The 57,671-nt window shown below is 67.1% G+C and carries 49 protein-coding genes and 2 pseudogenes (1 of these 51 running past the window's edge); 25 read left to right on the plus strand and 26 right to left on the minus strand.

Annotated features, from left to right (window positions below; all coding sequences use genetic code 11):
* A protein-coding gene (gene sprA / locus IPK85_13225; GenBank protein ID MBK8248350.1) for a cell surface protein SprA crosses the window boundary here: on the plus strand, positions 1 to 986 show its final stretch. It extends 5,014 nt beyond the left edge of the window; 986 of the gene's 6,000 nt are visible here — the last part of the coding sequence; its start codon lies beyond the left edge, outside the window; its stop codon occupies positions 984 to 986.
* Here sprA and IPK85_13230 read toward each other — a convergent pair.
* Entirely contained in the window at positions 983 to 3,031 is a 2,049-nt protein-coding gene (locus tag IPK85_13230; protein ID MBK8248351.1) for an MASE1 domain-containing protein, read from the minus strand. The two genes, sprA and IPK85_13230, sit on opposite strands and share 4 nt — an antisense overlap.
* Before the next feature lie 17 nt (positions 3,032 to 3,048).
* Here IPK85_13230 and IPK85_13235 point away from each other — a divergent pair, with 17 nt between their 5' ends.
* From IPK85_13235 to IPK85_13270, 8 genes are all read left to right on the plus strand, one after another.
* Positions 3,049 to 3,723, plus strand: a complete 675-nt coding sequence (locus tag IPK85_13235; protein MBK8248352.1) for a helix-hairpin-helix domain-containing protein — start codon at positions 3,049 to 3,051, stop codon at positions 3,721 to 3,723.
* 43 nt (positions 3,724 to 3,766) lie between these two features.
* Entirely contained in the window at positions 3,767 to 5,587 is a 1,821-nt protein-coding gene (tadA, locus tag IPK85_13240) for a Flp pilus assembly complex ATPase component TadA (protein MBK8248353.1), read from the plus strand.
* 234 nt (positions 5,588 to 5,821) lie between these two features.
* Positions 5,822 to 6,979, plus strand: a complete 1,158-nt coding sequence (locus IPK85_13245) for a type IV pilus twitching motility protein PilT (GenBank protein ID MBK8248354.1) — start codon at positions 5,822 to 5,824, stop codon at positions 6,977 to 6,979.
* A gap of 29 nt (positions 6,980 to 7,008) precedes the next feature.
* Entirely contained in the window at positions 7,009 to 8,202 is a 1,194-nt protein-coding gene (locus IPK85_13250) for a type II secretion system F family protein (GenBank protein MBK8248355.1), read from the plus strand.
* 401 nt (positions 8,203 to 8,603) lie between these two features.
* Positions 8,604 to 8,906: a hypothetical protein gene (locus IPK85_13255; protein ID MBK8248356.1), complete on the plus strand. Its 303-nt coding sequence runs from the start codon at positions 8,604 to 8,606 to the stop codon at positions 8,904 to 8,906.
* Between the two features lie 5 nt (positions 8,907 to 8,911).
* On the plus strand, positions 8,912 to 9,838 hold the full coding sequence (locus IPK85_13260; GenBank protein ID MBK8248357.1) for a branched-chain amino acid transaminase: 927 nt from the start codon (positions 8,912 to 8,914) through the stop codon (positions 9,836 to 9,838).
* 106 nt (positions 9,839 to 9,944) lie between these two features.
* On the plus strand, positions 9,945 to 11,069 hold the full coding sequence (locus tag IPK85_13265; protein ID MBK8248358.1) for a hypothetical protein: 1,125 nt from the start codon (positions 9,945 to 9,947) through the stop codon (positions 11,067 to 11,069).
* A gap of 56 nt (positions 11,070 to 11,125) precedes the next feature.
* The gene (locus tag IPK85_13270; GenBank protein ID MBK8248359.1) at positions 11,126 to 11,887 is read left to right on the plus strand and encodes a dimethylargininase; all 762 of its coding nucleotides are present in this window, start codon (positions 11,126 to 11,128) and stop codon (positions 11,885 to 11,887) included.
* 19 nt (positions 11,888 to 11,906) lie between these two features.
* Here IPK85_13270 and IPK85_13275 read toward each other — a convergent pair whose 3' ends face one another.
* From IPK85_13275 to nosZ, 7 genes are all read right to left on the minus strand, one after another.
* Complete coding sequence (locus IPK85_13275) at positions 11,907 to 12,413, minus strand: cytochrome c (protein MBK8248360.1); 507 nt, start codon at positions 12,411 to 12,413, stop codon at positions 11,907 to 11,909.
* 87 nt (positions 12,414 to 12,500) lie between these two features.
* A complete protein-coding gene (locus IPK85_13280; protein ID MBK8248361.1) occupies positions 12,501 to 13,424 on the minus strand; it encodes an ABC transporter permease in 924 nt (307 codons plus the stop codon).
* Positions 13,421 to 14,140 carry an ABC transporter ATP-binding protein gene (locus tag IPK85_13285; protein ID MBK8248362.1) on the minus strand — a complete coding sequence of 240 codons (720 nt, stop codon included), beginning with the start codon at positions 14,138 to 14,140 and terminating at the stop codon, positions 13,421 to 13,423. Before IPK85_13285 ends, IPK85_13280 begins: the two co-directional genes overlap by 4 nt.
* Entirely contained in the window at positions 14,137 to 15,381 is a 1,245-nt protein-coding gene (nosD, locus tag IPK85_13290; protein MBK8248363.1) for a nitrous oxide reductase family maturation protein NosD, read from the minus strand. The genes IPK85_13285 and nosD overlap by 4 nt, the downstream gene beginning before the upstream one ends.
* Positions 15,378 to 15,845 carry a nitrous oxide reductase accessory protein NosL gene (locus IPK85_13295; protein ID MBK8248364.1) on the minus strand — a complete coding sequence of 156 codons (468 nt, stop codon included), beginning with the start codon at positions 15,843 to 15,845 and terminating at the stop codon, positions 15,378 to 15,380. Before IPK85_13295 ends, nosD begins: the two co-directional genes overlap by 4 nt.
* 6 nt (positions 15,846 to 15,851) lie before the next feature.
* Positions 15,852 to 16,478, minus strand: coding sequence for a hypothetical protein (locus tag IPK85_13300; GenBank protein MBK8248365.1), 627 nt, complete (start codon positions 16,476 to 16,478; stop codon positions 15,852 to 15,854).
* A gap of 77 nt (positions 16,479 to 16,555) precedes the next feature.
* Complete coding sequence (gene nosZ / locus IPK85_13305; protein ID MBK8248366.1) at positions 16,556 to 18,553, minus strand: Sec-dependent nitrous-oxide reductase; 1,998 nt, start codon at positions 18,551 to 18,553, stop codon at positions 16,556 to 16,558.
* A 174-nt stretch (positions 18,554 to 18,727) separates the two neighbouring features.
* Here nosZ and IPK85_13310 point away from each other — a divergent pair, with 174 nt between their 5' ends.
* A complete protein-coding gene (locus tag IPK85_13310; GenBank protein MBK8248367.1) occupies positions 18,728 to 19,183 on the plus strand; it encodes an Rrf2 family transcriptional regulator in 456 nt (151 codons plus the stop codon).
* Between the two features lie 71 nt (positions 19,184 to 19,254).
* On the opposite strand, the gene IPK85_13315 is transcribed toward IPK85_13310, so the two are convergent.
* Both IPK85_13315 and IPK85_13320 read right to left on the minus strand, forming a co-directional pair.
* Entirely contained in the window at positions 19,255 to 20,289 is a 1,035-nt protein-coding gene (locus tag IPK85_13315) for a hypothetical protein (protein ID MBK8248368.1), read from the minus strand.
* A gap of 74 nt (positions 20,290 to 20,363) precedes the next feature.
* Positions 20,364 to 20,849 carry an Lrp/AsnC family transcriptional regulator gene (locus IPK85_13320; protein MBK8248369.1) on the minus strand — a complete coding sequence of 162 codons (486 nt, stop codon included), beginning with the start codon at positions 20,847 to 20,849 and terminating at the stop codon, positions 20,364 to 20,366.
* A 10-nt stretch (positions 20,850 to 20,859) separates the two neighbouring features.
* On the opposite strand from IPK85_13320, the gene IPK85_13325 reads away from it, so the two are divergent.
* From IPK85_13325 to IPK85_13355, 7 genes are all read left to right on the plus strand, one after another.
* Positions 20,860 to 22,149, plus strand: a complete 1,290-nt coding sequence (locus tag IPK85_13325; protein MBK8248370.1) for a PLP-dependent transferase — start codon at positions 20,860 to 20,862, stop codon at positions 22,147 to 22,149.
* Between the two features lie 48 nt (positions 22,150 to 22,197).
* Positions 22,198 to 23,187: a glycosyltransferase family 4 protein gene (locus IPK85_13330; protein ID MBK8248371.1), complete on the plus strand. Its 990-nt coding sequence runs from the start codon at positions 22,198 to 22,200 to the stop codon at positions 23,185 to 23,187.
* Between the two features lie 69 nt (positions 23,188 to 23,256).
* Positions 23,257 to 24,309: an alpha/beta fold hydrolase gene (locus IPK85_13335; protein MBK8248372.1), complete on the plus strand. Its 1,053-nt coding sequence runs from the start codon at positions 23,257 to 23,259 to the stop codon at positions 24,307 to 24,309.
* Between the two features lie 337 nt (positions 24,310 to 24,646).
* Entirely contained in the window at positions 24,647 to 26,029 is a 1,383-nt protein-coding gene (locus IPK85_13340; GenBank protein ID MBK8248373.1) for a hypothetical protein, read from the plus strand.
* A 96-nt stretch (positions 26,030 to 26,125) separates the two neighbouring features.
* Positions 26,126 to 26,872, plus strand: a complete 747-nt coding sequence (locus IPK85_13345; GenBank protein ID MBK8248374.1) for a hypothetical protein — start codon at positions 26,126 to 26,128, stop codon at positions 26,870 to 26,872.
* 144 nt (positions 26,873 to 27,016) lie between these two features.
* Positions 27,017 to 27,514, plus strand: a complete 498-nt coding sequence (gene lspA, locus IPK85_13350) for a signal peptidase II (protein MBK8248375.1) — start codon at positions 27,017 to 27,019, stop codon at positions 27,512 to 27,514.
* Positions 27,511 to 28,143 carry a thioredoxin family protein gene (locus IPK85_13355; GenBank protein ID MBK8248376.1) on the plus strand — a complete coding sequence of 211 codons (633 nt, stop codon included), beginning with the start codon at positions 27,511 to 27,513 and terminating at the stop codon, positions 28,141 to 28,143. The genes lspA and IPK85_13355 overlap by 4 nt, the downstream gene beginning before the upstream one ends.
* Before the next feature lie 149 nt (positions 28,144 to 28,292).
* Here IPK85_13355 and IPK85_13360 read toward each other — a convergent pair whose 3' ends face one another.
* A complete protein-coding gene (locus tag IPK85_13360) occupies positions 28,293 to 29,600 on the minus strand; it encodes an amidohydrolase (protein MBK8248377.1) in 1,308 nt (435 codons plus the stop codon).
* Between the two features lie 312 nt (positions 29,601 to 29,912).
* Here IPK85_13360 and IPK85_13365 point away from each other — a divergent pair, with 312 nt between their 5' ends.
* Entirely contained in the window at positions 29,913 to 31,148 is a 1,236-nt protein-coding gene (locus tag IPK85_13365; GenBank protein ID MBK8248378.1) for a diguanylate cyclase, read from the plus strand.
* 93 nt (positions 31,149 to 31,241) lie between these two features.
* Here the strand turns inward: IPK85_13365 and IPK85_13370 are convergent, their stop codons facing one another.
* Genes IPK85_13370 through IPK85_13385 form a run of 4 tightly spaced genes read right to left on the minus strand, consistent with a single transcriptional unit; the run spans position 31,242 to position 38,604 of the window.
* Positions 31,242 to 34,289 (minus strand): efflux RND transporter permease subunit, encoded by a 3,048-nt coding sequence (locus tag IPK85_13370; GenBank protein ID MBK8248379.1) that lies wholly within the window; start codon positions 34,287 to 34,289, stop codon positions 31,242 to 31,244.
* Positions 34,286 to 35,872, minus strand: a complete 1,587-nt coding sequence (locus IPK85_13375) for an efflux RND transporter permease subunit (protein MBK8248380.1) — start codon at positions 35,870 to 35,872, stop codon at positions 34,286 to 34,288. Before IPK85_13375 ends, IPK85_13370 begins: the two co-directional genes overlap by 4 nt.
* Positions 35,860 to 37,425, minus strand: a complete 1,566-nt coding sequence (locus tag IPK85_13380; protein ID MBK8248381.1) for an efflux RND transporter permease subunit — start codon at positions 37,423 to 37,425, stop codon at positions 35,860 to 35,862. The genes IPK85_13375 and IPK85_13380 overlap by 13 nt, the downstream gene beginning before the upstream one ends.
* A gap of 6 nt (positions 37,426 to 37,431) precedes the next feature.
* Positions 37,432 to 38,604, minus strand: coding sequence for an efflux RND transporter periplasmic adaptor subunit (locus tag IPK85_13385; protein MBK8248382.1), 1,173 nt, complete (start codon positions 38,602 to 38,604; stop codon positions 37,432 to 37,434).
* A 1,479-nt stretch (positions 38,605 to 40,083) separates the two neighbouring features.
* On the opposite strand from IPK85_13385, the gene IPK85_13390 reads away from it, so the two are divergent.
* The 6 genes and pseudogenes from IPK85_13390 (at position 40,084) to IPK85_13415 (ending at position 46,571) form a co-directional block, all read left to right on the plus strand.
* Positions 40,084 to 40,788 (plus strand): thioredoxin domain-containing protein, encoded by a 705-nt coding sequence (locus IPK85_13390; protein ID MBK8248383.1) that lies wholly within the window; start codon positions 40,084 to 40,086, stop codon positions 40,786 to 40,788.
* A gap of 374 nt (positions 40,789 to 41,162) precedes the next feature.
* Positions 41,163 to 41,888, plus strand: a complete 726-nt coding sequence (locus IPK85_13395) for a hypothetical protein (protein MBK8248384.1) — start codon at positions 41,163 to 41,165, stop codon at positions 41,886 to 41,888.
* A gap of 290 nt (positions 41,889 to 42,178) precedes the next feature.
* Positions 42,179 to 43,084, plus strand: coding sequence for a hypothetical protein (locus IPK85_13400; GenBank protein MBK8248385.1), 906 nt, complete (start codon positions 42,179 to 42,181; stop codon positions 43,082 to 43,084).
* Between the two features lie 25 nt (positions 43,085 to 43,109).
* Complete coding sequence (locus tag IPK85_13405; GenBank protein MBK8248386.1) at positions 43,110 to 43,571, plus strand: hypothetical protein; 462 nt, start codon at positions 43,110 to 43,112, stop codon at positions 43,569 to 43,571.
* A 710-nt stretch (positions 43,572 to 44,281) separates the two neighbouring features.
* Positions 44,282 to 45,512, plus strand: a pseudogene (locus IPK85_13410) (IS256 family transposase).
* A gap of 834 nt (positions 45,513 to 46,346) precedes the next feature.
* Positions 46,347 to 46,571 (plus strand): hypothetical protein, encoded by a 225-nt coding sequence (locus IPK85_13415; protein ID MBK8248387.1) that lies wholly within the window; start codon positions 46,347 to 46,349, stop codon positions 46,569 to 46,571.
* A gap of 314 nt (positions 46,572 to 46,885) precedes the next feature.
* Here the strand turns inward: IPK85_13415 and IPK85_13420 are convergent.
* The 5 genes and pseudogenes from IPK85_13420 to IPK85_13440 all read right to left on the minus strand — a co-directional run bounded on the left by IPK85_13420 (position 46,886) and on the right by IPK85_13440 (position 50,755).
* Positions 46,886 to 47,272 (minus strand): annotated as a pseudogene (locus tag IPK85_13420) (type II toxin-antitoxin system VapC family toxin).
* Positions 47,269 to 47,508, minus strand: a complete 240-nt coding sequence (locus IPK85_13425) for a type II toxin-antitoxin system prevent-host-death family antitoxin (protein MBK8248388.1) — start codon at positions 47,506 to 47,508, stop codon at positions 47,269 to 47,271. The pseudogene IPK85_13420 and the gene IPK85_13425 overlap by 4 nt, the downstream one beginning before the upstream one ends.
* Positions 47,509 to 47,592: 84 nt before the next feature.
* The gene (locus IPK85_13430; protein MBK8248389.1) at positions 47,593 to 48,768 is read right to left on the minus strand and encodes a hypothetical protein; all 1,176 of its coding nucleotides are present in this window, start codon (positions 48,766 to 48,768) and stop codon (positions 47,593 to 47,595) included.
* Between the two features lie 95 nt (positions 48,769 to 48,863).
* Positions 48,864 to 50,291, minus strand: coding sequence for a PD40 domain-containing protein (locus IPK85_13435; GenBank protein ID MBK8248390.1), 1,428 nt, complete (start codon positions 50,289 to 50,291; stop codon positions 48,864 to 48,866).
* The gene (locus tag IPK85_13440) at positions 50,288 to 50,755 is read right to left on the minus strand and encodes a nuclear transport factor 2 family protein (protein ID MBK8248391.1); all 468 of its coding nucleotides are present in this window, start codon (positions 50,753 to 50,755) and stop codon (positions 50,288 to 50,290) included. Before IPK85_13440 ends, IPK85_13435 begins: the two co-directional genes overlap by 4 nt.
* Positions 50,756 to 50,903: 148 nt before the next feature.
* On the opposite strand from IPK85_13440, the gene IPK85_13445 reads away from it, so the two are divergent.
* Complete coding sequence (locus tag IPK85_13445; protein ID MBK8248392.1) at positions 50,904 to 51,377, plus strand: hypothetical protein; 474 nt, start codon at positions 50,904 to 50,906, stop codon at positions 51,375 to 51,377.
* Positions 51,378 to 51,384: 7 nt separating this feature from the next.
* Here IPK85_13445 and IPK85_13450 read toward each other — a convergent pair whose 3' ends face one another.
* The 6 genes from IPK85_13450 to IPK85_13475 all read right to left on the minus strand — a co-directional run bounded on the left by IPK85_13450 (position 51,385) and on the right by IPK85_13475 (position 57,541).
* Entirely contained in the window at positions 51,385 to 51,969 is a 585-nt protein-coding gene (locus tag IPK85_13450) for an LPP20 family lipoprotein (protein MBK8248393.1), read from the minus strand.
* 62 nt (positions 51,970 to 52,031) lie between these two features.
* Positions 52,032 to 52,262 carry a hypothetical protein gene (locus tag IPK85_13455; GenBank protein MBK8248394.1) on the minus strand — a complete coding sequence of 77 codons (231 nt, stop codon included), beginning with the start codon at positions 52,260 to 52,262 and terminating at the stop codon, positions 52,032 to 52,034.
* On the minus strand, positions 52,259 to 52,849 hold the full coding sequence (locus IPK85_13460) for a hypothetical protein (GenBank protein ID MBK8248395.1): 591 nt from the start codon (positions 52,847 to 52,849) through the stop codon (positions 52,259 to 52,261). Before IPK85_13460 ends, IPK85_13455 begins: the two co-directional genes overlap by 4 nt.
* Entirely contained in the window at positions 52,846 to 54,630 is a 1,785-nt protein-coding gene (locus IPK85_13465; GenBank protein ID MBK8248396.1) for a caspase family protein, read from the minus strand. The genes IPK85_13460 and IPK85_13465 overlap by 4 nt, the downstream gene beginning before the upstream one ends.
* Before the next feature lie 310 nt (positions 54,631 to 54,940).
* Positions 54,941 to 56,485 (minus strand): amidohydrolase family protein, encoded by a 1,545-nt coding sequence (locus tag IPK85_13470; GenBank protein MBK8248397.1) that lies wholly within the window; start codon positions 56,483 to 56,485, stop codon positions 54,941 to 54,943.
* A 240-nt stretch (positions 56,486 to 56,725) separates the two neighbouring features.
* The gene (locus IPK85_13475) at positions 56,726 to 57,541 is read right to left on the minus strand and encodes a polyphosphate kinase 2 family protein (GenBank protein MBK8248398.1); all 816 of its coding nucleotides are present in this window, start codon (positions 57,539 to 57,541) and stop codon (positions 56,726 to 56,728) included.
* Positions 57,542 to 57,671 lie beyond the last annotated feature (130 nt).

Below are 57,671 nucleotides of genomic sequence, written 5' to 3' on the forward strand. Positions count from 1 at the left end.
TGGCCACGACGATCGACCCGGCGGCCGCCGCCCTGGCGCGGTGGGGCGAGGGCAGTCGCTGGACGCGCCTGGCCCGGATCGTCCAGCCGGCGGACCTCAGCGTCACGCGCAACCAGCTGGCGGCCTACGATGGCATTCCGCTCGCCCCGGGACCGGCCTTCCAGTTCGGGGTCGGTGGGATCGAGGCCTTCCGGCGCATGGGCGGGATCTTCGCCGCCAACGCCGGCGCCAGCACCGATGCGGTCCTGACGGGCGCCATCACCTTGCCGGGCGGGCTGAGCGTCACGCACCGTTCGCAACGCACCGCGTCGCGGCATTGGAACCGGCGGAGCGCGGACCGCGCGACGCCGATCGACGGGGAGCTGCGTGTGCTTCCGGATGTCGCCCTGCGATGGAATGGTTCGCCGGTCGCCCTGCAGCGGCTGTTCAGTTCCCTTGGGCTGTCGGCGCGCGCGCTCGTCAGCACGCAACGGTGGACGATGCCCCGGGATCTGGAGGCCACGCCCGAGGTCCGCACGGCGGAGCAGCAGAGTTTCCCGGTCAGTGCAACCGCTGTTACCGCCTGGGGTGACTTGACCTTCTCCGGGACCTGGGCGCTCTCGCGACGCGTCGATTCATTGCCCGGGTCCCTCACGCGGGGGCGTGCGTCGGACTTCGTCGCGGACGTGAGTCGCTCCGTCGGCCTCCCGAAGCGTTGGGGTATCGTCGCCCCGATGCGGGCGCGCGCGTCCTTCCAGTCCACGCTGGCCGAGAGCGACGTCAGTAACGTCGCCGTGTTTGCCCAGCGCAGCCGGCTGACCGACAACGGGCGGCGCACCGTGAACCTGAACCTGGACACGGATGTCTCGGAGTCGACCACCTTCAGCCTGCAGGCGGCCCGTGTCCTCACCTTCGATCGCAACCTTGACCGCCGCATCTCCCAGACCCTGGTGAGTGCCGTCTTCCAGATGCAGTTCTTCGCTGGGGGTGGCCGCGCGGATCGTTAGGCGGCCGGCCGGACCGGCGGGTGGCTGAGCGTAAAGGAGAAGACGGCGCCTCGGCCGGGGGCGGCGTCCGCCCAGATCCTGCCGCCATGCGCGGCAATGATCCGTTGCACGGTGGCCAGTCCGATCCCGACGCCCTCGAAGTCCTCGGGCTTGTGCAGGCGCTCGAACGGGGAGAACAGCCGCGCGGCGTACCGGGGGTCGAACCCGACCCCGTTGTCCCGCACCCATGTGACCGTCACCCCCTCCTCGACGTGCTGGCCCACGGCGATCTGCGCCGACGGCGTGCGCGCCGTGTACTTCCAGGCATTGGACAGGAGGTTCTGCATCGCGATGGTGAGGAGCCGGGCGTCGGCGCAGGCCTGCAGTCCCGGTTGGACCACAATCTCCACCGTGCGATCGGGATCCGTCGCGCGCAGCTCCGCGGCCAGGTCGCCCGTCAGCGCCGTCAGGTCGATCGCGTCCCGTGCGACCGTGCTCGTCGGCACCTGGCTCAGTCGCAGGAGGTCGTCCACCAGTCGGTGCATCCGTAGCGACGCGGCGTGGATCCGGCGCGCATGGTCCGGGACGTCCCCAACGACGCCCTGCTCCACATCCTCGATGATGGCGCGACTGAAGCCTTCCACGATCCGCAGCGGGGCGCGAAGGTCGTGGGACAGGGTGTAGCCGAACGCCTCCAGTTCCCGGTTGACGTACGCCAATTGGTGGGTGCGCTCGACGACCCGGCGCTCCAGGTCTTCGTTGAAGCGCCGCGCGGCCTCCTCGGCTTCCCGCCGCGCCGAGGTGTCGACGGACGAGCGCAGGACGTACGCCACCGCGTCGTTACCTCCAATGATTGGTACCATCGTCACATCTGCCGTCCGCGTGCCGGTCGGTGTCTGGATCGCGTCCTGGAACCGCACCACCTCCCGCGTCCGCACCGCCTCGCGTCCAAACGAAAGATTGCGCTCGAGGAAGCGGCCCCCCATCCCGGGCAGCACGAGGGCAGCGTCTGCCGGATACCGGCCCACCAGGTCACCCTCGGATGACCCTGGCCACAGGACGTGCACCAGCTCCAGCGCCGCCCGGTTGAGGTGGACCAGGCGAAACTCCTCGCCCGGCTCGACCGCAAAGAGCATCTGCACGTCGATCGTCGCCGCGCTGACGGCGCTCAGGCGGCGTTCGACGTCGAGGGCATTGGCCAGTGCCTGCTCGCGCTGGGTCGTCAGCGCCGTGCCCACCAGGGTCAACACCACGACGAGAAAGTGGAACGCCTGCACATTGAGCACCTCGCGGGCGTCCGAGATCGACGTGAGGGCCCCGGTGTGGAAGCGGACGCCGAGCGTCCCGGCCACGCTCAGCACCACCACCACCAGCGACGCCATCCGCGTATCCGCCCGCAGGCTCGTCCAGACGACCACAGGGAAGAGGGCCAGCAGCGTGGGGACAGTGCGCGGCTCTGCGGCGAGCGAGAAGTTGACCAGGACAAAAGCGGAAACCAGGGCGACCGCGATCGCGAGGGCGAGGCGTTCCGTGGCGGCGGGTCGCACGGGCTCGCCGCGCGGCTGCATCCAGGCCAGCAGCGCCGGGGCGAAAGCCACCATCCCTGTCGCGTTCCCAAGCAACCAAGGGAGGTACAGTCCAGCGGCCTGTGACCACGGCAACCCGGCGAGCACGCGCACACCGACACCGATCCCCGTTCCAACCGCCGCCGATGCACCGGCGACAATCGCCAGCCGCAGGGTGCTGGTTGGCGTGAGGAAACGGCGTTCGAGACGCAGCCCCCGGGAGAGCCCCCATGCCACCGCCGCCTCGGCCACGGCGGGCAGGGCCAGGACGGCAGCCATGCTGGCGTGCTGACCAGTCACCATCACGACCACGGCGGCCGCGAGCCAGACGGCCGGGAGCATCCAGGGCCCCCACAGGACGACAGCGGTGAACCCGACGGCGCTCGCCGGCCAGACCATGGCAGAGCCGACGGCGCTCGGGGCCACGTTCAGGCCGTACCAGCCCGCGGCAATTCCGCCGATGACGGTGGCAGCCCATGGGCGGGCAAGTCGTGCGATCATGAGGGGCCGACGTTGCAATGGAATGCTACCATTGGCAAGCGCGCGGTCACGTGCGCGCGAGATGTCTGTTCCATACTGGGCGTATGCCGTCTCGACCGGATCGACTACACGTCGCGCTCGGAGTCCTGTTGGTGCTGGGGATTGGTTTTCGCCTTGTTCGGCGCGACCCCGGGGCCGGTCCGGCCGCGGAGGTGTCGATGCGCACACAACGCGACGCGCCGCGAAGATCGCAAACGGTGGTTTCGCGGCGCGCGCCCACCGAGGGCATCGCGTCGGCGGCCCCGCGCCGCCGCCCCGCGGACACCCTCGCGGCGATGCGAGCGGAAGTGTCGGCACCGGGCAGCCTTCCCGCCGAGCGGGTGGTTCGTGACGCCGCGCGGGCGGGACAGCTTGCCCGGCCGCGCGTCGATCCGTCCGCCGCAAGTCTGGAGGAACTCACTCGCCTGCCCGGGATTGGGCCGGCCATGGCCCGCCGCATTGTGGAAGAGCGGGAAGCCCGTGGCAAGTTCGCCTCACTGGAGGACTTGCATCGCGTGCGGGGGATCGGGCCGGCGATGTCGGCTCGCCTCGCGCCCTACGTGACGTTTGGGGACAACGGGCGTCCCTCCGTTGTGACTTCAGGCGCTGAAGGATCGGTCAGGAATGGCGCTCGGAAGTCGCGGCGCGCCGTTCGTCGTCCGTCGTCAGACTGACGCGCCTCCCATCCTCGCTCACCGCCGCCCTTCCGTCCCACGCATGGCTCCGGTCGTTGCACCTCGCGAAAAGGTCGCAGATGCGCTGCTGCGGGATGGTGTCATCACCAAGGAGCAGTTCGAGCGCTCGCGCCAGGAATCGAAGCAGAGTTCTTGCACGCAGACGTATGCCCTGGTGAAGCTCGGGATCGTCCCCGAGGTGGAGCTGACGAAGTACCTCGCCCGCAGCTCACGCATGCCCGCGGTGGACCTCTCGAAGTTCGAGGTCGACCCGCGCATCATCAAGCTGATCCCGGCCGAGCTGGCCACCAAGCACCTGGTCCTCCCGCTCAAGCGCGAGGGACGCACGCTGACGGTTGCCGTGGCCGATCCGACGAACCTGGGGATCCTCGAGGACCTCAAGTTCATCACGCGCTACGACATCTTCCCGGTCCTCGCCGGCGAATACACGCTGCGCAACGTCATCGACAAGCAGTACGACCAGGGCGACGAGGGGATGAAAAACCTCCTCGACGAGGTCAGCGGCCTCGATGACATCGAGGTGGTCGAGGACAAGGAAGAGGATGTGTCCGCCGCCGCGCTGGCGGCCGCGGTGGACGACGCGCCGGTCGTCAAGCTGATCAATGCGATCCTGACGGACGCGGTGAAGCGGGGTGCCTCGGACATCCACTTCGAGTGCTTCGAGCACGAACTGCGCGTGCGGTACCGCATCGACGGGGCCCTGCAGGAAGTGATGAAGCCGCCCCTGAAGCTCAAGGCCGCCCTGATCTCGCGCTTCAAGATCATGGCCCAGCTCAATATTGCCGAACGCCGGGTTCCACAAGACGGGCGCATCAAGCTGAAGATCGGGAACAAGGTCATCGATTATCGCGTCTCGACGCTCCCGACCCTGTTCGGCGAAAAGGTCGTGCTCCGGATCCTCGACAAGGGGAACCTGACGCTGGACCTGGAGAAGTTCGGCATCGAGCCCAGCGCCGAAAAGGCGCTCATGGAAGCGATCATGAACCCGTACGGGATGGTGCTCGTCACCGGTCCCACGGGATCCGGCAAGACGACGACGCTGTATTCGGCCCTCTCGAAGATCAATAACATCGACGTCAACATCATGACGTCGGAGGACCCGGTCGAGTACAACCTGTTCGGGATCAACCAGGTCCAGGTGCGCAACGAGATCGGGATGACGTTTGCGGCGGCGCTGAAGGCGTTCCTGCGCCAGGACCCGAACATCATCATGGTCGGTGAGATTCGAGACCTGGAGACGGGTGGGATCGCCATCAAGGCCGCCCTGACGGGTCACCTGGTGTTGTCCACGCTGCACACCAACTCGGCGCCAGAAACGGTCACGCGTCTCATGGACATGGGGCTCGAGCCGTTCAACGTCGCCTCGGCGCTTAACCTGGTGCTCGCGCAGCGCCTCGTGCGGCGCATTTGCCCAAAGTGCCGAAAGAAGTACACCCCGGATGATATCGAGTTGGGTGGCGCGAAGGTCTCCCCGGACACCCGGCTCGGTGACCTCCGCTTTACCGAAACGGCGCTGCAGGACGCCAAGTCCCGCGCCATGCCGGACGCCTTGCCGCACCTGGAACACCTCTCGATCGACACGCGCATCGGCGAACTCCCGTTCTTCAAGGGACGTGGGTGTGATGACTGTGCCGGCACGGGCCTCAAGGGGCGGCAGGGGTTGTATGAGGTGATGGCCATGACCCCGGAGTTGCGGCGCTGCATCCTCATGAACGTGGGCGCGCAAGAGATCAAGGATGCGGCCATCAGTGAGGGAATGCTGACCCTCCGCATGGACGGCTGGCTGAAGGTGCTCAAGGGTGTCACCACGCTGGAGCAGGTGATTCGGGAAACGGCGGCGTAAGGGCGAGACGGCAGACGACGCATCCGATCGGCCGAACGGCGTGCGACGTGGCGCAGTGATGCAGGTCACAGCCGTGACTGCGCGCTCGAACTGGACGTCAAATGGATGGTCAACGGGCCCGAGAGGGCCGGGGAGCGGCACGATGGTCGCGAGTAAACGAACCACAACCACAGGCACGAGCGGGCGCACGGCAACGGACTGCCGTCTGCCGTCTGCCCTCTGCCGTCTCCTCACATGACCAAGCCAAACGCGGCCCCGGCCGTCAATCTCCGCGCGCTGCTCGAGGAAGTGATCGAGCGCGACGCGTCCGACTTGCACATCACGGCCGGTGAGCGCGCCAAGCTTCGCATTGACGGCGCCATCGTGAACTCCAATATCGAGTTCGTCCTCTCGCCCAAAGACACGCTGCAGCTGGCGTATTCCGTGTTGACGGAAAACCAGAAAAAGCGCTTCGAGATGGAGGACGAGCTGGATTTCTCGTTCGGCATCCAGAACCTCGCCCGGTTCCGCGGCAACTGCTTCAAGCAGCGCGGGTGCGTGTCGATGGTCATCCGGCAGATTCCGTTCAACGTGCGCACCTTCACGGACCTGGGGTTGCCCGCCGTGATCGCGCGGATGTCCGAGAAGCCGCGCGGCCTCGTGCTCGTGACCGGTCCCACCGGGTCCGGCAAGTCCACCACCCTCGCGGCGATGATCGACAAGATCAATCGCGAGCGGCAGGGCCACATCATCACGGTGGAAGACCCGATCGAGTTCATCCACCGCCACCAGGGCTGCATCGTCAACCAGCGCGAGGTCGGGACCGACACCAAGACCTTCGCCAATGCCCTGAAGTACGCGCTGCGCGAAGACCCCGACGTGATCCTCATCGGCGAAATGCGGGACCTGGAGACCATCCAGGCGGCCCTCACCATCGCCGAGACGGGCCACCTCGTCTTTGCGACGCTGCACACCAACTCGGCCGCCGAGGCCATCAACCGGATCATCGACGTCTTTCCGAGCCACCAGCAATCGCAGGTGCGCGCGCAGCTCGCCTTTGTGCTGGAAGGCATCGTGACGCAGACGCTGTTACCCCGGGCCCGCGGTCGCGGCCGGGTGCTCGCCGCGGAGATCCTCGTGATCAACGCCGCCATCCGCGCCCTCATTCGTGACGACAAGATCCACCAGATCTACTCGTCCATGCAGTCGGGCAAGAAGTTCGGCATGCAAACGATGAACGATGCGCTCTACCAGCTGTACGTCGCACGCGAGGTGTCGGAGGAGGAGTGTCTCCGCACGTCGAGCGACCCGACCGAGTTCCTTCGCATGATCGGCCGCGCCCAGGTCGATGATGACGGCGACAAATCCTCCCGTGCGACGCCGCGACCGGCGGCCGCGGCGGGACGTCGCTGAGTTTCCCCTTTCCGTAGCACAGGACCGTCATGGCCACGTTTACCTATACCGCCCGAGCCTCCAACGGGGACCTGAAGACGGCGACGATCGAGGCCTCCAGTCGGGAGGACGTCGTCGCGCAGCTGCGGCGACAGCGTCTCTCCGTCGTCAAGGTCGACGAGAACGCCAAGCCGAAGAAGGCCCGCGGATCCGTCGGGATGCGCGACATCGTCATCTTCACGCGGCAGTTCTCGACGATGATCAACGCCGGCCTGCCGCTCGTGCAGGCCCTCGACATCCTCGCCAAGCAGACCGAGAACAAGGTGCTGTCCGAGGTGACCCGCGCCGTCGTGTTTGACGTCGAGTCCGGACACACCGTCGCCGACGCGCTCTCCAAGCACCCGAACGCGTTCAGCGAGCTCTACGTGAACATGGTGGCCGCCGGCGAGGCCGGCGGTATTCTGGACACCATCCTGATGCGCCTTGCGACGTTCATGGAGAAGAACGACGCGCTCGTCCGCAAGGTGAAGGGGGCAATGATCTACCCCGGCGTCATCATGTCCGTCGCCGGACTCGCGATCGTGGTGCTGCTGATCTTCGTCATCCCCGTGTTCGAAAGCATGTTCGCCTCCGTGGGCATGGCCCTGCCGATGCCCACGCGCGTGGTCATCGGGATGTCGAAGTTCCTCAAGGGGTACTGGTGGGCCGTGGGCGGTGGCCTGGCCGCCGGGGCGTTCCTGCTCAAGAAATACTACGCCACGCCGGGGGGACACCTCACGATTGACCGCCTCATGCTCCGCATGCCCGTCTTGGGCGACGTGCTCCGCAAGTCCGCGGTGTCCCGCTTTACCCGGACGCTGGGCACGCTGATCTCCTCGGGCGTCAGCATTCTCGACGGCCTGGAGATTACCGCGAAGACCGCCGGCAATCGCGTCATCCAGGATGCGATCATGGCGTCGCGTGCCTCGATCGCCGGTGGTGACACGATCGCCGCACCTCTACAGAAGTCTGCCGTCTTCCCGCCCATGGTGATCAGCATGATCGCCGTCGGTGAGCAAACCGGTGGCCTGGACGAAATGCTCTCGAAGATCGCCGACTTCTACGACGAAGAAGTGGACGCGGCGGTGAGTGGACTGCTCTCCCTCCTCGAACCGATCATGATCGTTTTCCTCGGCGTCGTCGTCGGCGGCATGGTCGTCGCGATGTATCTGCCGATCTTCGACATGATCAACGCGGTGCAGTAACGCCAGCATCCGGCGGCCACGGGGGGCGATGCGGCAAGGAGCCGCGTCGCCCCCCGTGTCGTTGTGGCCGGCCCGCTCGCTGGACACCGCGCCTCCCTCACGGCCCCGCGCTGTATCGTCACGCTGCAGTCCACCGTGCGTTGCCGCCGCGATGGTCTCGCGTCTTCTTCACGGAAGCCGCAACGCACCGCGGCGCAGGATCAGCCTCCCTTTCGCCTTCGTGCTGGGGACGGCGCAAACGCCTCCCGGGGTCACTCCCGGGGGCGTTTTTGCGTCCCGGGGGTAAACGGCACGGTTTCGGACGCGCGATCCACCATCCCGCAAAGCAGACTGCCGCCCGGACGCTCGGGGCTGCAGATTCCGCCCGCGTCAGGTTCGACTCGCCCCTCTCCGCCCTCCCCGTGTACTTTCTTCTTTTCTACGAAGCCGACGCAGAGTACGCCGTCAAGCGTGCGCCGCACCGTCCCGCGCATCTCGACCTTGTGCGGGCCGCCCATGCGCGGGGCGAACTGGTGCAGGCCGGGGCGTTTGCTGACCCGGTTGATGGGTCGGTCCTGGTGTTCAAGGGCGATTCACCCGAGGTCGCCATCTCGTTCGCCAGGCAGGATCCCTTCGTCACCGAGGGAATCGTCACGCGCTGGTTCGTTCGGCAGTGGACCACGGTTGTGGGCCCCGATGCCACTGTTCCCACCATTGGAGTGTAGCCGCCATGTCCCAATTGACTGCCACCGAGTGGATCTGGCGTGACGGGGCCTTCGTGCCGTGGGCCGACTGCAACATCCACCTCCTGTCGCATTCCGTGCAGTATGGCTCGGCGATCTTCGAGGGGGTCCGGTGTTACTCCACCCCGAAGGGCCCAGCCATCTTCCGGCTGCGGGAACACATGGAGCGCCTGCTCGGCAGCGCGAAGGTGTATCGCTTCGAGATGAAGTACTCCCTCGATGACCTCGTGCAGGCGGCGCGTTCGGTGGTCGTGAAGAACAACATGGAAGCGTGTTACCTGCGGCCGATGGTGCTGCGTGGATACGGCGCCTCTAGCATGGTGCCTTTTGCCTCACCGGTTGAGGTGTTCATTCCCTGCTGGCCCTATGGGGCCTACCTTGGCGACGGCGCGCACGAAAACGGCGTGGATGCGTGCATTTCCTCGTGGATGCGCGTAGCCCCCAACACCATTCCCACGATGGCCAAGATCGCGGGCAACTACCTCTCGGGGATGTTGATCAAGATGCAGGCTCTCGCCGATGGGTATGCCGAGGCGATCGCGATGGGGCCGGATGGCAAGCTCTCGGAGAGCTCGGGCGCCAACACCTTCCTCGTGAAGAACGGAGCCATCTACACCGCGCCGGTGGATGCCTCCATCCTGCCGGGCATCACGCGTGATTGCGTGATGAGCCTGGCGAAGGACCTCGGGATCCCGGTGCATGAGCGCGATTTGCTTCGCGAGTCGGTCTACCTCGCCGATGAGGTCTTCTTCTGCGGGACGGCGGTGGAGATCACCCCCGTGCGCAGCGTCGACCGTATCCCGGTGGGCACCGGGAAGCCGGGGCCGGTGACGCAGGCGCTCCAGCAACGGTTCAACGACACGACCTCGGGCCGCATCCCCGACGAACACGGCTGGCTGACCTTCGCACGGTGAGCGACGATCTGGACGGCCCGGCATGTCACCATGCCGGTCCATCCCAGTGACGTGGCTTGGTGCGCATGGGCGTGGCATCGTGGCCCCTCAGTCTCCGGAGCCCTGGATGCACCGCGTCATGCGCCTCGCCTTCGTGATGGTCGTCCTGGCTGCCTCGCCGGCCGGGGCGCAGGTGCGCCAGCTCGAGGGGATCCCCCGCGTTCATCCCGAGCCGTTCTCGCAGGTCCGCGGTGCACGGGAGCTCGCGGACGGGCGTCTCATGGTCTCCGATTACATCGAGCAGCGAGTGGTTGCCCTCGACTTCGCGTCCGGGACCGCGACGTCGCTCTTCCCGCGCGGCGGGGGGCCGGGCGAGATACGCCTGCCGACGCGGCTTGTCGCCATGCCGGGGGACAGCACGCTCGTGGTCGACCTGGGTAATCAACGGCTGTTGGTGGTTGGTCCAACGGGGCGAAGCATGCGGACGATCCCGGGGGACATCCCGGGCGTACTGGGGGTGAACGGTATCGACGCGCAGGGCGCGCTGTATTACACGATCCCCGGCTGGGCGGCCAGGGTCCCTCTGGCCGGCGACACCGTGGAGGTCGTGCGCGCACCGCGGGGTGGGGCGGCCGTTGCCCTTGCCCGCATCCAGGGCGATCGCATGCGCCCGGACATCCGGGCTCCGTCGATGACGCCACGCATTCCGACAGTAGGGTATGCGGCTCGGGACGCATGGTGGGTGGGCTCGGACGGTCGGGTGCGCGTCCTGCGTGCCGATACCTACGCCCTCGAGATCCGTGCACCCGGCGGCCCCAGCCGCACCGGGCCCTCACATGCATGGGTGACCTCGGTGGTGACCGCTGCCGATCGGCGGCGCTACGTGGAGGACTTCCTGGCGTCCAGTCCGACGAGCGGTCGCGGGGAGAACGGCGGCATGGGGCTCACCCCGAAGCCGACAGAGGCGGAGATCCAGGCCCTGGTCGCGGGAACCCATTTTGCCGAACGTTTTCCGATGTTCGAGGCGGGTGCTGTTCATCTCGCGCCCGGTGATCGAGTGTGGGTCGGGCGCCCGGCGCGCCCATCGGGTGCGCGGCGCTACGACATCCTGGATGACAAGGGGACACGGGTCGGCTCCTTCGAACTCAAGCCAGGCCGTCGCGTGGTCGCGATCAGTCGCCAATGGGTGTACCTCGTGTTGACCGATGACGACGGGGTGGAACAGGTGGAGCGATACGCGCGCCCGCTGTGAGCGGTCGTGGGGCGCGTTTCGGCGTGATAGCTTGCGCGCACCCCTAACCCACGCCCGTGAAACACGCCATCACGCGCGCCGTGTCGCGCCGCATCGTTGCCTGCGAGCTCACGCACGTCGCGCGCACCACGATCGACCTCGAGGTCGCCCGGAGACAGCATGCGGCCTACGAAGGGGCGCTTCGTTCTTGCGGCGTGGAGGTCCACCAGCTCCCAGAGGTACCGGACCTGGCCGATTCGGTCTTCGTTGAGGATACCGCCATCGTCCTCGACGACCTCGCTGTCATGATGCGTCCCGGGGCGGCGTCCCGGCGTCCCGAAGTCGCCAGCGTGCGCGCTGCCCTGGCGTCCTACCGCGAGATCCTGGACCTTGTCGGCCCGGGGACCATGGACGGCGGCGATGTGCTGACTCTCGGCAAGACCCTGTGGGTCGGGATCAGCTCGCGCACCACGATGGATGCCGTGCGTGAACTCGCCGCCCTCGTGACGCCACGCGGGTATCGCGTCGAGGCGACCGCCGTGCGGGGCGCGCTGCACCTCAAGACGGCGGTCACGCAGGTTGGCCCGGATCTACTGGCCGTCAATCCGGAGTGGATCGATGTCGCGACCTTTCCTGGGTATCGGCAGGTCACCGTGGACCCCAGCGAGCCCTTTGCGGCCAACGCCGTCCTGCTGAATGGGCGCGTGATTCACTCGACCCAGTTCCCCCGCACGCAGGAACTCCTGCGTGCGGGGGGCGTGGACGTCGTGGGAGTGGATGCCAGCGAGCTGGCCAAGGCCGAGGGTGGGGTGACGTGCTGCTCGTTGTTGGTGAGCTGACGCGCCTCCCGTCGACGACCTACTTCATCAATGGCTTGAGCAGTTCAACGGTCATCGGCCCCGTGTGCGATGCGGTTTCATCCCGCGCCTTCTTCACGTCGGCTGCAGTGACGGCGCTCGCCGTGTTGCCAAACGAGGACCGGACATACGTCAGGAGTTCGGCAACCTCCTCATCCGACATCTGCACCCCGACCCCGTACGGGGGCATCAGGTTGTTGTACTCGGTGCCCTTCACGGTGATCGGCCCCGAGATGCCGTGAATAAGGATCCGCGCCGGCACGCCGGGGTCTGCCGCGCCGACATACTCTGAGCCAGCGAGCGGCGGATACGTCCCGGGCAAGCCTTCACCGGTTGCCTGATGGCAGGACAAGCAGCGCTGCTGATACAGGAGCTCACCACCAGCTGGCGCTGCGGTTGTCGTGGCGGTCGTCGTGGTCCCGGTGTCGCTACCCGCCTGCTCACCGCCACCGCCACAGGCGATGAGAGTCAGGAGGGGCGCTACGGCGATAACAGGGGAGATGCGCATGGTCGGAGGGGTGGATCGTTATGGTGGGAACGCAAATAGAACATCGGGGACTCACGCGAAGCCATCAGGCGTTTCGCGGCGCCTGTCCTAGAAATCCCTACGCCGAAAGGTGCGTAGCGCGAGCCAGCCAGGGATCAGGGTCCAGAGGAATAAAGCCGACACCGCCAGTGTGACGCCAATCGGTGAGCCAAGCATCCGGGTGAACACGGCGCCCGTCACTCCCATCATGGCGGCCAGATCGAGCCGGAGGAGCATCAGGATCCGCGCGAGATCCACCGGATTCGCAAAGCTCAGCGCCAGGAGGGGACCTTCGATCGGGTAGTCGCGAAAACTCACGGCCAGCCAGAGCAGGACGCCGTCGAACGCCACCGTGCAGGTCAGCCATGCCCCGAGCGCGATCCCCAGCCCCTTCAGCCGATCCTCCACCAGCCCGCCAATGAGGACCGCCAGGGCGCCGAAGATCGCGGTCAGCAGCGCGCCAACGAGCAGCAGCAGGCCCAGAGTGCCCAGCGTGTCGGCTCCCAATGCGCGGTGTGCCAGCAGGGGCAGGCTCACGCCAGTGGCAAAGGCCAGGACCAGCGGCACCACGAGTCCGGCGAACAGACCGTGGAACAGGGTCGAGCGCTCCACGGGCTGTGTCAGGAGCAATTCGGTGAACTCGCGTGCCCCATGCCAGTAAATCGTCCCGAAAACGACGGTGACGAGTGGGACGAGTGCCAGGACCAGATTGAGCAGCGACGCGAGCGCGCGGGGCCCCGTGCCGCCGAGTCGAACGAGCAGGTCGGTTGCGACGAGGAAAAACAGCGCGTAGCCCAGGATCCACCGGTTCCGCATCACGTCTGCCAGGACGTACCGGAGGATTCGGGCGATGGCGTGCCTTGGCGTTGGGAGCTGCGGTGGCGCAAGGGGCCGATCCTCAACCTTCGCCTGCGGGTGGTAAGCGGGCAGCACAGGCGGGGTCAGTTCGGGTGCACCTCGGAACGAGAGCACGCGGGGGGATCGCGCCTTCATGCGAGGGCCCTCCCGGCATCGCGCATCAAGCGGGCGGCGGCACGTTCCAGGCTGGACTCGCCGGCCTCGCGCATCAAGTCGAGCGGTCGGCCGGCGAACCGGATCCCGCCATCAAGCAGGAACACGACGCGGTCGGCCAGTTCCTCGAGTTCGCTCAAGACGTGTGAGGTGATAAGGAACGTCGTTCCACGCCCCCTCGCGCTGCGAATCTTGTCCTTGAGCGTCGAGGACGACACAGGATCCAGCGCGGCGGTGGGTTCATCCAGGATGAGCAGCTCAGGCCGAAAGAGGAAGGCCAGGGCCGCGTTGATGCGCTGGCGTGTGCCACCCGAGAGGACACGCATCGGTGTCTGGAGCACCGGGGCGAGTGACAAGGTGTCGATGAGTTCATCATCCCGCTCGGGGGCACCGCCGCGCAGGTCCGTCAGCAGGGCGATGATGTCAGCGGCACGGAGATTTTCCGGGAAACGCGCCGCCTGCGGCATGTATCCGATCCGCGCGCGGTACGCCGCCGATCCGTCGATGCGCAGGCCGTTCATGCGCACGTCCCCCGCGTCGGGACGGACGAGGCCCAGCACCATCTTGTTGAACGTGGTCTTGCCGGCGGCATTCGGGCCGATGATGGCCGTGATCTCGCCGCGGGGAACCTCGAGATCCACGCCGCGCAGGACGGGACGTGACCCAAAGGCCTTGTAAATGCCGTGAGCGGTAATCATCGCGAGGGGGGCGGCGGGGGCGACGGGAGCGGGCGGACGAGCAGCGGGGCCTCATCGCGGATGTCGGACGCGGTCAGGGCCGGGAATGCGCGTTCGGCGAGGTCCATCAGGTCGACGAGTATGCTGCGTAGCAGGAGTGCGGAGGCCGGAGACTGCTCGACCACGAGTGAGAAGAGTCGCACCGGCAGGTGGGGAACGTCGCCGACCCCGTTCCGGTCCAGGTCGTAACCCTGATAGCGATCCCAGTAGTTCCCGCGAAAGGTGGAGACGGACTGCCGGGAGTTGGTCGTGACGTCGAACGCGTTCAGCTCGAACGTATTGCCTTCGTAGCGATTGTCCTGCGCCGAGGCGAGGGAGCGGAGTGCCCAGCCATTCTCCCGGAAGGTGTTCCCGACCACCCGGTTGCGACCGGCATCCTCCAGGTAGAGCCCGACGGAGTTGGCGAGAAACTGGTTGTCGACGATCTCGGAGTCGTTGATGTCCTTGAGGAGCAACCCGTACGAGGCACTCCCGCGGGATCGCGCAAAGACGTTGCGGCGCATCGTCACGTGGTGGGAGTACATCACCGCGACGCCGTTGCCGTTGTCGCGGTAGGTGTTGGCCTCGTACGTGCAGTCGTTCGAGAACATGAAGTGCATGCCATACCGCGCGCTCTGCTCCGAGACGTTGCGGGCGACGAAGCCGCCGGTCACAAACTCGAAGTAGATCCCGTCGCGGTGGCCGGTCACGCGATTGCCGGTGACAACCGTCCGTTCGCTCTTCCAGGCGTGAATGCCGTTGCCGGCGCTCATCTGTCTCTCGCCGGGACCGCGGACGACGTTGTCGCGAACCTCGCAGGCCCGCGTGGTCTCGAGGTAGATCGCGAACTGCGCGTCCACGATGGTGTTCCCGTGCACCTGGCAACGCTCCGCGTCCCGCACGCGGATCGCCGCGCGCTCGTCCACCTGGCTGGTGCCGGTGTGTTCGAAGGTGAGCCCGGCGACCGTGACATCGTTGGCGTTCACGACAAGCAGGGACCGTTGGCCTTCGCCGTCGAGGATGGCCCCCGGCCGTCCCAGCAGCGTGAGTGGCCGACCGATCACCAGCGTGGGTTCCCGCCAGCGGCCCGGCCCCACCACAACCACCGCGCCCGGCGCGGCGGCGCGCAGGGCGTCAGCAATGCGGGTGTAGGTTTCGTGCGCGCCGACGCGTAGCGTATCCGCGGCGAGCCATGCGAGCGCGACGACCGGGGCGAGCATCATCGAGCCGGGGCGGTGCCCGCATGGTGCACGGCGTGGGGCGGAGCCGACGCCAGGTCTCGTCGCATGACGTCCCAGGTGGCGATGGTGCCGCCGTACCGGGCCAGGATCGCCTCGGCCGGTGCGCCACTGGCCAGGGCGATGACGCTGCGTCCCATGGGGCTGGCCACGGTGCCGTCCCGGACAAAGACGGCCGTGGCCGCGTCGACCAGCTGGCCGGACTCGAAGTCGCTAACCAGCACATCACCGATGCGAGTGGAGTCGGTCCCCGCAGCGAGGTAGCCGACCAGGCACTCAATCGCATCAAAGCTTCGGGTGCGGCCCGTGGTGAGCACGACCTGGCCGCCAAACCGCGTGTCCGTGATCGCCATACGGCAGTACCCGCACGACTCGCCCTCCACCAGCACCCGCGGCGCGGAGCCGCAGCCGAGGGCCAGTGCGGAGAGTGCCAGCAGCAGGCGTCTCATGGTCACTCAGACGGTGGCGGTGCCCAACGGGACCGCGATGGCGTCGCGCGCACTCACCCGAGGGGCTCGGTCGATCCGCAGGGCCAGGATGCCCAGCAGCAGGGCCGCAAAGGCGGCGACGCCGCCCGCGGCGGGCCAGGAGCTCGCCGTGAAGTTCAGAAGCTGCTTGCTGCCAATGAGGGGGGGCTGGTAGGACATCCCGGGAATCTTGATGATCGCGTTCTCGAGGTCGAGGTTGTGCCCGTAGTCGTATTCCCAGCGGTAGAAGTCGACCAGCCCCGCCAGCGCCAGGGCGACAAAGGCCACGACGAAAAGCGTGGCGAGCTTGCGGTTCTTCGTGGCCGCCGCCGCCGCGGCGAAGGCGACGAGCACCCCAACGATGGCCGGCATCAGCCGCAGTTCCGGGATCGACTCCGGGACGATCCGCTTCATCCCGATGTAGTGGTTCAGGTTGTTGATGTTGTCGAGGTCGTTCGGCTTGATCCCCGTGATCGTGTTCAGCCAGATCTGCATGCCGAGTCCTTCGGGGTACTGCGGGGCGGCCAGCGATACCTGCCAGATCGGGAGGATGTACATCATCCCCAGCAAGGCGGCGGAGGCGACCAGGGCGAGTCGTGCGCGAAGCGAGAGCATCGGAGTGGTGTCGAAAGCGGGGAAGCCACAGGCCGCCAACGGAACGGCGCTGACGACCTGCGGCGGACGCGCGAGGCCTACTGCTCCCCTGCCGGGACGGCCGGTCGCGCCTTGGTGCTCGTTTGCAGGGCCACGGCGCGGCCACTCGGGGCGACGCGCACATACCCTTGCATTTCCTGGTGCAGCGCACTGCAGAAGTCCGTGCAGTAGAACGGATAGACCCCGGGGTACTTCGGCACCCACTTCAGTGTCCGGGTCTGCCCCGGCATGAGCAGCAGTTCCGCGTCGCTCCAGCTGCCCATCGCCGCAAAGCCGTGGGGCACATCCCAGTCCTGCTCGAGGTTGGTGACATGGAAGAGCACGGTGTCGCCGACCTGGACGCCCTCGACCATGTCCGGCGCGAAGTGCGAGCGGATCGCCGTCATCTTGATGTGCACGTTCTTGCCACTGCGCGCGATGCCCGTCTCCGACTCACTGCGGGCGACGTACGGGTGCGTATTCTCGGCCAGCTTGAAGAACTTGACCTGCTTGTCCTTGATCAGCTTCGCGTCGATCGCCTGGGCATAGTGCGGCTCGCCGATCGTCGGGAAGTCGAGCAGGAGCTTCATCTTTGCCCCCGTGATGTCGTAAAGCTGCGCCGACTGCGTGAGTTCCGGCCCGGTGCCGAGAAAGCGATCCTTCGTGATCTTGTTCATCGCGACCACGTACTTGCCGTAGGGCTTCTTGGTGTCGCCGCCCGGGACGAGCAGGTGGCCGATCGAATAGTACGTCGGGACGCGGTCCACGACCTTGAAGTCGCTAAAGCACCATTTGACGATTTCCGAGGTGATGAACACTGACGTGTAGGCGCACCCCTTGTCGTCGAACTCGTTATGCAGGGGGCCCAGACCGGGATTCTGCACCTCGCCCGCCATCACCTGGTCGTACTTGATGACCGGGATCCCCTCCACCTCCTTCTCGAATGCTTTTGCCTCGATCGCCTTCATCATCTTGCTGAAGGAGTGGACCGGGATGACGGTGGCCAGCTTGCCGCCGCCGACGATGTACTCGCCGGTCGGGTCGATGTCCACGCCGTGCGGGGACTTGGGCGTCGGCAGGTAGTAGATGCTCCCCGGGCAGTCGGCGGGCAGGATGACGGCCACGCTCTTCTTCATCTCCGACGACGCCATGTGGCGGTTGTCGTCGTACGTGTTGTGAGCGTAGTTCGCCGCCCACGCCTTCGACTTGCCAGCGGCCTTGCAGGCCTCCAGGGTCTTCCAGTTGACGGCCGCGATGTAGTCATAGTCGTTCTTGGAGGCGTTCACCTCGAGCTTGGTGTACGCTTGCTCGGTGTTGTATGAGGTGAAGAACGCCCACCCATGCGACGGGCCCTTGCCCGGGCGGCCCAGGTCGTAGTCAAACCCTGGTACCAACAACTGGAAGGCGACGTCCATCTTTCCCGCTTCGTCTGCCTTCACGAAGGAAATGGTGCCCTTGAAGTTCTCGGCGAAACTGGTGATCGCCACGTCCTTCTGCGGAATGGGCACCGAGAAACGGGTTGCGCCGATCACGTACTCCGTGTTCTCCGTGACAAACGGCGACCCGTGGTTGCCGCCGGTGTTCGGCACCTCGAGGGTCTCGATCGTCTCGAACTTCGTCAGGTCGATGCGAGCGAACCGGGGCGTGTTGTTGGCGTTGATGAAGAGCCAGCGACCATCATGCATCCCATCCGTCTGCGAGAGTGAGGGATGGTGCGTGTCGTCCCAGGGGATCTCGCCAAACGACGTGTTGAGCAGTGGCCGCGTCTCGGCGTTGTAGCCGTACCCGTTCTCGGCGTTTTGCGAGAAGACCGGGATCACCTTGAGCAAACGGCCGGACGGGAGGCCGTAGACCCCGACCTGGCCGGAGAAGCCGCCGGACATGAAGGCGTAGAACTCATCCTGCGTGCCGGGGGCGACATACACGCGCGACGGAGCGTCCGTGGCACCGACCATCGACGACGAGGTCTTGGCCGGACCGCAGGCGTAGAGATAGCCGACGAGCGCCAGCACCCCGGTGCCGGCGGCAACGAATCGGGAGCGACGTGGGGACGACATGGTGTGGATCCTCGTGGAGGCAGGGGGAAGAACGGACCAGCTGCCTAAAGGATCATTTTTGATACCCCTTTTCGCCGTGGGAGCTTTCCCCGAACCGACTGGGGGTGTTTCGTCCGTCCGGTGTAGGGAGAAGCCCTACCTCCAACGGGCCTTGGACCCATACGTTGTCGCCCCATGCGGTTGACGCGATTCACCGACAATGCCTTGCGCTGCCTGATCTCGCTCGGCCTTGAGCCGACGGGTACGCAGACGGTGGCCGAGGTAGCCGCGCGCCTGAACATGTCGGAGGAGCACCTGACGAAGGTGGTGCAGCGCCTCGCTCAGCGTGGCTACGTGCAGACGGTGCGTGGACGGAACGGGGGCGTGCGGCTCGCTCGAATGCCAGGAGAGATTATCGTCGGCGCGGTGGTTCGCGACTGCGAAGAGGATCTCGCGCTCGTGCCCTGCTTTGACGATCCGGGTTCGTGCCCGATTGCCCCGGCGTGTACCTTGGCCGGGGCAATCGATGAGGCGTTGGCGGCGTTCCTCGCGGTGCTCGATGGACGCACGCTCGCGGACCTGCTGGCCAACCAGGGGCACCTGGTGCAGCTCGTGGCGGCACGGGCGGGGGGGAGGACGGTCGCTCGTTAGGTCTTCGCGTCGCGGCTGGGGGCGTGCGTCCCCTGGAGGCGGCCTGGTTCGCTGAGGTCTGGTGGCTGGGGTTAGTGGTACTGGATGTACAGGGGTTGGGGAGTGAGGGCGAGCACGTCGGCCGGTTGCATCAGGCGCCAGCCCTTCTTCTTCGTGTCGTTCTTGTAGAAGATCTTGAATCCGGTGAACTGCACGGGCTCACTGTACACGTAGTTCACGTAGCTGCCCTTCTTCAGCGCCGGGTTCCCCCATCCGTCCATCTGGATCACGATCTGCACCCGCGGGTCCAACTTGATGTTGCGGTAGTTGGTCAACATCGGGCGCGTGAAGCGGTGCACCACCAGCACCTTGGGCGGGATGTTGTGCCGCGACACCACGTCCTGCAGGAACTCGCTCGCGTAGTTGATGTCCCGCGCGTCCATCGTGCCAATGCGCTTGCCCGGCGCGTGTCCGGTTTTCATCGAGAACTCGGGATCGATCCCGAGGTGCACGTTGGGGCGGCTCAGGAATTTCTCGAGGCGGGGCAGTTCCTTCTGCAACGTGCTCTTGCCGACCTGGACATCCAGGAAGAGCAGGGCATTGCGGCGCGCGGCCCATCCAGCAACACGCTCGACCAGCGAGTCGTTCATCCGAGCGCGATACATCCCGTCCGAGCCGGCGGACGCCTGCGCGACGGTCACGATCAGGTGCAGAGCGGGGATGGCCGGGACGGCGCTGTCCGCAGCGGTCCACTTTGCGACCTCGCGGTCCAGGCGCTTCAGCATCTCATCCGGGGCGATCTCACCCAGGATCCCCATCCGCTTGGACAGGGGATTCCCGTAATAGGCGATGATGCGCTTGTTCGGAAGAATCGAGCCCGGCAAGAGGTCGGGGCCCTTCACCGGCCAGACCGGCTTGGGTTTCGCCGGTGCGCGGCGTGTGGTGTCGCCGGCGCGGGATCCGCCCTGCCCGCGAGGCTCCTGGCGCGCCGGCGCTCCCTTCTTTGCCGCGGCGGTGCGTCCGGCGGTATTCGACTTGGGGCGCGCCTGCGCCCACGCTGCGGAACCGAACAGCGACATCGCGGCGACAACGGTCAGAAACCGGCTAACAGGGCGAAGCACAGGCAGGTGGTGACGAGGAAGGGAGAGCGCCAAGCAGGGCCTGGTACCCTGGAGGCGAGGAAGCAGCCTGGGGGTGGCGTTCAGGTGGCGTCCGAAGAACCTAACGACGCTCCGAGGCCACGCACATGGTCGAACATCAGCCAGGTCTCGATATGGCCGACCTCGGTACGGGTGATTAGGTGATCGAGTGCGATGTCCCGCAGGTGGCCCGGGTCGCGGGCCATGACGTGCACGAGAAAGTCGTTCTCCCCGGCCATGTGATACACCGCGAGCACTTCGCCGAGCCCAAGCAGGTATTCGCGGAACGCGCTGAACTGCTCGCGGGAGTGCCGCGCCAGGCGAATGGCGACCATCGCCTCCAGGCCGTAGCCGAGCGCCGCGGGATCGAATTCCGCGTGAAAGGCTCGGAGCACCCCGTCGCTGATCAGGCGGCGCACCCGTTCCAGGCAGGAACTCGGCGCCAGCCCGACGGCGGCAGCCAGCTCCTTGTTGGACAGCCGAGCATTCTTCGCCAGAAGTCCGACGAGCTGCCGATCGATTCGGTCGAGCTGCTGAGATTCAGTCACAGAGGCGAAGATGATTCGTTGGACAGATGAGTCAGCGAAGATAATACTGGGGAATGGAAATTCCAGCGGAGGAAGTTCTGTGATAGTGAGGGTGACGACTCAGGCCGTGCACGCCGGACGGGAAGACCTCGGTACCATCGGTGTTCACGCTCCACCGCTCGACCTGTCCTCCACTTACCCGGTCCCGGACCTCTTTGCGGCCACCGCAGACCTGGATGCCCTGGCCGCCGGTGCGCCGGGGTATGCCTCCTCACCGATCTATTCCCGGTTGCACAATCCGACCGTCGCGCGCGTGGAGCGCGCGGTCGCACAACTCGAGCACGCGCCTGACGCCGTCGCCTTCGCCAGCGGCATGGCGGCGATGACCGCAGTCCTGCTCGCGGTCACCGCTCGAGGTCGGCATGTGGTGGCCGTCCGGCCACTCTATGGTGGAACGGACCACCTGCTCGAGTCGGGACTCCTTGGCATGCAGGTCACGTGGGCGACGCCACAGGGTGTGGGCGCGGCCATACGACCCGACACGGCGTTGGTCGTGATCGAAACACCTGGAAACCCCACGTGCGCCCTCATCGACATCGCGGCGGTCGTCGTGCAATGCCGCGGTGTGCCTGTGCTCGTGGACTCGACGTTTGCCACCCCGATCCTTCAGCAGCCCCTCGTTCACGGGGCAGCCTTCGCGCTGCATTCTGCGACCAAGTTTCTCGCCGGCCATGGCGATGTGTTGGGCGGTGTGGTCGCGACCGACGAGCAGTGGGCCGCCGAGTTGCGCAAGGTGCGCATCGCCACGGGCGGGGTCATGCATCCTCTCGCGGCGTACCTCCTGCACCGCGGTCTCCCGACCCTGCCGCTTCGTGTCCGCTTTGCCCAGGAGAGCGCAGCGTGGTTGGCGGAGCGTCTTGAGGCGCATCCGGCCGTCATTGAGGTGCGCTATCCCGGGCGCTCCGGTGGCGACCCGATGAACCTTGTCGGGAGACAAATGCGCGGGCCCGGGCCCATGTTGGCCTTCACGCTCAGAGGCGGATTCGACGCCGCCAGGAGAGTCATGGGCAGCGTCCGGCTGATCACGCCGGCAGTTTCCCTGGGTTCCGTGGACACACTCATCCAGCACCCGGCCGGACTCACGCATCGGGTGCTCAGCGACGAGGCGCGCTCGGCATCGGGGATCGTACCTGGATTGCTCCGCCTGTCCCCGGGACTCGAAGACCCGGAGGATGTATGGGACGACTTAAGACGCGCGCTCGAGGCATCGCAGGCGCTGCACCTCGACGAAATCGGGCAGGATGTCATGAGCGCCGTGTAATCCGATACACGGCCGATACCTCAGCCGGGCCGTGCGCGTCCTGACGACGTGAAGCTGCTTGTCCTGAACTGCCACGAAGCCTGGGTGCACCAACTCGGCGTCTTGGGCGCCGAACTGGATATCGTGGTCGGCCTGCCCGGTCGCTACACGCGCACCTGGGACACGCACATGCGCCCGGTGCCTCGGAATGCGCGATTGCTCGCGCTCTCCGAGGTGACTGACGCGCGCTACGACGCGGTGATCAACCACAACATCACCGACCTGCTCGACACCAAGCACCTGCAGGCGCCCAAGCTGCTGGTCCTTCATGAGACGCTGGAAGGCCGGATGGCGCAGCAGGGCGCGGACTTCGAGCCGCGTGATATGCGGGCGATGCTGAACACCTATCTCGCCTCGGTGGGCGGGCACGCCGTGGCGATCTCGCGGTCCAAGGCCAAGTCCTGGGGCGTGACGCACATGGTCGTGCAGAACTCCGCTGATCCCGACCAATATCACGAACCCGTGGGGGATGTGGCCTCCGGCATCCGGGTCGCCAACCACGTGGTCTCCAAGCGCGTCTTCCTCGCCTGGGATTTCCACGAGCAGGCGATGCAGGACATCCCCTGTCGGCTCGTGGGCCACAACCCGGAGTTGACCGGGGTGTCGCCGGCCGATGACTGGGATCACCTCAAGCGCCTGCTGGCGTCGCATCGGTTCATGGTGCACACCGCCGACCCACGCTACGAGGACGGCTACAACATGGCTGTGCTGGAGGGGATGGCGGCCGGTCTTCCGGTCCTCGCCAATCGACATCCCACGACCATCGTGCAGCATGGAGTGACTGGGTTCGTGTGCGAGACGCCGGAGGAGATGCGCACACAAGCACGCCGGTTGCTGGACGATCAGTCCCTGGCGCGAGAGCTCGGCGACAACGCGCGCGAATACGTCGCGCGACAATTCGGTCCGGATCGCTTTCGCGTGGAGTTTACCCGCGCCGTGCAGGAAGCCCGCAAGAAGTGGAGCCGGCGTGCCGGGGTCCGGGAGATGGCGGGCCGCTAGTCGGGGGCCGCCGAGGGTTGCGCTCGCTCGCGCGCTGGTGGACTCTCCGGGGTCACTCCATTCCTCCCGATGCGCACCTCCTCCCTGTTGTTCATCCTCGCGCTCAGCGCCGGGACCACGCTGGCCGCCCAGGGCCGCGAAGGCGACGTTGTCCTTCCCACGTACCGGTTCGCCAACGGACAGTCGCTCGACAACGTCAAGCTGCACTACACGCTGCTGGGCCAACCGCGGAAAGACGCGGGTGGCACGACCCGCAACGCTGTCCTGGTGCTCCACGGAACCGGTGGGACGGGGAGCGGTTTCCTGGGCGCCGCCTTCGCGGGTGAACTATTCGGTCCCGGCAAGCTGCTGGACACGACGCAGTACTTCGTGATCCTCCCGGACAACATCGGGCACGGCAAGTCGAGCAAGCCGAGCGATGGCCTGCGGATGAAATTCCCCACGTACGGCTACACGGACATGGTGCACTTGCAGCATGCCCTGTTGCAGGGACTTGGGGTCAACCACTTGCGCCTCGTGATGGGGACCTCGATGGGGTGCATGCACGCCTGGGTCTGGGGGTACACCTACCCGAACTTTGCCGATGGTCTCGTGCCCCTCGCCTGTGCGCCGACCCAAATCGCCGGGCGTAACCGGATGATGCGCACGATGATCCGCGACTTCATCATGCAGGATCCCGACTGGAAGGGTGGGGACTACACCTCGCCTCCCCGCGGGCTCAAGGCGGCGTCGGGGATGCTCTACATGATGACCTCGGCCCCACTGGTACAGCATCGCCAGGCGCCGACCCGCGATCGCGCCGACTCGACGATACGCGCTTATATCGACGCGCGCTTTCGTTCGCAGGACCCGAACGACATGCTCTACCAGTTCGATGCATCCAGCGACTACGACCCCTCGCCCCACCTCGAGAAGGTCACCGCCCCCGTCCTGGCGATCAACTCGGCCGATGATCTCGTCAACCCACCGGAACTCGGGTTGATGGAGCGCCTGATGCCCCGGGTGGCGAAGGGGAAGTACATCCTCATCCCCACGAGCGAGCGCACCCGCGGCCACGGCACGCACTCCCAGCCCGCGATCTGGGGGGCATACCTCGCCGAGTTCGTGAGAGGGCTGAAGTAGGGGGGCCGAGGGCAGCCCCGTGCCGCCCGTGCTGCGCGTACTGCTCGTGCTTCGCAGTGGCAGTTGCGGGGGCTTTCAACCGATGCAGCACGAGCGGGACGAGAAGTCAGGGCAGCACGAGAAGCGTGACTCATGTGCCGCGGGTACTGCCCGTGCCCCCGTGCCCCCGTGCCCCCGTGCCCCCGTGCTGCTCGGGCTGCCCGTACCGCCCGTGCTTCGCCCTGGCCGTTCTCCCCGCCCAAGGCCCCGGCGTGACGCTCGCATGACGCCGTCCCCGAGCTTGTGATCTCCATCACGCCCCCGCGTGCCCTTGCCGCTGCCGGATCGTCCTCGTTCGATGACCTCCCGCGCCCTGATCCTGCGGCTCCCCCTGCTCGGCATGCTGTTCGCCTGCGGAGGGCGGACCACCGTCGCCGCCCCTGACGCGCGGCCCTATGATGCGGCGCTCGGCCTCGCGTCGTTTGACACGGCCTGGTCGCGGATCAACGCGACCTATTATGACTCGACCTTTCGCGGGATCGACTGGGTTGGCCTTCGCGATTCACTGAGGCCCGGCGTCGCCAGGGCCACCCAACCTGACGAGATGCGTCGCGCGATCCGGACCCTCTTCGATCGGCTCGGCGAATCGCACTTCATGATCGTGCCCTCGGACATCGTGCAGGCGATGCGCGGTGATACCGCGCAACCGAGCGAGCCCGGCACGGTCGGTCTGGGATTTCGGTTGGTCGACGGCAAGGTCCTGGTGACCACGGTGGAGCCCGGGTCGGCGGCGGACCGCGCCGGGGTGCGGCGCGGATGGGCTGTCGAGCGCGTAGGTCGCCGTGAGGTGGCACCGCTGTTGGTGGCCCACCGGGCCCTGGACGACCCCACCGCGGCGCGGCGCGCCGCCATGCAACTGGTCTTGAGGCTCGAGGCCTCGGCAGGGACATACCTGGGTGATACCGTGACGCTCGTGGCGCGCGATGCGGGCGGCAAGCGGCGCTCCGTCACGATGATCGCCACCGAGGCACCCGGGCAGCTGGTCAAGTACCTGCAGTTGCCTCCGCAGCAGTTCCACCTCGCCCACCGGCGATACGCCGATGCCGCCGGGTGCGTGGGATGGGTCCACTTCAACACCTGGATGCTGCCGGTCCTCCCCGCACTGGATCGGGCGATGGAATCGGTGCGCGACTGTCGCGGTCTCGTCCTCGACCTGCGCGGCAACCTGGGCGGCGTCGCCGGTTTGCTCATGGGGGTCTCAGGCTTCTTCGTCGATACCGCAGTCTCGTTAGGCACGCTGACGTCGCGGCAGACGACCTTGCGGTACCTGGTCAACCCGCGCCGTGCTACCGCGCGCGGGGAATCCGTGGTCCCGTACGGGGGCCGTCTCGCCATCCTCGTCGACCCGCTGTCGGCCAGTGCCTCGGAGCTGTTCACCGCCGGCATGCGGGATATCGGCCGCGCCAGGGTCTTTGGGGATACTACCGCCGGGGAAGCCCTGCCCGCCGCCGTCAGCCGGCTCCCGAACGGCGACCTGTTCATGCACGTCATCGCCGACTTCCACGCCCCCAACGGCGCCCGGATCGAGGCGACCGGGGTGGTACCGGACGAGGTGATTCCCTTGCGGCGGTCGGTCCTCCTCCGTGGGGAAGATGCCCAACTCACCGCGGCGCTGGCCTGGGCCGGTCGGACCGCAGTCCAAGCGGCCTTCCGTGGAACAACGCCGAGCGGACGGCCGTAGGACTCCACGCGGAAGCTCGCGGTTTCTGGCGTCACTAGATTCTCTGGCGGGGCCGGCGGCGGGTGATCCCTCACACTATCGGAGATACGTTAGGTCATGAAGACGCGTTCGTTGGTTGTGCTGGCCGGCATGTCCCTCCTCCCGGTCACTGGTTCGGCCCAGCTTCCCGCCGCGAAGGACCTGATCCAGAAGTGGGCGACCGCGGTCAACGCGGCCGGATGGAAGGGACACAAGTCCGCCCGGATGATCGCCACGGTTGACCTGCCCGCGATGGGGATGAGCGCCAAGACCGAGGCGATCCAGATGTTCGCGCCCGCGCAGTCGATCCAGAAGACCGACTTCCCCGGGATGGGTGAGATGCGCATGGGCTTTGATGGCAAGACGGCCTGGATGACGAACCCGATGATGGGTGCCAGCATCGTGCCGGACTCGCTGGCCGGTGCCCAGCGCGAAGAGGCCGATCCGGACAACTACTCCCGGATGTCTGCAGGGATTGCGAACTCGGAGACTGTCGAGAAGACCAAGCTCAACGATACGGAGTGCTACAAGGTCAAGCACACCTGGAAAAGCGGGCGCGTGACGCATGACTGCTTCTCGGTGACGGATGGCTTCATCGTCTGGTCGCAGGCCAAGGCCACCTCGCCGATGGGCGAGGTCGAGATGGTGCAGATGTTCTCCGCGTACAAGGACTTCGGTGGGATCAAGCGCGCGACGACCACCAGCACGGAGCAGGCGGGCCAGCAGATCATCATCACGCTCCAGAGCTGGGAGTGGGATACCGTGGATCCCAAGGAGTTCGAGCTCCCCGCAGACGTGAAGGCGTTGATGGTCAAGAAGCCGTAAGGCGACACGGGTCGTCGTGGCAACATCGACGGCGCAGTTGGTGTCCAAGAGGGGCGGCCGGAACCACCGGTCGCCCCTTGTGCTTTACCCGGCGGCGTGCAGCGTTGGGGGCGTCCCCGTTTCCCTGAACCGAACCTGACCGAGATGTCGTTGTCCAAGGCCCGCTGGTTCTTCCCCCTCGCCAGCCTGCTCTTCCTGGCCGACTGCGGCACCAAGCAGTGGGTCGAAGGCGTGAGCGTGGAGCATGTCCCTCGCGAGATACTCGGCGAGATGTTGCGATTCACGCTGGTCTACAATCCGGGGGCCGCCTTCTCGGTCTACCTCGGGGAGTACTCGCGCGTCGTGTTTTCCGTCCTCGCGCTGATCGTGATCGCCATGCTGCTGCGGATGTACCAGGAAGCGGCCCCGCACGACCGGGCGATGGGGGCCTCCCTGGGCCTCATCGTCGGGGGGGCGGTCGGAAACCTCACGGACCGCCTTCGCTCGGCTCGAGGTGTGGTGGACTTCATCGACGTGGGGGTCGGTGACACCCGCTTCTGGATCTTCAATGTCGCCGACATGGGGGTTACCGTAGGGGCGGTGATCCTGCTCTACCTCATGCTCACGCGTCCCGAACCAACCTCAGCGAGCGAATCCACATGACGGGAATCCTCACCGCCGTTGCGACGGCGGTCATGTTGTGCGACGCCGACGTTGCTCGCCCCACTGGCACGGTCAGCGCGGTCGATTCCAGCTATGCGCAGTTGTTCGCAGACGGGCGAACCTTTTCGGAGTTCCTCAGCCGCGCCGAGAGACGCAAGGAGCAGTGGGAACGGAACTTCAAGCAGGCGGTCGTGCCCGATGCGTTGCTCGCCCGCGCGCGCGCGGCACGCGGGCCGTGGAAATTCCTGGTCGTGGCAGTGGATGGCTGCTCAGACTCGGTGAACACCATCCCCTACCTGGCCAAGCTCACGGAGCAGCTCATGGGGGCGGAGCTGCGGATCATTGGCAGCGACGCCGGCCGCGGGATCATGGATGCGCACAAGACACCGGACGGGCGCGGTGCGACTCCGACGGTCCTCCTCCTCGACGCCAACCACACCGAACGCGGGTGCTGGGTCGAGCGTCCCGCGGCCCTCATCACCTGGCTCGCGACCGAGAAGTCGCAGCGCTCCGAGAACGAACTGTTCGAGGGGAAGATGGGGTGGTACGACAACGACAAGGGTCTGAAGACGCTGGAAGACCTCGTGGCGATGATGGAGAAAGCGGCGCGGGGCGAGACGGGCTGCTGACGCGCGGAAGGTCAACGGCCACGGCGCGGTACGGGCAGCACGAGCGGCACGGGCAGTACGCGGGGCACGCATCTGCAGACGGGCGGCTCCCGTGCTGGCCGTGCTGCCCCGGACTCCGTGCTGCTCGTGCTGCGCTCTGGCAGTTGCAGCTACTGCGCCACCTTTCCCCCGGCGAGGTAATCGATCGCAATCGCTCCCAGCGCCTTCATCCCCGGGACCAGCGCCTTCTCATCGGCGAAGAACTTCGGTGAGTGATTGGGGGCTACCTTGGCCGGATCGCTGCCGGGCGGCGTGACGCCGAGGAAGAAGAAGACCCCCGGCACTTCCTTCTGGAACAGCGAGAAGTCCTCGGCGGTGGTCGTGGGACGCGCCTCGATCACTTTGCTGGCGCCAACGGCGCGCTGCAGCGATGGCATCACGCGGTTCGTGAGGGCAGGGTCGTTGTAGGTGACCGGGTTGCCGCGCTCGATCGTGACCACCGCTTCGGCGCCGCTCCCAGTGGCAATCGCCGTTGCCATGCGGCGCAGCTTGGCGTGGATCGAGTCGCGCTGGACCTCATCGAACGTCCGAATCGTTCCCATCATCTCGACTGAGTCGGGGATGATGTTGAAGCGAATGCCGCCGCGGATGTAGCCCGTGGTCAGGATCGCCGGCGTTGCCGTCAGGTCCACCTGTCGACTCACGATGGACTGCATCGAGGTCTGCAGCTGCCCTGCAATCGTGATCGGGTCGACGCCGCCCCAGGGCACGGCCCCGTGGGTTTGACGACCGCGGATGATGATCTTCCAGGTGTCGCTGCTCGCCATCAGGCCCCCGCCTCGCACGGAAACGGTGCCCGTCTCAAATGGAAAGACGTGCAAGCCGAAGACGGCCTCCACCTTAGGGTCCTTCAGGGCGCCCTGCTCGATCATGACTCCGGCTCCGCCACGCTCGCCGGGCATCCCCTCCTCATCCGGCTGGAAGAGGAACACCACCGTCCCCGGCAACTCGGCCTTCATCCCAGACAGCACCTCGGCGATCCCCATGAGGATCGCGACGTGGTTGTCGTGGCCGCACGCGTGCATCACGCCGACCTCCTGGCCGTTGAACTGCGTCCGGACAGTCGACTTGAACGGCAGGTCGACCTCTTCGGTCACCGGAAGGGCGTCCATGTCCGCGCGCAGTGCGATGACCGGCCCGGGCTTGGCCCCGCGGAGGACGCCGACGACCCCGGTGATGGCCACGCCGGTTCGGACCTCCATCCCGAGCTTTCGCAGGTGGTCAGCCACCAGGGCCGCTGTTCGGGTTTCGCGGTTGGAGAGTTCCGGGTGCTCGTGGATGTCGCGGCGCCAGGCCACGACCTTGGGCTCGATCGCGGCGATGCGACGCTCGAGCTCGGTCGCGAGTCGGGAGTTCGGTTGCGCCGCGGCGGCTGAGGCGAGCGCGGCGAAGGCGAGGGCGGGGAGGGTGAGACGCATCGGAGGAGGGTAGGGCACCGCCGGGGCCTCGGCAAGCAGTCCGATCGCGTGGGAGCCCGTTTAGGGCCACGTGCCCCCGCGGTGCCGCTCTGGCCCAGCGGTCCCCCGTGCCGCCCGTGCCGCCCGTACCGCCCGTGCCTCGCAGTGGCATTCTGGCCGCGCACTAACGCCCTCCCCCGGTCTCTCCCGAAGCAGGGGGACCACCGCACCTGTGGCTTCCCATCGGAAGCCGGTGCCCGGGCCGCCGCCGGCAGTGGGCAGCGGCCGGCTTTCATTGGGCCGCGAAAAGCGCCGATACTCCCAGGACCGACCATGTCGTCCTCCGCGCTCCCGACCTCCCCTCCGCTTCCCACCTCCGTGCTGGCGGCCGTCGCCCATTACACGGACGATGCCGTGGCCGTGCTCGACGCGACCGGTGCGGTCCGGTGGGTCAACGGGTCCTTTGAGCGGCTGACCGGCTACTCCGCCGCCGCGACGGAAGGAGCCCTCCTGGAGCGGCTCCTGCAAGGCGACCAGACCGACAAGATGCACACCATGCGGCTACGTGCCGCGGTGCTCTCTGGTGACCACTGGCGCGGGGAGTTGCAGCACTATCGCAAGGACGGCACGCCGTTCCGGCACGAGATCGTCATCACGCCCGTGCCAGGGTTGCCAGATGTTTACCGTCTCTGGTTGAGCCGAGATGTGAGCGAACGTCGCACGCTGGCACGACGGTTCCTTGACCTGTCGGCGGTGGTCGAACTCTCGATGGACGGCATTGTCGTCCTCGACGACCAGATGCGCGTCCACATTGCCAACACGACCTATGCCACCCTGGTGGGGCGCGGGTCTGGTGCGGAACTCGAAGGGACATCGTGGCGTGACCTGCAGGACCCGGAGACCCTCGCACACTTCGACCGGGTGGTGATGCCGCGGTTGGTGTTGGAAGCGGGGTGGCACGGGGAACTCCCCACGCGCCGCGCGGATGGCACGACGGTGCCGTGCGAGGTCACCATCTCGCTCCGCTCCGGCGGGATGGCGATGATCGTGCGGGACATCACCGAGCGCGCCGAGTATGAGGAGGCGCTGCGGCGTATGTCGTTGCAGGATGCGCTGACCGGGCTGTACAATCGCCGCGGCTTCACCCTGCTCGCGCAGCAGTTGCTGAACGTGGCGTCGCGGCAACATGGGCACACTATCCTGCTCTACTTCGACCTGAACCGATTCAAGCAGGTCAACGATACCTGGGGGCACGCGGTCGGCGACCAGGCGTTGGTCGAGGTCGCCGAGGTGCTGCGCGAGACGTTCCGCGAGAGCGACCTGATCGGTCGACTGGGTGGGGACGAGTTTGTGGTCCTTGCCGTGAACTCACTCGATCCTGAGGGGGAGGTGTTGTTGGCGCGGCTCGACCAGCGCCTCAACGTGCGCAATGACCGGCCCCATCGTCGGTATCGACTCTCGTTAGGTCGCGGTTTGGCCAAATTCGACCCGTCGTCCCCCCAGAGCGTGGACCAGTTGCTGCATGCCGCAGATGAACGCCTGATGGCGGGGAAGCGGTCCCGGGAGTAGGTCGCGTGGGCAGGCTCCGCGCACTCCACGCGTTCGCACGCGACGAGTAGCGCCCGACCCACTGCTTGCCCTCTGCCGTCTGCCCTCTGCCGCCTAGGCGCCCGCTTCCGCCGACCGCCGCGCTCCCTTGCGCCCAATCAGCATCGCCGGCAACACGAACAACGCCGCGATCGTCCCGGCGACCGTCCCACCGGCCGTGGCGAGCGCAATCGCACCGAAGAGCGACGTCGTCTTCACGCCGACCGCGAGTGGGAGGAGTGAGGCAAGCGAGGTGAGCGTGACGAGCACCACCATCCCCGAGCGATCGAGACAGGCGCGAACCACCGCACCGCGATCGAGCGGCGAGAGCCCTGCGGCGATCCGCCGGCGCCGCCGCTCCAGCGCCGCATCGACGACCAGGATCGCCTGATTGACCGCGAGGCCGATCACGAGGATCACCCCGACCGCCGCCTCGCGTGTGAACGCCGCGTCAAAGAGCCAGAACGCGGCCATGACCCCTCCCAGCGAGATGGGGAGCGACAGGAACACCATCATCGCGCCCCATACCGAGTCAAAGACCACCGCCACCGTCAGCAGCACCAGGGAGATCCCGATCGCAAAGACCAGCCAGAGCCCCTGCTCGCTCTTGTCCGGCTCGAAAAAGCCGAAGCCGGCGTCGGCCACCGTGTACCCTGGCGGCACGCTGATCGACTTCATGAACGCATCGTGCGTGCGCTGTGCGAGGCGATTGGGGCCCCGGAACTCGTAGGCAACGAAGCGCACATACTGCTGGTCCTCGCGACTGATCGCTGCGAGCCCTTCCTGCTCCCCAACGGTCGAGAGCGAACTCAGGCGCACGGGGGTGCCCGACGGCGTGGCGACCAGCGCCTCGCGCAGGTCGTCCAGCGAGCGATCGTTGGCCCCCTCGACCTGCACCACCACCGGGTATTCCTCGTCCCCGATCTCCAGGCGGATGGCACCGGCCTGTGAACGCATCTCCCGAGCGGCGGCGACGCCGAAGTCGCGCGCCGTCACCCCAAAGCGAGACAGCGCGTCCCGGTCCGGGGTGATCGTCACGCTGTTGGCCTTCTCGCGCGAGAAGAACGACGACGAGTTGATGTCCACGTCCCGGACGCGCGGGATCCCCTCCAAACGCTCCTTGAGGTCGAGGGCGAGCCGTTCAACACCGGCAAAGGAGTAGCCGAGGATGCGGATGCGGAACGAGGCAATGCTCCCGCCGCCCATCCCGGAGGAAAAGCCGGGCCCCTGGCCGCGCACCGAGACCGAGGCGCCTCCAATGAACACGGCGCGCTGCGTCATCGCCTCCTCGAGTTGGAGGGGCAGGGCCGTCAGCTCCTGGTCGCGGTGGAACAGGACGCGGACGCCGGCGCCAAAGGCCCCGTAGGACTGCGCATCGACTCGCTCCACACCGGGGGCGCCGACGGCAATGTTCTCCAACTCGCGGACCGCGTCGTCCAGCGACTGGGGGTCCGAGCCGCGCGGAAAGGTGATGAAGCCGTTGATCACGGTTCGCTCGTTCCCGCCAAACCCGCCAAAGGCGAAGCGCGGCACCTTTTTCACGAACACCCAGGTCAGGCCGCCTAACGCCGCGAGCGCCAGTACCATCGTCACCCACCGAAAGCGCACCGTGGGCCGCAGGAGCCGCACATACAGCCGTCGCGCGCGGGGCCACGCGGCCTCGTGCACCTTGTGGCCGGCGGCCAGGGCCGGGATCATCACCACCGCCGTCACGATCGACCATCCGAGGCCGAGGGTAAAGGCCGATGCGAACGGCATAAAGGCCGCGCGGGCGTCTCCCTGCAGGTAGAGGAACGGAAAGAGGACCACCGCCGTGGTGAGCGTGGCACCCACCATGGCCGGCATGATCCGTCGCGCCGCGCCGGCGCGTCCGTCCGGAGTGTCCGGCGCCGAACCCAAACGTTCGGCGACTACCAGCCCGTTCTGCACCAGGATCCCGATCCCCATCGCCAGGCCGGCGAGGGTCAGCAGGTTGGCCGGGATCTTGAAGAGGAACAATCCCAGTGCCGTCCCCGCCACCGCAAGCGCGGCGCTCAGCATCACCAGCGAGGTCGCACGCAGGTCGCGCAGGAAGAACAGCAGCACCAGGAGGACGGCGGCGAACGCGACGGCCCCACGCACCAGCAGGTCGCGCAGCTGCTTCTGCAGCTCCTCGGAGTCATCGGCCATCACGCTCAGCGTCACCCCGGTGGGCAACGTGCGGCCGATCTCGTCCAGCGCCACGCGCACCCGCGCAGCCGTCTTGATGGCGTCGGCGTCCGGGAGGCGCGTGACGCTCAGTGCGATCGCCGGCTGCCCGTTGATCCGGAAGAACCGGCCGCGCCGATCCTCCTGCGGCCGCACCGTGGCCAGGTCACCCACTCTGAAGATCCGGTTCCCCGGCCCGCGAATGGGGAGGTCGGAAAGCTGCTCGATCACTCCGGGTTGGTCGCGAACGGTCACCGGGCGTTCACTGGAGCCGCGCTCCTCACGCCCGACCGCAGTCACGATCCGCGCCTGGCTGATCGCCTGGCCGATCAGCACCGCATCAATCCCCAGCTGCCGAAGGAGGGCCGGGTTGTAGGCGATCGAGACGCCGAAGTCGGCGCCCCCGCTGACGTTCAGCCCTGCGACACCGGGAACGGCCGAGAGGCGTGGTTCCAGGACCTCGTTGGCGATGCGCTGCAGCGCACCCTGTGTGTAGGGGCCACCCATCGTGACCAGGAGCAACGCCTCCTCCTGCAACTCGTCCGGCACGTAGTTGGATACCCGCGGGGAGGTTACCCCCGGGGGAAAGTCGCGTCGCAGCAGCTCCAACCGCTCGAGGATCGACAGGCGCGCCAGCTGAACGTCCGCGTCGCCTTGCAGCTCCACGGTGAGTGAGACGCCATCGTCGTTGGATTCCGACCGCGTCTTCTTGATCCCGCGCACTCCCTGAATGGCCGCCTCGATGGGCGACGCCACGTACATCTCATTCAGCTCGGCAGACGCCCCCGGCCAGCTGACCGACACGTTCAGGCGTGGCAACTCCACCGTGGTGCGTGTCGCGAGCGCCAGGCGGCTGAACGACATCACGCCCCCCAGCAACAACGCTGCGCTTGTCGCCCAAATGACTGCGGGTCGGTGGACGGCCCAGCGAATCAACGTCCGCTCCGGCGTTCGAGCACGGCGTACGCGGTCGGCAACAGGAAGAACGTCACGAGCAGCGCCGAGATCGAGCCGCCGATCACCCCAGCTGCGAGCGGCTGATATAGCTCCCCGCCACTTCCCCAGCCAAACACCAGGGGCAACACGCCGGTGATCGTCGTGAGGTTCGTCATCGCGATCGCCCGGAGCCGCTGGTGCCCACCGAGCACAATGGCGTCATCCACGGAATGCCCCGCCTCCCGAAAGCGGCGAATGGCATCGAGCTTCACCACGGCTTCGTTGTCCGCCATCCCGATCATCACGACAATGCCGATCATCGAGACGGCGTTGATGCTCTGTCCCGCAAGCCAGAGGAAGATGATCCCACCGGCGGCGGCCAACGGGACGGTCAACATCACCACCATCGGGATGGTGAACGAGCCGAACTCGCCGGCGAGCACGAGGAAGACGAGCGCGACCGACATCAGGGCCACCATCGTCAATTCACCCGTCGTGCGCCGCTGCTCGGCGTCGGCCCCTGTGACGACCCAGCTCACTCCCCCGGGAAGCGTCAGGGCCTGCATCACCCCGGTCACGTCCTCGGTGGCTCCGCTCGTGCCGCCCGTGGCGACCAAACCTTCCACAGCAACTACCGGGCGCTGGCCTACGCGCACCACCTCGACGGGCGCACTCGTTTCCTTCGGCGAGACAAACTCCTGGACGGGTGTCCCGCGGACGACCGTGTTGAGCGCCGTGGCAAGGTCCTCGTTCGACTCACCCTGGTAGCGTACACGGATTTGCGTGCGGCGGTCGGTCTCTCGCAACTCACTGGACTCGACGCCGCCCAGCCCGCCGGCGAGCGCATTGGAGACCTCTTCCACCGAAACGCCGCGCTCCGCCATGCGTGCGCGTTCCAAGGCGACTTCCACCACTGGTGCTGATCCCTGCTGCGACGACCGCACGTCGGTGAGCGAGGCGACGCGGGCCAATCGCGTGCGCACGGTGTCGGCCCACCGGGAGGCCTCGTCGAGGGTCCGCGCGGAAACCTCCACTCGCACTGTGCGACCCTCGCGCCCAATGAGTGAGCCAAACTCGCTCTGGCCGGCGAGGTCGATTGCGAGCGCCCCCTTGGACAGATCAGGCACTCCTGCACGCAACCGGTCGGCAAATACGGTGGCTTCTGTGCCATCGGGCACGGGAATCAACAGTTGTGCCGTGGCCGAGGAACCGGGATCTGCCCCGGCGAGCACCTCTTCATCGGTCGCCGTACCAACTCGGCTGTAGATCCCGCGACTGCCGGCCCCGCGCGCGGCCTCCTCCAGTCGTCCCACCTGGCGCGCCGTCTCCTCGATGGACGTCCCCTCAGCCAGGTGCAGCTGTGCTACGGCGACCTGCTCGTTGACTGCCGGCAGGATCTCGCGCGGCAGCTGCATCGCCACCCACACCGTGAACGCGGTCGCAAGTATCGTGATCCCGAAGACCAGCGGAGGATGCGCGAGCGACCATCGCATCCCGCGCTCGTACCAGTGGGTGAACGTATCTCCCCATTTGGTGAGCAACCCGCCATTCCGCGACACTGGACCCCGGATCAGCGCTCGCATACGCTCGCTCGTCTGGGGCCTTCTGTCCGGGCGCGGCTCGGCGGCGCTATCTGCCGTTGCGCCGGCCTGCCCGGCGGTTGAGAGGCCGGGCGGCGCCTCCTCCCCGCAATCAGCACCGGCATCAACGTGAGCGCGAGAATGAGCGACGCCGCGACCGTGGTGACCACCGAGAGTGACAGGTCCCTGAACAACGCCGCCGCCAACCCGCGCACGAATATGATCGGCCCAAAGACCAGGAGCGTCGTCAACGTGCCCGCGACGAGGGGTCCCGTGACTTCCTCCGTCGCCTCGATCGTCGCCCGTACGAGCGGCACCCCCTCTTCGTGTTTCCTCGCCGACGCCTCGGCCACGACGATCGCATTGTCGACCAGGAGCCCCACGCCTAACGCGAGCCCGCCCAGCGAGAGCACGTTCACCGTCACGTCCATCTGCTGCAGCAGCACCAGCGCCACGAGGATCGACAACGGCAGCATGATCCCGATCGCCAGGCTCATCCGCCAGTTGCGCAGGAAGACCAGGATGAGCAGGAGCGACATCAATCCGCCGACCAGGATTTCCTGTCCAAGGTTCGACAGGGCGTCCACCACGAAGTCCGCCTGGGCGGCGACCATCGTGAGCGTGACCGCAGGGAACTCCTTCGCCAGGGCGTCGATCGTCCCGCGCAGGTCGCGCGTCACCGCGACCGTGTTGGCGCCGGCATCCTTGTACACCACCAGGCCGACCGCCCGCTTGCCGTCGAGCCGGGTGAGGGTCTTGGGGTCGGCGGTGGTGACCGAGATCGTCGCCACGTCCTTGACCCGGATCCCGCCGCCCACGGGCCCGATCGGGACCTCAAGGATTTCCTCTGGAGTCCGGAATTCGGTGAGCGTGCGAACGGCAAACCTGAACTGCCCGCGCCTGATCGTCCCGCTGGCTCCCGTCGGGTTGGCGCTGCGGATCGCGATGGAGAGGTCGTTTGGGGTAAGGCCGAGCGCCCGGAGGCGTGCAGGATCGGCCTCGACGCGAATCTCGTCCTCCGGTGCCCCCACCACGGCGACACTCGCCACCCCCCCGATCTGTTCCAACCGCCTCGCGAACACCTCCTCGGCCGTGCGCGAGAGCGATTGTAGGTCGCCGGTCGTGCCTAACGCCAGTACGGCAATCGGTCGTTCCCCCGGGTCGCTCGTGAGCAGGGTGGGGCGCTCGGCCCGCTCGGGGAGGCGCCCACGGGCGTTGTCCAACCGTTCGCGTACGTTGAGCACCGTGGACTGCATGTCGGTGCCCCAGGCGAACCGCACGATCGTGGTGGCTTCGCCGGTGCGGCTGATCGAACGCAGCTCCACCAGCCCCGGGGTCGCAGCAATCGCTTCCTCGATAGGCTCGGCGATGAAGCGGGAGACCTCGGTCGCGGCCGCCCCCTCGTACACCGTGCGGATGGTAAGCACGGGGAGGGTGACGTCTGGCAGGAGCGAGACCGGGAGGCGCGAGAGCGAGACCGAACCCAGCAGGACGATCGCCATGACCGACGCGAGCGTCGAGACCGGGCGCTTGACCGCCGCCGAAACGAGGGACACGGGCGCCTAACGCTCAGGGGTGCGTGCGCCGCGAGCCGTGTCGGCGACGACCTCGCGCACCATGGCGTCGTGCGTGAGAGTGAGGTGCCCGGCGATGATCACCTTGTCGCCCACCTCCACCGGGATCAGCCCCGTGCCGGAGTCGGGGAGCACCTCGGTAAAGGCGCTGTTCGACCGGCCCGGGTTGATGTAGACCCACTGTGCGCGTCCGTCCTTGACCACGAAGACCAGCGGGCGCCCGTCACGTTCAATGACTGCCTGTCGTGGAACCAGCCGCCGTTTCGCCAGGCGACCTGACTCGAGTCGGACATCGGCATACATCCCGGGGCGGAGCGGGCCGGGGCTGGTGATTCTTACGAAGACCCGTCCGGCTCGCGTGGTGGTGTCGATCAGCGGCAGGACCGCGCTCACGCGTCCCGCGACGATGCGGCCCGGCGCCGACGCACTGGTGATGGAAGCGACCCCGCCCTCGCGGATGAGGGGAAGGTCATGCTCCAGCACAGAAGCCTCGATGCGCAGGGCATTGAGGTTGACGACGCGGGTCATCGCTTCACCGGCCTGGACGCGCTCGCCGGTCGTGCGGTCCACGCGGTCGACCATCCCGTCAAACGGGGCGACGATCGTCGCACGTTCCCGTTCGAGCTTGGCGCGGTCGAGCCGCACACGTGCCGCCTGGAGCCCGGATCGGGTGAGGGCGATGCGACGCTGTTCCGGTGTAGGTGGCCGTCCCAGCACGATCGAGTCCGGTGCGACGGCGTCCTGGTAGCGCACCTCGGCCTCAGCGACTGCGGCTTCCGCCTCGAGCACGCCCAGGTCGAAGGGGCGAGGGTCGAGGCTGACGAGTGTTTGTCCCCGCTTCACCCGGTCGCCAGGGCGCACGAGGACCTGTTGGATGGTTCCAGCGACTTCGGCGCGCAGCGTGGCCTCGCCGTCGGCCCGTACCTGCCCGGTGGTCGTAACCGAGAGGACCAGGTCGCCGTCGCTGACCTGGGTGACCGAGACCGGAAGGGCAACCGCGCGAGCGGAGGCTGGCGCATCGCTCCCGGCGGTTGCGGCCGCGGCGGAGTCCCCAGCCGGGGCGGTGCCGGAGTCCGCGTTTCCCGCGCCCTCGCCCTTCTTGCAGGCATTGGCCAGGGTGGCGACGGCGAGGAGGAGGAGAGGGGCTTTGAGCAGGGTCACGTTGGTGGGCGCAGTGGACCTTACGGGCCCGCTGTGAAGGGGGCGTGAAGGTAAGCTGGCGTTGCCGTGGTGGGGTGGTAAGGGGGCTGAGGATTAGTGATTGGTGAAGCCGGCTCAGCCGCGTGGTCTGTCACGGGGCGAGGACACTGGGGTTTCCCCGAGTGTCCAGAAACGCCCGGCGGGTGTATGACTGCCGTCGTGCCCTCGATCAACGTTTCCCGGACAGGCGAGCACAGCGAGCGCGATCCGGGGTTCGGAGTCGTACTGGGTAAACTGCGGCGAGCCAGGAGCACTGGACGATGATTCCTCCACGGTTGCGGAAATTGCCGAGGTTGGTCGCGGTCGATCCGCGGCTGGAGGAGGTCATGCCGGCGGTGTACCGAGAGCTGATGCGTCCGCCCTGGGAGGTCGTGCCATTCGGACCCGGGGGGGGGGGGGTACGGACCAGCCGATGATCGACCGCGGGTGCTGGTGGATGCGGGCGACATTGCGACCACGGTGTTCGTCCGCGAGTTTCGCGAAGCATGCCAGATGGCATCGCTGTATCTCGTGGCTCGCCCAGGCGCGAATGCCCATCGCCGGCTGCCACTTCTGGCGCGACTGGGTGCTGATGACGTGTTCTTTGCCACGAGCATTGAGGCAGACCGGCTGTTCGAGACCCTCGCCCGGAACGCGGCCGCCAGGGGTCTCGGCGTTTCCACAGGAAGCCCACGGCACGCTGGGGTTGGGGTAATGCCCTCGGGGCCAGCCGGAGAGCTGATGCTGTCGATGCTTGAGAGGGACCCCTGTCCGCCGTGGCATGTGCGCGAGCTGTACAGGCGCTGTGGATTGTCGGAGCGCGCGGCCGAGCGTGGGATCGGCAACGCGCGTCTTGTGCATTTGCGTCGCATTCTGCGCGAGGTCCTGGTTCAGCGGGCTCGGCAGCTGCGCGCGGCGGCACTACCCTGGCGTGACGTAGCGGACATCCTCCAGGCGCCCTCTGTCGGCGCGTTGCACATGCGGATTGCTCGTGTAGCCGGCGAGCCCCCAGACTTGAGCAGTGACTCGCGTCGGCAAACGTGACTTCGACCAGAGAAGAACTCGCTAACATCTTACCGTCCTCAACACGCGAGTCGAGCCATGCTGACAACGAAGCGGAAGTCACGCCGTACACTGCTCTTTGCCGGAGCCACCCTGACCATGAGTCTTGCGGCTCTGGTGGTTGCGCCGTCACCCGCGGAGGCCTCGGAGTCTGCCGGGGGCGGGGCATGGTGTGCGAACTCCTGCGGTCCGATGGAGTCTCTGTGTTTCCCCTTGGAAGGGTCGGTCTGTGCCGTTCAGAGTTGCACCGACATTCACGGACGGTACAACTGGACTCACCGCATCACCTGTGGGCCTGCCGAGTAGGCCGCTCGCAATCAGCTACAGGCGGCGCGGTCGTCACGACGAAGCGCAGGTTCCTGGTCAACCGCATGACGCAGGCCGACACCGAGGGATGTGATGCCCACCGAACGGTTCGAAACGGTGATGTCAGTGGCGATGGTCGTGGCAGCCCTGTCGGTTGCTGCGACCGTTGTCGCGCGCTATTCAGCTGCCGGTAATCGGGGCTCGACGCGACCGTCTGTGCCTGCGGTGGAGGCGGCCCGCGAGATTCCTGGGTGGCAGGAGATCGTACCATACACCCTCCCTCTAGGAGGGACGCCAGGCGCTCCTGTAGTCATAGTAGAGTTCACTGACCTGGAGTGTCCGGCATGTCGTGGCTATCACGAGGTCCTCGATGAAGTACTCGCGCGCAGAGGTGCTGACATGGTACTCCGATACGCCGCCTTTCCGCTCAAGATGCATCGATTCGGCCTGTCGGCAGCGCGCGCAATGGAATGCGCCGATTCAGTGAGCAGGGCCAGAGAGTGGCTGACGGCGGTCTATCGTCATCAGGATTCATTAGGGCTCTTGGGGTGGGGAGACCTCGCGCGGCGTGCGGGAATCTCAGACACAAGCCTGATTGTGTCCTGCGCGACGAGGCCCCGCACGCATCCGCGAATCGATGCCGCGATGCGAATTGGGACCCGCCACGGGGTCGAAGCCACACCCACTCTTTGGGTTAATGGGTTGGAGTTTCGCGGCGGCCTCTCCGCGGAGCGACTCGACTCACTGGTGGTCCGCATGGCGGACGACGTTAGGCGCCGGGAGGGGCCGCGCGAATGACCTGGCTGCGTCGCATTATCGCGGTCGAGACGCTAGCAAGCGTCGCGTGCGCGCAACTCGGCGACACCGCCTCTGCACGCGATACTTCAACAAGTGTGGTGGTGGCGCCGCGAGCCTCGGCGCCTGCGGTCACTCTTGGAGCGCCAACAGTTACGATCGGCGGGACGCCACCTCGTCAGGACGATGAGCTCAATCACAAGAACGGCTTCCTTTCCGGCGTCGAGCTCGACTCTTTGAGCTTCGTGATTCTGGACGAATCCAAGCTCAGGTACTTTCACTCGTCGAGGCAAACGACCGTTTTGGGCCGGGCGGGTAGTGGGCCTGGGGAGTTTCGCGCCCTGGCGACTCTGTGTCGCGTTCATGCGGACACGCTCGTGGCCTACGATGCCGTGCTGCAGCGCGTCACGGTGGTGACAAGTGAAGGTGAGCTAGTCAGGCAATTCGCAGTCGGAACGGTCGGTGGCATGCCCAGAGATGGCTGCGTGGGCGACGGTACCTTCCTCCTGTATCCGATACGTCGGGAGACGGGAGGGTTGGTGCGCATGAATACTGCGGGTGCGGTGGTGGACACACTCGTTCATGTGGAGCTGCCGACCCTTGGCAGGAGGGTTTCCTTTGTGGCGGACGCCGGAACGGTGATGATTGCGAACTCAAACGATGGGCGAATGCGCCGGATCTCTGTGTCGCATGGGGAACTGCCCGCGCTCCGACTCTCAGAGACGAGGAGGAAGCTGAGCGTGGAGGACGCGCGGGCGCTCTTTCCGTATCAGGCAGCGGCCGGCTCCAAAGTGAGAGCGAGGGGGGAGCGCGCTCCAGAGCGCCTTTGGCCGCTCTTCGAGAAGGCACTTGGCGACGGGGCCGGCGGTATCTGGCTTCAGGATGTGACGACCGATGGCTTCGCGGCGGAGCAGTGGGCTTGGATCGACTCTCACGGGACCCTGAAGGGTCGCCTCGCGATCGAGGCCGAGGGGAACACGCTGCTTTCTCAAGCCGTGCAGTTCGTCCCCGGTGCCGTCTGGATTCTCCGGCGCGACCGCGATGGCGCCGCGTACTTCGAACGCCGACCGATTATTGGGAGATCGACGGGAAAGTCAAGCTGACAATGATTGTGATGAGAACAGACACCTTGCGGTTCAGGACGGCAGGGGGCGCCGTGGAGCGCTGCGTGGCCGACCAAAGAGGCAGGTCTCGGCGTCGGGATGGCAACACCCTGCTGTGCGTCGCGCTGCTTTGCCTGTTAATCACCACCGCGCCCGCGAGCGGGCAGGATGTTCGACTGACAGGTCGAAACCCGTGTCGCAATTGCTCGCTTACGATCGAGAAGTGGCTCGTCATTGGGGATACGGGGGGCCCCGGCGAGTTGTCCCACCCCGAGCCCCGGGTTGAGCGCATGCGCGATGGAGCCTTCCTCGTGACCAGCCCGTATCGCCCGACTCTACAGGTGTTCACCGCTGGGGCGCGCTTTGGACGGGTTGTTGGCAAGGAGGGGAGCGGCCCCGATGAGTCGCGTCAGGTAGCAATCGCCCTCGTCGGTCCAGGGGACACAGTGCACACCTTTGATGATGCACTGAGGCGCTACCGCGTGGTTGACCCGAGCGGGAAGACCGTGCGCTCCCACCCAATCCAGTTCGGCCCCCGGTTTGAGGGCGTCATGACGCAGAACTTCTTCGTGCTCAACGCACCGGTCTACACAGCCGACCTGATCGGGCTTCCGCTTCAGGTACTTGATCGACGTGGCCGGCTGGTGCGATCCACAGGATCAAGCACCGGACTCTTCCGCCCCGACGTCCGAAACATCGATCAACGCGCCTTGGCGCGCGCGCGAGGGGACACTATCTGGTCGGCGCATCGCGGAGAATATCGCGTGGACTTGATCGATGCGGCGTCCGGCAAGAGCGTTCGGAGTTACGTGCGCGACGTGGAGTGGTTTCGCCCGTCCCAAACTGGCCAGCGTTCGGCGGGTGCCGCCCCTGAACCGTATGCGATCCTCACGGATGTCCGTGAGGATGCGAATGGATACCTCTGGGTGATGGTTGGTGTGCCGGACCCCGCGTGGCGCGCGGTATCCCAGGAGCGGTCGCCGGGTGACACACACGGCTCAGTGGGCGACGACAACGCCTTCCGCGATACGGTGATCGAGGTGTTCGATCTCAGGTCTGCGCGTCTGATCGCGATGGCACGCTCCCCTCGATTCCTCTATCAGTTCGTGGAGCCCGATCTGGCAGTGTCGATTGTGCCAGATGCGGAGGGATTTCGGCGAATGGAGTTGGTGCGCTTGCAGTTGAAACAACCCTAACTTGGAGGACCACGTCATGTTGAGAGTGAGCGGTATCACGCTCGGGCTCGTTGCGGCGATCACCGGGACGATTCTGGCGGGAGCCACGTCGACGGCCGACGCGTCTGATCTCCGGACGCTACCGTGGGTCGGCCTTCAGGAACCCTGCGAGTTCTTGTGTCGCTCCTGCGGCACGGACAAGCACGACATCGTCCAAGCCACCGAGAACAAGCACAAGTCCTCGCACCTGGAGAACTGCAACACAGGGGAGTGCACCTCGCACGAGACCTGTGACCTGGTCTCCAAGCGCCTGGAGGAGCTCTGGCCACTGCTTAATAACCAGAAGGGAGACCGCCTCCGCCAGCTCGTCAGTAGGCACGCTGACGTCCTCGCGTTCAACGCAGCCCGCGGATCCATCCAGGTGCGATGCACCAAGGGGGAGTTGATCGCGAACCTGCCGTTGACTGATGACCAGCGCGCGTCGCTCGAGGCGATCGGCGTGGAGTGACCGTTGGGGTGACGCTGCGCGGACGCCCGAATGAAGCGGGTGCGCCGCGCAGCGCAACGGGTGGCTCCTGCTCGTCTTACCTGGTCTCCCGCTGCGCGAGTACAAGGCCAACGCCAAACTCCTCGCATCTGTCCTGATCCGCCGATCCCGCGCGAGGAGCCGCAGTGTCGGCCACGCGTCGCGCGCGATGAGTACGCTGGCCAGGTCAATCGCGTCGAGCGCACCCTCGGGCTCCAATGGCCACGGCGCAGACGCGACATGCACCGCGCGGTCGGTCCATTGGCAAGAGCTCCCCACTGACGCACGGCCGCGTCGTAGTCAGCGTGCAACCTCGGGCCTGCGCGTCGCTCACCAGACCACCCTCCCGGGCACGATGGATCGCCCGAGCGCTCTCGATGGTCGTCAGCTCCGACGTCACGACCAACGAGGCACCCTCGAGCGCGGCGACGACCTCGCCTGACTCAACCTCGCCGAAGAGCTAGGAGAGTACCGCGCTGGACTCCACGTACAGGACCATCGCTATCGGGTGGCCCGAACCAAGTCGAGCAACTCCTGAGAAGCACATTCAGGCAACCCAACTGCGGTTCGACGATACGGGGTGCGAGGCTTTCAGCGACACGAAGTTCACCCTTCGCCAGCAACTGGCGGCGTCCGGCCGGGCCGGTACGGGATTCTGTGTGTGAGGCCATACTCACCCCCAAGGAGGGGTTATGGCTCAAGCCACGCAGTTCCCGGAGTTTGACCCGGTCGCCCTGGATGCGCTGATCGGGGACACGAAGACGCCGGAGGACCTGTCGGCCCTGTTTCGGTTCATGCAGAAACGGTTGGCGGAACGGATTCTCGGCGCCGAGTTGACCGCGCACCTCGGCTATGCCCCGGGGGACGAGAAGCCGGCGGGGCAGACGAATCACCGGAACGGGGCGACGCCGAAGACGGTGCTGACCGAGACGGGGGCCCTGCCGCCGGCGATCCCGCGCGATCGGGAGGGGACGTTCCGCCCCCAGCTGGTCCCGACCGGCGTGCGGCGCTTGCCGCAGTTCGACGCGAATGTGCTGTCGCTCTACGCCCGCGGGATCTCGGTCCGGGATATCCAGGCGCATCTCGAAGGGCTCTACCAGATCGAGATCTCGCCCAGCTTAATCAGCGCGGTCACCGACGAGGTGCTCGGCGAGGTGCGCGCGTGGAAGGACCGGCCGTTAGACCGGATGTATCCGGTGGTGATCTTCGACGCCCTCCGCCTGAAGATCCGGGACGAGGGGGTGGTGAAGAACAAGGCGGTGTACCTGGCGCTGGGCGTCGATCGCGACGGGCGGAAGGACGTGCTGGGGCTCTGGATCGAGCAGACGGAGGGGGCCAGCTTCTGGCTGCGCGTGATGACCGAGCTCCGCAGTCGCGGCATCGAGGATATCCTGATCGCGCTCGTCGATGGCCTGGTGGGCTTTCCCGACGCGATTACTCGCGTCTTTCCGCAGACGCAGGTGCATCACTGCGTGGTGCATCTGGTGCGCCAAAGCCTCGCCAACGCCCCGTGGCGGGACCGCCGGGCGCTGGGGGCCGCGTTGCAGGCGATCTATCGGGCGCCCACCGAGGGCGCGGCCACGCGCGCGCTGGAGGCCTTTGCGGCCGGCCCGTGGGGCACGCGCTACCCGGCGATCCCGGCCCTGTGGCGGCGGCACTGGCCGCACGTCGTGCCGGTCTTCGGCTTCCCCCCGCCGCTGCGCACTGCTCTACACCACGAATGCGATCGAGAGCCTGCACATGCAATTGCGGAAGATCGTGAAGACCCGCGGCCATTTCCCGAACGATGAGGCGGCGACCAAGTTGCTCTACTTGGCGCTCCGTGACATCCTCAAGAAATGGCAGAAGGGGAACCACGCCTCGCACGCCGCCCTGCCGTTTCTCGCGTTGTTCTTTGGAGCCCGTTTCACCGATCACGGCTAACCACTCACGGGCCTCACACACAGACTACGGTACACGCCCTGTGAGGCCCACAAACACGGCGTCCACGGATTCAGCCGCACGCAATGTTGCACGCGCGCCTCAGCGCACGACCAACGCGCGGGTCAACGTTCGTCACTCCTGGGAGCATACGAGCGCTGCAGCGCGAATCATCGGCCACGCGCGGGTGCACAGCGCCGCCGCCACGGTCGCAGCGCACCGCGCGCGCCGCACACCTGGTGACTCCGCCCGCACCACGACCAAGTCCTGGCTGACGGTCACCGCCGCCGACGTGCGCACGAGCAACTCCTGGGTCAAACGGCGCAATCCCGGGCAACAGATCGGCAGGGCGCCCCGGCACACGCGTCGCGCGCCGGGTGATCTCGGCGATTCGTCCCGACGCCACGGCAATTCCGGCCGACACAGCTGCGGCCCCTGCCGACACATGCGTCGCGTAGGCCACATCAAGACCGACTCCGCTGTCATCGGCAGCCGATCAGGAGGACGAAGCGCCGCCGCGCGTGTGCACGCTCGCGGCGCACCTGTTCACGTGAGCGATCTCTCCCGACACAGCGCCAAGTCGGCCGCACATCTCCCCGCGCAGCAGACCTCATGTGGCGGCGTCGCTACATCGAGCGCCAGCGCATGCGTTCACGGCTACGAATCACCACGACCTCCGGCGCGCGCAGGCGGACACAATCCTCTCGCCGGCGGCACCCTCGGCGCCGCAAACCTCACCGGTGAGTGACCAACTGTCGGGATGGGTCACGCGCCCCGGCCCACCGTTCGCCCACCCTGCGCGCCGGCCGGAAGGGTCGTCGCGAGCCTTCATTCACCATGACCACCTGCCCCGCAGTCGAAGTCGCGCCCCCGCCCCGCTGCCACCTGAAGACTTTCCATGTCGACGGGGCCCACGCACCGATCGACGCGATCGAGATCGTCCACACCGCCCGCAACTCCCCGCCCTACTTCTTCGCCACACGCACCATCAGCGTCGTGGAATACGCACGTCGCGCGCGAACACGCGACACGGGAGCTGGCTCGACACTCCCGGCAGCGTGATCGTGCTCGCTCCGGGCGAGCGGCATACGGCCGAGGTGATCTCGACGGAACCGTCTGAGTATCGGAGTGCGTACCTGCGCGCCGAGGTGGCACAGTGTGTCCTGGGACGCGCCGCGAATGCCGGATGGCCGACACCTCGCGTACATCGCGCGGTCCAGTCGGCGTCGCCCGCAGGCGCCGCCTTACCCCGCTGCGCATCGCGACGCCTGAACTGACCTCGCCGAAGAGCCAGGAAAGGACGCGATGGACTCTGCATACAGGACCATCGCTATTGGGTGCCTCGAACCCCGCTGGTCCGCCCGCGACCGACAAGGTCAGACCAGGCGAATCGGGCCGGGGTAGCTGGCCAGCACGGCGTCGCTGGTTACCAGCGCGATTCCCTCGCAGAGCGCCTGCGCGAGCAGCAAACGGTCAAAAGGATCCCGGTGGATGTCGGGCAGTCCCTCCACGCTCACCGCGTGTTGACTGGTGATCGCCAACTCCTCGTAGCCGTTGTCCAGCAACCCGCGGCGCAGCACCCGCGGCTCGACGCGGAAGTCACGTCGACCGAGAGAACTCTTGATGGCAATCTCCCACAGGCTTGCTGCGCTGAAGCAGAGCTCGCTGACGGGATCGTCGAGCAGTCGGCGCGCGGCCGCCGTGAGGCGCTTCGAGTTACCGGCAGCCCACAGCAGCACCTACGTGTCGAGGAGCAGCCTCAGGGAGCGGTGCCGAAGAGGGCGGCAATCTTCGCGTCGCCCATGCGGTCGAAGTCCTTGGGCACGACGATCTCGCCCTCAAGGAAGCCGATGCGCCGGGGAGCCTCGGGCGCGTCCAAGCCAGCGACCTTGACGAGCGGCTTTCCCGCCTTGGCAATGATGAACGTTTCGCCCTTCACCGCCTGATCGACCAGCCGAGAGAGCTGGGCCTTGGCCTCGTGGATGTTGACAGTGCGCATGGCCCCGTAGACCAAGTAGGGTGAACAATGTCTACCGTCCGCGGACGGGTGATCAAGGGGAGGGTGTCGGGTCCCGCCCGCTGCTCAGGGCATCCGATGCCGCTGCAGATACTGCAGGTCGTCCTCGTCCGTCCGGATCGTGTACACGACCCCGTTCCCGAACCCTGCCACTCGAGTCTTCGGCGCCAGGGCCACACGCATCGCGACCCTGCCCGCTGCGTCCAGCACATCGTAGGTCGGCACCTCGTCCTTCGCTTCGCGGGTGCGCGCGACCCACACCTGCCCGTTAGGCGCCGCCAGAACCGACTGCCCGGTGCCAAGGAACGGCGGCATGAGCTCGGGCCAGTCCGTGGGCTCCGGGATGCGGATCCCGCCGGCACCTGCGGGACCGGCCTGCGTGGTCGTACGACCGTTCGTGTTCGTGATCATTAGTGCCGTTGCGCCCCGCTGCGAGTCGCGCCACTGCTGCTTGTGGGCCTCGCTCACCTTGAGCTTCGTGTACGCGTTCGCGACACCGGTCGCCCTCGTCGGAGCGACCCAGTCCAGCCGATACTCGGCCGCACGCAGGATGCCGACGCGACCGTCCGCGGTCACCACCCACTCGTCTCGCGTCGCGAATGGATTGGACACGCCCATGCGCACTTGCATGCGGTTGCCATCCCCGGTGGTCTGCACGTTCTCCTTCGGTTGCTTGACGTAGCCGAGGGTGTCGGTCTTCTGCGAGGCCCGGTCGATTCGGAGGATGGGAAGAGAGTCGGCCGTCTGGGGTTCACCGTTGACCATGCGAACGCCGCTGCCGAGCATGTAGAAGCGTCCGCGGTTGTCCACGTACCGTGGCGGCGTCATGCTCACGGTCATCATCCCGCCAGAGCCGCTGCTCGTGGTCGGTTGGGGAAGGCGCATGAACTCGCCCGGTTCACCCCCTGGGGTCACGAGGAGGAACCGCGAGTTGAACGGATCAAAGACCGCGCTCGTGTCGCCGGGGAGCGCGTGGAGTGACATCGGGAAGCCGTATTCCCTCGGCCCGGAGCCCTCGCGCCCGACCCTCTTCGCCGTACCGGTCTTGAAGTCGAGCACCTGGATGGTCTTGTCGCGCGGGTCGATGACCACGACCCGGCCATCCTTCAACTCCCGCATGCCGGAGACGCGGGTGAAGGGCTCAGCAAACTCCACGTCGGGCTTGCCGAGGGTGCGGACGGGTTGTGCGACGAGAGGGGCGCCGGCACAGAGGGTGAGGAAGGCGTGGCGGAGAGGGCGCATGGTGATGGTGGCGGTCAAACGATATTGGGTCCCGGCGTTCGCCGGGACGCTTCCTGGCGACCATCGGTCCGGGTATCGCCGGTGGCGATGGTAGATCAGTCACGCCTGGCAGCGCGCAGGTTGCCCGACGCCTTGGCAGCGGAGCTGTCGCGGCGGCTTGATCGCCGCGGCGGCCTCGTGGAGGAGAGGCATGGCGGGGGAGTGAGGACGCGCGGAAGATGTGCCTCCCCGAACCGCCGGTCAAAGCAGGAGTCAGCAGGTGGGCTTGACGGCGTTCCAGGGCACTGAATACAGGTCACCCGGCGGCCTGACCCCGCAGGAGCGGGCCCCACGATCCCCGGACGCTCAGAGGTGAAGTACAGCGTCGACTCATCGAGCGAAAAGGCAGGAGCGAACTCCGCATACGGGGAATTGATCGACAACGGCACCCCCGCGCCGAAGCCGCGTTCCGATCGGCAGGCGACGAGCAGGTCGGCGGCGCGCCCAGGGACGTCCTTGACGTATACGAGGTAGCGGCCGCTTGGGCTGATCATGGGGTTCGACGCTCCCACGCTGTCAACCATCGGCAGGAGGCGCGGCACGACCCAGTGGCCGTTCGACTCCCGGGTTGTGTAGATCCGACGCGCACCATCGCGTGTTGAGCTGAAGACGAACTCTCCGTCGCGGCTCATGGAGACGAAGACGTCCGCCGAGTCCGAGTTGAGTGGGGCGCCCGGATCCACTGGCGCGCTCCATCCCGAGGCGGTGCGCTCGACGTACCAGGTGCTGAACGACGCCACCGGTCGTCCCGCGCGCGGTCGATCGGAAGAGAAGTAGAGCCGCCGGCCGTCCAACGACAGGAACGGGTCGATGTCGCGCGCGGTGCCTGAGAAGGGAAGGGTGCGCGGCGCCGTGTACTGGCCGGAGGCGTCCTTCCTCGAGACCATGAGTGTCAGTACCGATCGGTCGGCGCTGGCCCGATTGAAGAACAGTTCGCGGCCATCGGCGGTGACCGCCGTCGCGAACTCGGGCGCTTGCGTGGAGATCACGTCGCGACCCACGAGTTCGACCGCCGGAGTCACGCGCTGTAGGCGTGAGCGCCCGAACTCGCGGCGGCCCCCAGGCGTGTCGACGAGGTCAACGACCTCGAGCGTGCCGGCGGCATGGCGTGTGTAGTGTGTCGCCCCGCGCTCGGCGCCCGACCATTCCATGGCGAGGGTCTGGTCGCGGCAGCTTCCGCGCAACGTCATCGTGTACCCGCGGGCGTCCATCCACGTCCCGCTGACCGTGTCCCCCGTGGCGCGGTAGAACCCCCGCCCCTCGAAGACGATGCGAGCGGTGTCGGTCGGGAGTCGATGGGTCATCGTCAACTCGGAAAAGGATCCGCCGAGTGCCGGGCGCCACTCCTGCTGCATGACGACGTCGCGTCCCGCCACGCGCCCCGTGCCACGCCACGTGCCGTGCAATCCCGCCAGGCATGGCGCGCCCCCCTGGGCCCCCGCCACGACCGGGAGCAGCGCCAACCCAACGAGGAGGCGCCTCACTTCCAGGCCGGGCCGCATCCCTCACGACGGAACGAGTCGGCGATCGACAGGATCTTCCACCCGCCAGGTCGCCGGACCATGTGCAACGCGTCATACCCGCAGTGCGAGGCGGCGCCATTGACCCGCACCTGGTATTCGGCCCAGACCGACGCCAGATCGCCGTCGATGAAGACCTTCACGTTCCGGATCGGTTCGTCGATGCCATTGCCGCCGGCCACTGCCTGGACAAACTGCTGGCCGCTGAGGGCCATGACCCGCACCCCGCCGTTGGGGTCCGGGCGGAGGAGGGTGAGGCGGGCGGCGTCGTCGAAGGCGGCGCGGACGGTCGCCGTGTCCTTGGTTCGGGCGGCGTCGAAGAAACGGGTGAGGGCTGCGACGACTTGTGTGCTGTCGGACTGGGCCCAGCTCGCAGAGGGCGCGAAGGTGAGCACGGCGGACAGGGCGATGGCGAGAGCGCGGAACACGGAGGGCGGGTTGGGGACCCTCAACGGAAACCGGAACGGGAGCCGCGTGCCAGTAGGCCGGGTTGAACGACGGCTGCGAGGGACGAAGCGCACGCGGAAACCTTGTGCGGTCTGCTCGTGACCAACCGCCGTCCTGCACCCCCATCCAATGAAGCGACGACTCTTCCTCATGGCAGCTGCCGCCGTGGTCCTAACGGCCACCGGGCTCCGCGCGCAAACGACTCATCCCCTGGTCGGCAAGTGGACCATCGAATTCCAGCGGGGCCAGCGGATGGAGGACGGGAGAGTGACGCCGATCATGGGGTCTGGCGAACTCGTTGTCAGCGCACGGGGGGACTCGCTCCTGGCGACCCTGACGACGTTCGGGACGCGGCCGGATGGCAGTGTGTCGCCGCCGGCCGTGATGAGCGGGACGGCCGACGGCGGCCAGGCGGTGTTCGTGCACCGGACCACGGCGCAGCTCAACCTGAATGGGGAAGCGCGCAGCGTGGACGCGGTGACGACCTGGACCCTGAAGGTGGCCGGCGATGCCCTGGAAGGCTCGATGCTGCGCGAGATCAAGGACGTGATGCTCCAGGTGCCGATGGAGCCATCCCCCGTCAAGGGCAAGCGGGCGATGTAATGCGGGCCTAACGCGGCTGCTGGCGCTTCCAGGCCTCGTACTTCTGCACCTCGGCGTCCAGCTCCTTGAACGCCTCGCCGGAGCGGAAGCGCGTGTAGAGCTGTTCCTGCGCCCGCAGCTGCTCCAGGAGCTTCTTGGACATCTCCCCCACCGGGAGCTCCATCAGGACCGTGGCGCGGTAGAGCGAGTTCTCGGTGCGCAGCTCCTGCTGGCGCGGACGGGAACCGTAGAGCGAAGTGGAGACCACGGCCTTGTAGACCTGCGTGTACTGGTCGAGGAGCTGCGCGCCCTCCCGGCCGACTTCCTCGACGAAGCGCTTGTTGAGCGCGCCGTACTTGACCTCGACTTCCTGGGCGATCGCGCTGCGGGCGTCGGCTTGCGCCTTGTTGATCGCGACCTGGACATCGCGGGAGACCGCGGTCGCCGCACCAAAGAGGTAATTGTCGTCGCGTGGGGGCCGCAGGAACCACCCCGGCAGGTTGCGCACCGTCTCGCGGTTGGCCGGCGGGAGCAGGTCGGGCGACGGCTTCGGGGCGCGTGAGCACCCGATCGCGAGCGCGACCAGCAGGGCAGGGAAATAGTGTCGCGTCATGGGAGCCTCCGGTCCTTCCCCGGGAGTATCGGCCGCAGCCACCACCGGCTGGAGTCCGTCGGCTAGCGGGGGGAGACGGTGTAGGGGGCGAAAGCGACGGCGCGACGGTCCAGGGGGATGCCGACGAGCCACCGCTGGAACTCGAGGAGGGTCCCACCGGTGAAGGGGGGCACGTCCGCTCCGGTCACGGCGACCGCGACCAGAAGTTCGTCGCGGAGCGCTCCGCCGGCGGGCCGCGTCACCCGGAACCGGAGCCCGCGCGTGCGCCAGTCGGGTGGGGGGAGGTCGGTCATCGTGGCGGGAGCCAGGACGACGGTGCCGGTGTAAGCGTTAGGCAGGAGGGCGATGACTGAATCGTCCACGATGGACGCCAGGACCAGCGAGGCGCTGCGGGAGCTGGTGACCGTGGCCACCAGCTCGTCATTGCGGGCGGGGTCCGCGTGGGGGGCGTTGAGCACGTCCGGGGGACGGAGAGGTCGAGGGTGAAGCCTGGGTCGGGAGTGCCGACCTCGCGCTCGACCGTAATCGCCCAGGTCCCGCGATAGCGCACCGCGTCGTCGACGGTCTCCCACGTCTCGCGCTGCAGCTGGACGTCGACCGCGCGTCCCACGGCATCCAGCTGCACGATGCTGCGGTAGTCGCTGGAGAAGCCGGCGCTGGTCTCGGTCGTGGTGCTGATCGCCGTGGACCGCACGCGGACGCCGACCACGCGACGGACGGCCTCGGCCATCGCTTCCTCAAGGGCGCGTCGCTTGGCGGCGGCCGGCGTGAGCTCGTCGGTGAGGGTAATGCGTTGATCGACCACGACCGTCTCGCGCTGGGCGTGCGCCGTGAGCGGTACACTCCACATGAGGAGTGCGGCGCGAAGTGTGCGCGTCACCGTCGCGGCGGCGCCAGGCGCACGAGAACCCGCGCGGTGTCGCGCGCAATCGTTAGTGGTTCCTGCTCGCGGTCGAGGGCCGCACTCGCCCGGCGGACTTCGCGTTCGGTGAATCGGCCGACCTCACTCACGGTGAGGGCGCCATCGCCGTTGTCGTCGGCCTGCCCTTGCAACGCGCGCGCGAGGAAGTAGGTGAGCGCCCCATGCTGGTGCGTGGGAAGGTCGCCGGCCGACTGCGTCCCGCGAGAGGCCGTGAAGACGGCCATGTTGCGGCGGAGGAGGGCGGGGTGCTCGATCGACACGACCGCTGCACGCGCCCCGGCCACGAGGGGAAGCCCCGAGCGCCCAAGCCCGGAAAAGCAGGCGTCAATGAAGACGGTGATGGAGCGCGCGGGCCATCGGGCCACGCGGGCGAACAGGGCATGGAGGTCGATCCCGGTCGCATCGACATAGGCGGGATCCGCGTCGGCCGGCAGGAGGAACGGCGTCAGGCCGCTTCCGGGCGCGCCATGCCCGGCGAAGTAGAGCACCAGGTCGGTGTTGTCCGTGACCCGACGCGACAGCCAGCCACGCTCGTCGAACAGCCGACGCAGCTCCGAACCGGACGCGGCGGCGTCGGTGCGAATGATAAGATGCGCGGGATCGTCCGGGACGCCGAAGGTGCGGGTGACATACCCGCGAATGAGCGCCGCATCGCGCGACGCGGACCGAGCGGGTGCGATCCGCTGGTAGCGGTCGATCCCGATGATGACCGCGAGCGCGTCGGGATTGCGTGACGACGTGATTGGTGCCACGTCAACGGCCAGTCCCGCGGCGCCCGATGCGACTGTCGTCGCAGGTGCCGTGGTAGGGATACGCACGCTGTGTCGTGCCGGCGTCGTGCCCGACCAGACCACCAGGGTCAGCTCCGGGTCGTGGGCTGCCTTGGGCGTGTAGACCACGATTGAGACGTCGGCGCTGTCGCCCGGCGCGAGCGGGGCAATCCAGACGGTATCCGGCGTTCCCGCGAGGGTCGCCAGCTCCGGCGCGTGGAGGAACTGCGCGCGGAGCGGTGCCGTCCACTGTCGCCCCGGGTTGTGGATGCGGAAGGAGACGTCCCCGAATTCCCGTGGGGCGAGGCGCGCATCACCGTCGCGGTCGCGAATGCTGTCGAGCGCGACCGTCACCGGGACGGCATCCCCGGGCACGTCCCGCCGGACCGCAGCCGTGCCCGGCGGCGAGGCGCCCAGGGCGACGTGGGCGGCGGGATCATCGGTACTCGAGACCCGCAGGGTGGAGTCCGCGCGTCGCCACCCGTTTACCCGCTTCGATGCCAGGTCCACGCGGATGGCATTGCGCCCGTACGCGAGGAGGAGCTGCCCGCGCTGCGGCGCCGGCGTGATCGCCCACGGGGTCCCGAGGAGCCGCGCCACGTCGCCCAGCGGCATGCCTAACGTGATGACACTGTCGCGCGCGCGTTGCGACGGGCGCAGGGTCGTGCGCAGGGCCCGCGCGGGGTCATGCCAGCCGACGACCTGTCCCGTGCCAGGATCGAAGGTCACCGAGGACGTACCCCACGACCAGCGTTCGATGCCCAGCGAGTAGAGCCGTTCGATCAGGGTGGGGTTTCCCTGGATCTGTCGCACGTGCTCGCGTGGATCGCCGAGGGTGAAGCGCACCGGGACCTGCGCCGCGAGCACCGCCGCCAGGCCAAGCAGGATCGAGGTCGCGCGCGCGACCATCCAGCCTGTGAAGGCGGGGGATCCGGGGGCCGGGGTCGGGGCGAGGACGCGCGTCGGCATCACTGGAAGTGTCGGCGGGTCCCGCCCGACTCTGGACCCTGGAGCCACCTGTCCCTCGCGTGCCACCCGTGCTGCCGTGCTTCGCCCGTGCTGTAACGAGCCGCAAGGTCGCAGTACGGGAAGCACGAGCAGCCCGCGCGGCACGAGGTTTCTATCGTGCTCCCCGTGCTGCGCGGACTGCCCGTGCTTCGCGTGCTCCGCTGTGGCAGTTTCGCAGCTGTTCCCTTTCGCCTGACCTTCCTCGTGCTCCCCGTGCTGCGCGGACTGCCCGTGCTCCGCGTACTCTGCTGTGGCAGTTTCGCAGCTGTCCCTATCGCCGGACCTCCCTCCGGATCGCCTTCCCCGGCAGCGCATCCCGCACCAGCTCCCCGTCCCGGATCACCGGCGTTCCGTTGACGATCACATGCCGCATCCCCTGCGCGCGCTGGTTCGGCTGCGTGTAGGTCGCCTTGTCGGTCACCGTCGCAAGGTCGAACACGACGAGGTCCGCATCCATCCCTACCTGGAGGCGTCCCTTCTTCCGCATTTGCGGCACGGACTCCTCGAGGACCTTGGCGGGCGTGAGCGACACTCGGCGGAGCCCCTCGCGCAGGTCGATCTTCTTGCGCTCGCGCACATAGTCGCGGAGGAACCGGGTGAAGGTTCCGGCGCTGCGCGGGTGCGCGAAGGCGTCGGCGGGGAGTGGCCAGACGTCTTCCGTGATGGTGCGCCCCTGCGACGTCCACGGCATGGCGTCCGACGCAATGGCGCCGCCGGGGAACAGCACACTCTGGTCGAGGAAGGCCTGGTCCGCCGCGCTGGCCTCGGGGCGCATGAAGTGGATTACCACCCAGCTCCCCGGGGTGTTGGCCTGCGCGGCGGCAAGGGTGGAGTCATTGAACGGCTTGCCGCCCAACTCGAGGTCGCTCGCCTTGGCCCCGCCCATGCGCTCGCGCCAGTTGCCGCGGAAGATCTCGGCCCCCACGACCGTGGAGCCTGCTGCGTATGGGTAGGCCTCCGTGGTGACCTTCAGGCCACGCGCTTGCGCGCCACGGAGCAACTCGGCAATCGCCGGAATGTCGCGGGTGGAGTTGCTGTTGAGGTGCGAGATGTGCATGTGGGCGCCGGTGCCGGCGGCGACCGCGACCAGCTCCTCGAACGCCTCAAACGACGACGACGGTTCGATCACGCTGAGGAACCGCACGTGCGTGAAGGTCGGGACGTTGTACGCCTTGGCCAGGCGGCCCACGGCGAAGTACTCCTTGCGGCCGTGGCCCGGGGCGTAGCCCGAGAGGACGCCGATCCCAAGTGCCCCTTCCTTCAACCCCTGCTCTACGCGGGCGATGATGCGCGCCGTCTCGGCCGAATCGGCGACGCTGAACTGCCACCCGGTCTTCTTCTGCGCCTCCTGGAAGTACGAGATGGAACCGTCCGGCTCCATGTGTTCCTTCTCGGCGATGCGGCCAAAGACCCACGCCGCCGAAAAGCCGTAGTTGATGGGTCGTCCGAGACGCGCGGCTTCGTCGTAGGCCTTGCCGACCGGAAGGGTACCTGCCTCGAGTTCAAGCGCGGTGGTGACGCCGTCAAAGGCCTGCATGCGGGCCGCCGCGATCTGCTGGCCATGGGCATGCAGGTCAATGAACCCGGGCGCGACGACGTGGCCCTTGGCGTCCAGGGTCTGCGTGCCGCGGAGCGGGATCGCCGAAATGGCCGCGATGCGGCCGTCGCGGACGCCGACCCATCGCGTGGCGTCGAGCCCGGTTTCCGGATCGATGGCGCGCCCGTTGGCGATGACGAGGTCGTAGGGGCGTTGCTGCGCGGGCAGCGCCGAGCCGAGGGCGAGGGCGATAGCGCCGATGATCAGCGGTCGATGCATGTGCCTGGGGTGATCTGTGGGATTGCGTGGGATGCCAGACGACATAGGGCCCCGGATCGGCACTTGCTGTCGCTCGCTTGTCTATCGAAGGTCTTGCGCCGAGCACGACTGATGGCAACCCTCGTGCCGCTCGTGCCGCTCGTGCCGCTCGTGCCGCTCGTGCCGCTCGTGCCGCTCGTGCCGCTCGTGCCGCTCGTGCCGCTCGTGCCGCTCGTACTACTGGTCTCCTGGTGCCGCCGCCTACTTCCTCAACCGATCGGCCAGGGCCAGGACTTCCTTCGGCGCGCGGGGATACGCGAGGTCCATGTCCTGCAGCGTCTCGTTGATCACGCGGGTGACCATGTAGTTCCGGGCGGTGGCGTTGTCGCCCGGGACCACGTACCACGGCGCCCATGGGGTGCTGCATTTCCGCAGGGCGTCCCGGTAGGCGGCCGTGTAGTCGTTCCACAAGGCGCGGTCGTCGAGGTCGCCGGCGCGGAACTTCCAGTTCTTCTTTGGGTCGGTGAGCCGCTCGAGGAACTGCTCGCGCTGCTCGTCCTTCGACATGTGCAGGCAGAACTTGAGGATCGTGACGCCGTTCTCGGCGAGGTGTTTCTCGAACGCATTGATCTGGTCGTAGCGCTTCTTCCACACGGTGGGAGGGACGAGTCCCTTGACGCGGACCACCAATACGTCTTCATAGTGCGACCGGTTGAAGATGCCGATCATGCCCTTGGCCGGCACGGCCTGGTGGACGCGCCACAGAAAGTCGTGGGAGAGTTCCTGCGCGGTCGGCGCCTTGAACGCGGTGATGTGACATCCCTGCGGGTTGCAGGCGCCGAACACAATGCGGATCGTGCCGTCCTTGCCGGCGGCGTCGCGGCCCTGAAGCACGACCAGGAGTGCGCGCCGTCCATCGGCGTAGAAGAGGGCCTGCAGCTTTGTCAGCTTGTCAAGCTCCGTGGCGAGTGCCTCCTTGAGCGCATCACCGCGCGGGAGGGAGGTGGGCGGTTTCGCGTCCCGATCGGTCAGGGAGGGAGGCCGACGTGGGGAAACGGGATTGAGCAGGTGTGCCATGGATGCGTGTTGACGAGGGTGCAGGAGCCTGTGGCCTGTGCGCTCGAATGGCAAGCGGCGCGGCACCGCGCGATGGCCTTGATCCGGGTGGTGCGGTGGTTAGGCTCCCACGCGCCCCCCTCACCACGTC

Source organism: Gemmatimonadota bacterium, assembly GCA_016712265.1.
In the GTDB taxonomy this organism is placed as follows: Bacteria; Gemmatimonadota; Gemmatimonadetes; order Gemmatimonadales; family Gemmatimonadaceae; genus RBC101.

Excerpts from the sequence above, each read along its gene's own strand:
- IPK85_13230 (MBK8248351.1), bottom strand. The coding sequence starts at position 3,031 with ATGATCGCACGACTTGCCCGCCCATGGGCTGCCACCGTCATCGGCGGA.
- IPK85_13235 (MBK8248352.1), top strand. The coding sequence starts at position 3,049 with ATGGAATGCTACCATTGGCAAGCGCGCGGTCACGTGCGCGCGAGATGT.
- tadA (MBK8248353.1), top strand. The coding sequence starts at position 3,767 with ATGGCTCCGGTCGTTGCACCTCGCGAAAAGGTCGCAGATGCGCTGCTG.
- IPK85_13245 (MBK8248354.1), top strand. The coding sequence starts at position 5,822 with ATGACCAAGCCAAACGCGGCCCCGGCCGTCAATCTCCGCGCGCTGCTC.
- IPK85_13250 (MBK8248355.1), top strand. The coding sequence starts at position 7,009 with ATGGCCACGTTTACCTATACCGCCCGAGCCTCCAACGGGGACCTGAAG.
- IPK85_13260 (MBK8248357.1), top strand. The coding sequence starts at position 8,912 with ATGTCCCAATTGACTGCCACCGAGTGGATCTGGCGTGACGGGGCCTTC.
- IPK85_13265 (MBK8248358.1), top strand. The coding sequence starts at position 9,945 with ATGCACCGCGTCATGCGCCTCGCCTTCGTGATGGTCGTCCTGGCTGCC.
- IPK85_13275 (MBK8248360.1), bottom strand. The coding sequence starts at position 12,413 with ATGCGCATCTCCCCTGTTATCGCCGTAGCGCCCCTCCTGACTCTCATC.
- IPK85_13280 (MBK8248361.1), bottom strand. The coding sequence starts at position 13,424 with ATGAAGGCGCGATCCCCCCGCGTGCTCTCGTTCCGAGGTGCACCCGAA.
- IPK85_13285 (MBK8248362.1), bottom strand. The coding sequence starts at position 14,140 with ATGATTACCGCTCACGGCATTTACAAGGCCTTTGGGTCACGTCCCGTC.
- nosD (MBK8248363.1), bottom strand. The coding sequence starts at position 15,381 with ATGATGCTCGCCCCGGTCGTCGCGCTCGCATGGCTCGCCGCGGATACG.
- IPK85_13295 (MBK8248364.1), bottom strand. The coding sequence starts at position 15,845 with ATGAGACGCCTGCTGCTGGCACTCTCCGCACTGGCCCTCGGCTGCGGC.
- IPK85_13300 (MBK8248365.1), bottom strand. The coding sequence starts at position 16,478 with ATGCTCTCGCTTCGCGCACGACTCGCCCTGGTCGCCTCCGCCGCCTTG.
- nosZ (MBK8248366.1), bottom strand. The coding sequence starts at position 18,553 with ATGTCGTCCCCACGTCGCTCCCGATTCGTTGCCGCCGGCACCGGGGTG.
- IPK85_13310 (MBK8248367.1), top strand. The coding sequence starts at position 18,728 with ATGCGGTTGACGCGATTCACCGACAATGCCTTGCGCTGCCTGATCTCG.
- IPK85_13325 (MBK8248370.1), top strand. The coding sequence starts at position 20,860 with ATGATTCGTTGGACAGATGAGTCAGCGAAGATAATACTGGGGAATGGA.
- IPK85_13335 (MBK8248372.1), top strand. The coding sequence starts at position 23,257 with ATGCGCACCTCCTCCCTGTTGTTCATCCTCGCGCTCAGCGCCGGGACC.
- IPK85_13340 (MBK8248373.1), top strand. The coding sequence starts at position 24,647 with ATGACCTCCCGCGCCCTGATCCTGCGGCTCCCCCTGCTCGGCATGCTG.
- IPK85_13345 (MBK8248374.1), top strand. The coding sequence starts at position 26,126 with ATGAAGACGCGTTCGTTGGTTGTGCTGGCCGGCATGTCCCTCCTCCCG.
- lspA (MBK8248375.1), top strand. The coding sequence starts at position 27,017 with ATGTCGTTGTCCAAGGCCCGCTGGTTCTTCCCCCTCGCCAGCCTGCTC.
- IPK85_13355 (MBK8248376.1), top strand. The coding sequence starts at position 27,511 with ATGACGGGAATCCTCACCGCCGTTGCGACGGCGGTCATGTTGTGCGAC.
- IPK85_13360 (MBK8248377.1), bottom strand. The coding sequence starts at position 29,600 with ATGCGTCTCACCCTCCCCGCCCTCGCCTTCGCCGCGCTCGCCTCAGCC.
- IPK85_13365 (MBK8248378.1), top strand. The coding sequence starts at position 29,913 with ATGTCGTCCTCCGCGCTCCCGACCTCCCCTCCGCTTCCCACCTCCGTG.
- IPK85_13375 (MBK8248380.1), bottom strand. The coding sequence starts at position 35,872 with ATGCGAGCGCTGATCCGGGGTCCAGTGTCGCGGAATGGCGGGTTGCTC.
- IPK85_13390 (MBK8248383.1), top strand. The coding sequence starts at position 40,084 with ATGCCCACCGAACGGTTCGAAACGGTGATGTCAGTGGCGATGGTCGTG.
- IPK85_13400 (MBK8248385.1), top strand. The coding sequence starts at position 42,179 with ATGCGCGATGGAGCCTTCCTCGTGACCAGCCCGTATCGCCCGACTCTA.
- IPK85_13415 (MBK8248387.1), top strand. The coding sequence starts at position 46,347 with ATGACCACCTGCCCCGCAGTCGAAGTCGCGCCCCCGCCCCGCTGCCAC.
- IPK85_13425 (MBK8248388.1), bottom strand. The coding sequence starts at position 47,508 with ATGCGCACTGTCAACATCCACGAGGCCAAGGCCCAGCTCTCTCGGCTG.
- IPK85_13430 (MBK8248389.1), bottom strand. The coding sequence starts at position 48,768 with ATGCGCCCTCTCCGCCACGCCTTCCTCACCCTCTGTGCCGGCGCCCCT.
- IPK85_13445 (MBK8248392.1), top strand. The coding sequence starts at position 50,904 with ATGAAGCGACGACTCTTCCTCATGGCAGCTGCCGCCGTGGTCCTAACG.
- IPK85_13450 (MBK8248393.1), bottom strand. The coding sequence starts at position 51,969 with ATGACGCGACACTATTTCCCTGCCCTGCTGGTCGCGCTCGCGATCGGG.
- IPK85_13455 (MBK8248394.1), bottom strand. The coding sequence starts at position 52,262 with ATGACCGACCTCCCCCCACCCGACTGGCGCACGCGCGGGCTCCGGTTC.
- IPK85_13465 (MBK8248396.1), bottom strand. The coding sequence starts at position 54,630 with ATGCCGACGCGCGTCCTCGCCCCGACCCCGGCCCCCGGATCCCCCGCC.
- IPK85_13470 (MBK8248397.1), bottom strand. The coding sequence starts at position 56,485 with ATGCATCGACCGCTGATCATCGGCGCTATCGCCCTCGCCCTCGGCTCG.
- IPK85_13475 (MBK8248398.1), bottom strand. The coding sequence starts at position 57,541 with ATGGCACACCTGCTCAATCCCGTTTCCCCACGTCGGCCTCCCTCCCTG.